At 53.9% G+C, this 57,671-nt stretch carries 47 protein-coding genes and 1 tRNA gene (1 of these 48 running past the window's edge); 13 read left to right on the forward strand and 35 right to left on the reverse strand.

Annotation, left to right across the window (positions count from 1 at the left end):
* The 4 genes from NTU47_04735 to NTU47_04750 all read right to left on the reverse strand — a co-directional run.
* Positions 1 to 594, reverse strand: a 594-nt coding sequence (locus NTU47_04735; GenBank protein ID MCX6133104.1) for a hypothetical protein, incomplete at its 3' end; no start/stop codon positions are given.
* 330 nt (positions 595 to 924) lie between these two features.
* Entirely contained in the window at positions 925 to 2,376 is a 1,452-nt protein-coding gene (locus tag NTU47_04740; GenBank protein ID MCX6133105.1) for a sigma-54 dependent transcriptional regulator, read from the reverse strand.
* 95 nt (positions 2,377 to 2,471) lie between these two features.
* Positions 2,472 to 2,546, reverse strand: a tRNA-Val gene (locus NTU47_04745).
* A 264-nt stretch (positions 2,547 to 2,810) separates the two neighbouring features.
* Complete coding sequence (locus NTU47_04750; GenBank protein MCX6133106.1) at positions 2,811 to 5,051, reverse strand: hypothetical protein; 2,241 nt, start codon at positions 5,049 to 5,051, stop codon at positions 2,811 to 2,813.
* Between the two features lie 405 nt (positions 5,052 to 5,456).
* On the opposite strand from NTU47_04750, the gene NTU47_04755 reads away from it, so the two are divergent.
* Positions 5,457 to 5,957, forward strand: a complete 501-nt coding sequence (locus tag NTU47_04755; GenBank protein ID MCX6133107.1) for a hypothetical protein — start codon at positions 5,457 to 5,459, stop codon at positions 5,955 to 5,957.
* Positions 5,958 to 6,174: 217 nt separating this feature from the next.
* Here the strand turns inward: NTU47_04755 and NTU47_04760 are convergent, their stop codons facing one another.
* Both NTU47_04760 and typA read right to left on the reverse strand, forming a co-directional pair.
* Complete coding sequence (locus NTU47_04760; protein ID MCX6133108.1) at positions 6,175 to 7,347, reverse strand: pyridoxal phosphate-dependent aminotransferase; 1,173 nt, start codon at positions 7,345 to 7,347, stop codon at positions 6,175 to 6,177.
* A gap of 50 nt (positions 7,348 to 7,397) precedes the next feature.
* Entirely contained in the window at positions 7,398 to 9,245 is a 1,848-nt protein-coding gene (typA, locus tag NTU47_04765; protein MCX6133109.1) for a translational GTPase TypA, read from the reverse strand.
* Positions 9,246 to 9,517: 272 nt separating this feature from the next.
* On the opposite strand from typA, the gene NTU47_04770 reads away from it, so the two are divergent.
* Positions 9,518 to 9,940: a heavy metal-associated domain-containing protein gene (locus NTU47_04770; protein MCX6133110.1), complete on the forward strand. Its 423-nt coding sequence runs from the start codon at positions 9,518 to 9,520 to the stop codon at positions 9,938 to 9,940.
* A gap of 129 nt (positions 9,941 to 10,069) precedes the next feature.
* On the opposite strand, the gene NTU47_04775 is transcribed toward NTU47_04770, so the two are convergent.
* Positions 10,070 to 10,726 carry a nitroreductase family protein gene (locus NTU47_04775; protein ID MCX6133111.1) on the reverse strand — a complete coding sequence of 219 codons (657 nt, stop codon included), beginning with the start codon at positions 10,724 to 10,726 and terminating at the stop codon, positions 10,070 to 10,072.
* Between the two features lie 234 nt (positions 10,727 to 10,960).
* Here NTU47_04775 and mfd point away from each other — a divergent pair, with 234 nt between their 5' ends.
* The 7 genes from mfd (at position 10,961) to NTU47_04810 (ending at position 18,524) form a co-directional block, all read left to right on the forward strand.
* Complete coding sequence (gene mfd / locus NTU47_04780) at positions 10,961 to 14,350, forward strand: transcription-repair coupling factor (protein ID MCX6133112.1); 3,390 nt, start codon at positions 10,961 to 10,963, stop codon at positions 14,348 to 14,350.
* 16 nt (positions 14,351 to 14,366) lie between these two features.
* Positions 14,367 to 15,236, forward strand: a complete 870-nt coding sequence (locus NTU47_04785; protein ID MCX6133113.1) for a GIY-YIG nuclease family protein — start codon at positions 14,367 to 14,369, stop codon at positions 15,234 to 15,236.
* Between the two features lie 229 nt (positions 15,237 to 15,465).
* Positions 15,466 to 15,927, forward strand: a complete 462-nt coding sequence (locus NTU47_04790; GenBank protein ID MCX6133114.1) for a MarR family transcriptional regulator — start codon at positions 15,466 to 15,468, stop codon at positions 15,925 to 15,927.
* Positions 15,924 to 16,604: a nitroreductase family protein gene (locus NTU47_04795; protein ID MCX6133115.1), complete on the forward strand. Its 681-nt coding sequence runs from the start codon at positions 15,924 to 15,926 to the stop codon at positions 16,602 to 16,604. Before NTU47_04790 ends, NTU47_04795 begins: the two co-directional genes overlap by 4 nt.
* Positions 16,605 to 16,683: 79 nt before the next feature.
* The gene (locus NTU47_04800) at positions 16,684 to 16,980 is read left to right on the forward strand and encodes a hypothetical protein (protein ID MCX6133116.1); all 297 of its coding nucleotides are present in this window, start codon (positions 16,684 to 16,686) and stop codon (positions 16,978 to 16,980) included.
* 24 nt (positions 16,981 to 17,004) lie between these two features.
* On the forward strand, positions 17,005 to 17,892 hold the full coding sequence (locus NTU47_04805) for a VOC family protein (protein ID MCX6133117.1): 888 nt from the start codon (positions 17,005 to 17,007) through the stop codon (positions 17,890 to 17,892).
* Positions 17,893 to 17,930: 38 nt separating this feature from the next.
* On the forward strand, positions 17,931 to 18,524 hold the full coding sequence (locus tag NTU47_04810) for a YceI family protein (protein MCX6133118.1): 594 nt from the start codon (positions 17,931 to 17,933) through the stop codon (positions 18,522 to 18,524).
* Positions 18,525 to 18,688: 164 nt separating this feature from the next.
* Here NTU47_04810 and NTU47_04815 read toward each other — a convergent pair whose 3' ends face one another.
* The 24 genes from NTU47_04815 to NTU47_04930 all read right to left on the reverse strand — a co-directional run bounded on the left by NTU47_04815 (position 18,689) and on the right by NTU47_04930 (position 48,267).
* The gene (locus NTU47_04815) at positions 18,689 to 19,849 is read right to left on the reverse strand and encodes a DUF5009 domain-containing protein (protein MCX6133119.1); all 1,161 of its coding nucleotides are present in this window, start codon (positions 19,847 to 19,849) and stop codon (positions 18,689 to 18,691) included.
* 253 nt (positions 19,850 to 20,102) lie between these two features.
* Complete coding sequence (locus NTU47_04820; GenBank protein ID MCX6133120.1) at positions 20,103 to 20,912, reverse strand: thioredoxin family protein; 810 nt, start codon at positions 20,910 to 20,912, stop codon at positions 20,103 to 20,105.
* Between the two features lie 4 nt (positions 20,913 to 20,916).
* Positions 20,917 to 21,681 (reverse strand): hypothetical protein, encoded by a 765-nt coding sequence (locus NTU47_04825; GenBank protein ID MCX6133121.1) that lies wholly within the window; start codon positions 21,679 to 21,681, stop codon positions 20,917 to 20,919.
* Positions 21,678 to 22,418: an ABC transporter ATP-binding protein gene (locus tag NTU47_04830; GenBank protein ID MCX6133122.1), complete on the reverse strand. Its 741-nt coding sequence runs from the start codon at positions 22,416 to 22,418 to the stop codon at positions 21,678 to 21,680. Before NTU47_04830 ends, NTU47_04825 begins: the two co-directional genes overlap by 4 nt.
* Positions 22,419 to 22,556: 138 nt before the next feature.
* Positions 22,557 to 23,936 carry a cation diffusion facilitator family transporter gene (locus tag NTU47_04835; protein MCX6133123.1) on the reverse strand — a complete coding sequence of 460 codons (1,380 nt, stop codon included), beginning with the start codon at positions 23,934 to 23,936 and terminating at the stop codon, positions 22,557 to 22,559.
* Complete coding sequence (locus tag NTU47_04840) at positions 23,933 to 25,003, reverse strand: M15 family metallopeptidase (GenBank protein ID MCX6133124.1); 1,071 nt, start codon at positions 25,001 to 25,003, stop codon at positions 23,933 to 23,935. The genes NTU47_04835 and NTU47_04840 overlap by 4 nt, the downstream gene beginning before the upstream one ends.
* Positions 25,004 to 25,139: 136 nt before the next feature.
* A complete protein-coding gene (locus NTU47_04845) occupies positions 25,140 to 25,997 on the reverse strand; it encodes an alpha/beta hydrolase family protein (GenBank protein ID MCX6133125.1) in 858 nt (285 codons plus the stop codon).
* Positions 25,998 to 26,021: 24 nt separating this feature from the next.
* Positions 26,022 to 28,178 carry a VWA domain-containing protein gene (locus NTU47_04850; GenBank protein MCX6133126.1) on the reverse strand — a complete coding sequence of 719 codons (2,157 nt, stop codon included), beginning with the start codon at positions 28,176 to 28,178 and terminating at the stop codon, positions 26,022 to 26,024.
* 32 nt (positions 28,179 to 28,210) lie between these two features.
* Positions 28,211 to 29,989 (reverse strand): S8 family serine peptidase, encoded by a 1,779-nt coding sequence (locus NTU47_04855; protein ID MCX6133127.1) that lies wholly within the window; start codon positions 29,987 to 29,989, stop codon positions 28,211 to 28,213.
* Positions 29,990 to 30,011: 22 nt separating this feature from the next.
* Entirely contained in the window at positions 30,012 to 30,995 is a 984-nt protein-coding gene (locus NTU47_04860) for a MoxR family ATPase (GenBank protein MCX6133128.1), read from the reverse strand.
* Positions 30,996 to 31,060: 65 nt separating this feature from the next.
* Complete coding sequence (locus NTU47_04865; GenBank protein ID MCX6133129.1) at positions 31,061 to 32,356, reverse strand: peptidylprolyl isomerase; 1,296 nt, start codon at positions 32,354 to 32,356, stop codon at positions 31,061 to 31,063.
* A gap of 11 nt (positions 32,357 to 32,367) precedes the next feature.
* Positions 32,368 to 33,231 (reverse strand): peptidyl-prolyl cis-trans isomerase, encoded by an 864-nt coding sequence (locus NTU47_04870; GenBank protein MCX6133130.1) that lies wholly within the window; start codon positions 33,229 to 33,231, stop codon positions 32,368 to 32,370.
* Positions 33,218 to 35,218 (reverse strand): peptidylprolyl isomerase, encoded by a 2,001-nt coding sequence (locus tag NTU47_04875; protein ID MCX6133131.1) that lies wholly within the window; start codon positions 35,216 to 35,218, stop codon positions 33,218 to 33,220. Before NTU47_04875 ends, NTU47_04870 begins: the two co-directional genes overlap by 14 nt.
* A gap of 153 nt (positions 35,219 to 35,371) precedes the next feature.
* Positions 35,372 to 36,268 (reverse strand): DUF4340 domain-containing protein, encoded by an 897-nt coding sequence (locus NTU47_04880; GenBank protein MCX6133132.1) that lies wholly within the window; start codon positions 36,266 to 36,268, stop codon positions 35,372 to 35,374.
* The gene (locus tag NTU47_04885) at positions 36,265 to 37,812 is read right to left on the reverse strand and encodes a Gldg family protein (protein ID MCX6133133.1); all 1,548 of its coding nucleotides are present in this window, start codon (positions 37,810 to 37,812) and stop codon (positions 36,265 to 36,267) included. Before NTU47_04885 ends, NTU47_04880 begins: the two co-directional genes overlap by 4 nt.
* Before the next feature lie 58 nt (positions 37,813 to 37,870).
* Complete coding sequence (locus NTU47_04890; GenBank protein ID MCX6133134.1) at positions 37,871 to 38,605, reverse strand: ABC transporter permease subunit; 735 nt, start codon at positions 38,603 to 38,605, stop codon at positions 37,871 to 37,873.
* A 135-nt stretch (positions 38,606 to 38,740) separates the two neighbouring features.
* Entirely contained in the window at positions 38,741 to 39,706 is a 966-nt protein-coding gene (locus NTU47_04895; protein MCX6133135.1) for an ATP-binding cassette domain-containing protein, read from the reverse strand.
* Between the two features lie 158 nt (positions 39,707 to 39,864).
* Positions 39,865 to 42,174 carry a M28 family peptidase gene (locus NTU47_04900; protein MCX6133136.1) on the reverse strand — a complete coding sequence of 770 codons (2,310 nt, stop codon included), beginning with the start codon at positions 42,172 to 42,174 and terminating at the stop codon, positions 39,865 to 39,867.
* A gap of 173 nt (positions 42,175 to 42,347) precedes the next feature.
* Positions 42,348 to 43,406, reverse strand: coding sequence for a PA0069 family radical SAM protein (locus NTU47_04905; protein ID MCX6133137.1), 1,059 nt, complete (start codon positions 43,404 to 43,406; stop codon positions 42,348 to 42,350).
* Positions 43,407 to 43,615: 209 nt separating this feature from the next.
* Positions 43,616 to 45,946, reverse strand: coding sequence for a hypothetical protein (locus tag NTU47_04910; protein ID MCX6133138.1), 2,331 nt, complete (start codon positions 45,944 to 45,946; stop codon positions 43,616 to 43,618).
* A 142-nt stretch (positions 45,947 to 46,088) separates the two neighbouring features.
* Positions 46,089 to 46,364 (reverse strand): hypothetical protein, encoded by a 276-nt coding sequence (locus NTU47_04915; protein MCX6133139.1) that lies wholly within the window; start codon positions 46,362 to 46,364, stop codon positions 46,089 to 46,091.
* Positions 46,365 to 46,506: 142 nt separating this feature from the next.
* On the reverse strand, positions 46,507 to 46,881 hold the full coding sequence (locus NTU47_04920; protein ID MCX6133140.1) for a hypothetical protein: 375 nt from the start codon (positions 46,879 to 46,881) through the stop codon (positions 46,507 to 46,509).
* A gap of 145 nt (positions 46,882 to 47,026) precedes the next feature.
* Complete coding sequence (locus NTU47_04925) at positions 47,027 to 47,431, reverse strand: GxxExxY protein (protein ID MCX6133141.1); 405 nt, start codon at positions 47,429 to 47,431, stop codon at positions 47,027 to 47,029.
* A gap of 185 nt (positions 47,432 to 47,616) precedes the next feature.
* A complete protein-coding gene (locus NTU47_04930; protein MCX6133142.1) occupies positions 47,617 to 48,267 on the reverse strand; it encodes a hypothetical protein in 651 nt (216 codons plus the stop codon).
* A 92-nt stretch (positions 48,268 to 48,359) separates the two neighbouring features.
* Between NTU47_04930 and NTU47_04935 the strand changes: the two genes are divergently transcribed.
* From NTU47_04935 to NTU47_04945, 3 genes are read left to right on the forward strand one after another with little or no spacing between them, the layout of a single operon-like run.
* Positions 48,360 to 48,602 (forward strand): ribbon-helix-helix domain-containing protein, encoded by a 243-nt coding sequence (locus tag NTU47_04935; protein ID MCX6133143.1) that lies wholly within the window; start codon positions 48,360 to 48,362, stop codon positions 48,600 to 48,602.
* On the forward strand, positions 48,602 to 48,955 hold the full coding sequence (locus NTU47_04940; GenBank protein ID MCX6133144.1) for a type II toxin-antitoxin system PemK/MazF family toxin: 354 nt from the start codon (positions 48,602 to 48,604) through the stop codon (positions 48,953 to 48,955). The genes NTU47_04935 and NTU47_04940 overlap by 1 nt, the downstream gene beginning before the upstream one ends.
* A gap of 23 nt (positions 48,956 to 48,978) precedes the next feature.
* The gene (locus NTU47_04945; protein MCX6133145.1) at positions 48,979 to 49,698 is read left to right on the forward strand and encodes an SOS response-associated peptidase; all 720 of its coding nucleotides are present in this window, start codon (positions 48,979 to 48,981) and stop codon (positions 49,696 to 49,698) included.
* A gap of 109 nt (positions 49,699 to 49,807) precedes the next feature.
* Here NTU47_04945 and NTU47_04950 read toward each other — a convergent pair whose 3' ends face one another.
* The gene (locus NTU47_04950) at positions 49,808 to 50,737 is read right to left on the reverse strand and encodes a DUF72 domain-containing protein (GenBank protein ID MCX6133146.1); all 930 of its coding nucleotides are present in this window, start codon (positions 50,735 to 50,737) and stop codon (positions 49,808 to 49,810) included.
* Between the two features lie 323 nt (positions 50,738 to 51,060).
* Here NTU47_04950 and NTU47_04955 point away from each other — a divergent pair, with 323 nt between their 5' ends.
* On the forward strand, positions 51,061 to 51,711 hold the full coding sequence (locus tag NTU47_04955) for an XRE family transcriptional regulator (GenBank protein ID MCX6133147.1): 651 nt from the start codon (positions 51,061 to 51,063) through the stop codon (positions 51,709 to 51,711).
* A 121-nt stretch (positions 51,712 to 51,832) separates the two neighbouring features.
* Here NTU47_04955 and NTU47_04960 read toward each other — a convergent pair whose 3' ends face one another.
* From NTU47_04960 to NTU47_04970, 3 genes are all read right to left on the reverse strand, one after another.
* Positions 51,833 to 53,617 (reverse strand): glycoside hydrolase family 13 protein, encoded by a 1,785-nt coding sequence (locus tag NTU47_04960; protein ID MCX6133148.1) that lies wholly within the window; start codon positions 53,615 to 53,617, stop codon positions 51,833 to 51,835.
* Between the two features lie 73 nt (positions 53,618 to 53,690).
* Positions 53,691 to 55,007, reverse strand: coding sequence for a hemolysin family protein (locus NTU47_04965; protein MCX6133149.1), 1,317 nt, complete (start codon positions 55,005 to 55,007; stop codon positions 53,691 to 53,693).
* A 420-nt stretch (positions 55,008 to 55,427) separates the two neighbouring features.
* Positions 55,428 to 57,671, reverse strand: partial view of an AAA domain-containing protein gene (locus tag NTU47_04970; protein MCX6133150.1) — the 3' portion only. Its footprint extends 639 nt past the window's final position; only the last 2,244 of its 2,883 coding nucleotides appear in the window; the start codon falls outside the window, past its right edge; it ends in the stop codon at positions 55,428 to 55,430.

A 57,671-nucleotide genomic window follows, 5' to 3' on the forward strand; every position in this document is an offset into this window, starting at 1 on the left:
AGGCGAGAGAAGCTGTCTTGGAAGCAGTCGGAATCTACAACACCGAGCGTCCACACTTGAGTCTTGCAATGATGACACCTGAAATGCGCTTTGCAGCGTGAACACTAAATCAACTCTGTCAACTTCTGGCCGGACGATACATACCCTTACCGCAACTATGCTGTCGAGCCTCGTTGTCTTCTTACCAAAGTAATTGTAGTACTGAAAAGACACACGATAGAAGTTGTTCCCAAGCGGCAGGTCTACGCCACCGTTCTCATTGTTCACGTAGCGATAGAGCTTCCGGAGTCCTGTCGCATTATTGTAGGACGTCCAGTACTTAATGGTTTCTGGAGTCCCCCCCCCGTTCACATCTCCTGCAAACTGCATTACCGTATCCGATGCAATCGCAAACGATACGCCGGAGACATTATAACCCGCCATATTCACATCAGAATAGATGATGCTATCGGCTGCCACGATCATCTTCTTCGCATTGGCTTGCTGGTTGCTCTGGTAGAGAGCATTGTTGAGACTCACCGTCAGCGTGAGCATGACGGTGATCAACGAAGCTCTGATTATCCATGAACCCAGCAGATCGATAAAGATTGTCATCGAATTACAATGTTCCTAAATTGAGAAAGACGGCCAAAACACGTTTTTGATCACCTGTATCACACTCAAAAACAGTACCACATACTGTTCAGAATGAGAATAGTGATTTTTCTACGAAATTTCAATCATTGACTAATATTCGTTACGGCGTTTCCGAGCATTTCAGAAAAACCCGCAATTTCATTCTGGAATTTTCGGAATCTGAATCGCGCAGAAAATATAGGCCATTTTGGGCATGCGAGTAAGCGCTAACTCTCGAACATCGTCAAAGAGTACGAAAAAGGTACATCTCCCCCTACGTTTACGATGTCTCGTAAATTAGTCGCGTCATCAATCCTCTTGCTGAGCAGACACCGTCCGTCTCAATTTGATACTAAGCCTTGAGCACTTGTCGTACAGGGTTTTCTCTGGCACCCCCAGAAGAAGTGCGCTTTCCTTGATGTTCCAGCCTGTCCGTTCGAGAGTCCGCATGATCACTGAGCGTGCGGCTCCATCCCGGGCTTCGCGCTCGATGTCTGGCAGGGATTGTCCATCTACGATTGGCAGGCCCCCCTGCACCATTTCTCGCGGCAGGTGTTCGGGTTCGATGGAGGAGCTTGATGAGATCAGGATACCGCGCTGAAGGATATTCTCGAGTTCCCGGACATTACCAGGCCAATTGTATTGCATCATGTATTCCAGAGCGCGTGGATCGAGGCTGATGGATGGTTTGTTGAGAGACTTGCCAAACCGCTCCAGAAAATGTTCAACGAGGAGGGGAATGTCGTCTTTGTGATCTCGCAGCGGCGGGAGGTGGATCGGGTACACATTGAGACGGTAGAAAAGGTCCTGGCGGAAGTCTCCCCGCTCTGTCATCGCGTTGAGTTCGCGATTCGTCGCGGCCAATACACGGACATCAACCGGGATGGGGCTCGTCCCACCTATGCGGTCAATCTCTTTTTCCTGGAGTGCCCGCAGCAGCTTCACCTGGAGATGAACATCGAGTTCTGCGATTTCGTCAAGAAAAATCGTTCCACCGTCGGCGAGCTCGAATTTCCCGAGCTTCGTGCTTGCAGCGCCGGTGAATGATCCCTTCTGGTGCCCGAAGAGTTCGCTTTCGATGAGATCCTTCACCAGTGAAGCGCAGTTCACCGTGACGAACACGCGCTGGCTTCGCTTGCTGTTGGCGTGGATCTCGCGTGCAACCAGTTCCTTTCCGGTGCCCGATTCGCCCGTGATGAGAACCGTCACATCCGTCATCGCGACTCGTTGAATCGACTCGAAGACGCGTTGTATCACCGGACTCTGGCCGACGATTCTTCCGGACACGCGTTCAACTTCTTCCCGCAGCAATTCGTAGTCCCGCTTCAACTCCCGTTCTGCGAGCGCCTTCTCCACGAGGGACTTCAGTTCTTCGACTTTCGGAGCTTTTGAGATGTAGTGGTACGCCCCGAGCCGCATCGCCTCCACAGCACTCTCGACGGACGGATGCGCAGTGAGAATGATGACCGGGAAATCCGGCATCGACTCTTTGATCCGCTTGAGAGTTTCCATTCCGCTCTCTCCGCGGCTTAGAGCCAGCTCGAGCAAGATAACGTCCACTTTCTTGTGACTCAGGATATCAAGCGCTCCTGCTTCCGACTCAGATGAGAGGATGTTGAATGAACCCTCCATCATTGATCGAAATTCTCCAACGAAGGTGGCATCATCATCCAGCAAGAGAACGGTGCGGATTTGGTCCATGATTTCAGTCAGGTGGCAGAAATCCCGTGCGAAGGGCGTAGCAATGACGATGAGCAGCATGAAACCCGGTCGTCAGGCGATGTGGACGCTGCTGGGATCTCCGCCAAAAGCGGATGGGCCTCCGGCCCAGAACCAGCGACCTCGTCTTGTTCTTGTGGACGCTGCTGGGATCGAACCAGCGACCTCCGCCTTGTAAGGGCGGCGCTCTGAACCAGCTGAGCTAAGCGTCCGGACATGTTGAAACTTACGGATTGTCGATTGTCGATTTCCAATTGAAAGAAACAAGCGCATCAACGAGGAGTGGCGTTCTGAACCAGCCCCTGTTTACCCCGACATCGTCGGGGCCCGCCGAAGTCCGACGGGACGCAGGCGGAAGCTATACCACGGTGTTGCTTTTCGCCAACCAGTATGCTCGACTAAAAGATACGACATACTTCCCACCATATCAATACATTGCATGCTGCGGGGCCGTGGTGCCGGCATCCGAGGGCGCATCAGCTGCGAAGGAGGTACTGCAGTTTCAGGAAGTACTGGCGGGCAGTCTGCTTGAATCCGAACGGAGAGCCAAAATCCGACAGCGCGTACGTCGATCCGGCGTAAAAAATCGTGAAAGGATTCAATTTATAACTGAACAGCGGGTAAAAATCGATTCCCTTGTTGAAGTGGTCGTACTGTCCGATGACACGCAGGAACAGTTCCGGCGTGAACTGGTAAATGCCCATCACGCGAGTGATGTAACCGTCATAGAAGAGTTCGCCTGACGCGACACTCGACAAACGCGCCCGTGAGTACGACAGATCCACCTGTAATCTGGATGTAGGGCGAAGCGTAGCAGTCACGTTGATATTGTGCCCCGTCCCCATCTGCGGAAAATCCGAACGCCGGATGAATCGTCCGAATTCACCTTCGAAGGAAAGTGTAACGACACTCGAAGGGCGGGCGAAGACATTGAATTGAGTTCGATTGATATTGTCGAATTGAACACCCCCGAAGAGTTCATCATTGAGGGCGAAATAGGTCACCGAGACGTTGACCTGGTTCTTCAACTGTGCAGATATTCCCGGAACAAACCACTTTTCCTTTCTCGTCCCACCGTCATTGAAGTGCAGCCCGCCATTTGCCTCGATCGACCAGCTGTCGAGCAGTGCGTTATTTGGATAGAACGTGTACTGCTGCTGCAGGAATACGATGCGGTTGTTGTTGTTCGGCACGAAACCGTCCTGCGCCTGAAACGTGGCGGAATGGTCCAGATACTGAAAGCCCACACTGTACTCGCGGGCATCTCTTCTGATGCTGAATTGGTACGAAGTTCCGCCGTACTGTTCGCCGTTGAATGCAGCGTCATGGCCGGTCGTTCCAAACTCCCGCGTGCTGGAAAGAAGCGAGCGGTCATTCACTTCTTTTGTGTCCGAAAAGAAGACCTCTCCGCTAACAGCGTAATTCCCCCAGAACCTGTAGTTCCAATCCAGGCCCCCAACATAGTTGTGCGCTGTTGCCGTGTTGCGGGTCGTCACCATCGCTCCGAGGAATGCTTCGTCGCCGAAGTCGTACCGTGCGCGTGCAACGTTTGAAAACGATTCAAGATCTGTCGACACAAAATTGGAATTCTCTTCACCAGGAACGATGAACGGTGTATTGCGGTCGCTGGCGGCGAGGTAGCCGAACGAGAACGCCCCGGACTTCCCTATCACCCTTGCGGCCCCCAGTGGATTGTTGATGGTGCGGGAATAGAGAATGCCGCTCTGGTTCCGGAACAGGTCGGCGCCGTACAAAAAGAACGGACGCTTCTCAGGATAGTTCAGCGCAAAGGTGGAGTTGACGCTGATTTGTGCTGCGTCCGACTCCACCTGGCTGAAATCCGGGTTCACCACCACTTCCACCGACAAGTCTGGACTCGGAGAGTACCGGATGCCGCCTCCCATCCTTCCCTTCAGTTTGCCGTTTTCGAATGGGGACGACGCATCGGATCCATCGCGGAGCGCGCCCCGCTGCTGGCCAGCAAGATACGGGAGCAATTCAACAGAGTTCGTGGACTGCACATCCGCAATCCCAACGATCATTCCTCCCTGACACAGAAAGCATGGATTGTTCCGGTCGAACGGGGTCCAGGAGACCTGTTCACGGCTCGCGCGCGGTATGTTCCTGAACAACAAAGCAACCCAATCTTGCTCACGCACCGAAGGGAACCGGAGGCTTTTGAACGGTATTGCCATGATCGCGCTCCACCCGTCGTCATTGATGTCAGCAGCGCTTCCCCAGACGGTATCAAAACTATTGTCTTCGTTGCCGCCCACTCTCATCAAATCTGCCTGGATCCCGTGTGGATTGACCATGAATTCATAGGCCCGCTGATAATCGCCGTAGGTGTCCAGGATGATCCCCACATAATCATCATCGAAAATCTTGTCCCGGTCGGAGATGTGAGCCCGGATCGCTGAAGGATTGGTATCCTTGCAGTCAAATCCAAAGTACACGTATTCGGCGGTGTAGAGTATGCGGACGCTCGTCATCTGAGAAGCAGGCGTGTTCTCACCCGGCGTCACTTCGAATCCTATCTGGACCGGCTGGGCAAGATTCCAGCGCGGATCGGAGAGCTTTCCGGTCAACTTGATCTCGCCTTCAATTCGGACAGCATTGATCCTCGGTCTCACAGAGTCGGGGAGGATAGAGGCAACGGCAATGGCGGACTCAACAATGTTGAAGACAATCAACAGCGCCAGAATTCTGCGGGGCATCGGGTATCCCTTGGTCATCAAGAAGTGATTGGTAGCGGCGAACTTGATTTGCTTCTGGATATACTTGATATCAGAGGCATAGTTGCGTATGGACCATCCCGCTCCTCCTAGAACTACATGCCAAGAGAAGGGGCTACCTCAGTCGTCTCATTACGAGACAAGATTCGTGTTTACTCCCGATTATCAACAGAGATCGTGACGCTTTCGTTCTCTCTCTCAAATTGAAAGGATTTTAAGTGCGAATCGTAGTCTCATCTTGATCCAAAGGTCTTATAATGAGACGTCAATGCCGGGAAACGGCAATAAAATCAATAGAAATCAGTGATAATTGTTCTGGCACGCTCCTTGAGATATACTGATACAGATATGAAAACAATCACAAAAAATACTAACTTGGAGTCAACAATGAAGAAGTCAATCGTAGTTATCGCCCTCGTAGTCCTGAGCTTCGCAGTTGCACAAAACGCAATGGCGCAGGCAACGGCCACACAGAATGTCAGTCTGGCTGTCAACGCAGTTTACAAGATCGCAACCTCTGGCAACCCCGGTGCAATGACCATCACCACAGGTACTGCCGGAACGAACGCACTGACCTCAGTCACAGACGCTTCCACCAACTATAGCATCACACAGAATTTTGCCTCCACCGTAAAGATCACAGCAACCCTCGACGCAGCCCTGGCAGCCGGTTACACGCTGCAGATCAACCTGGCGAGCGTCAAGGGAACGAGTGCAGGAAACGTTGATATCTCTGCCACGACCCCAGCCAGTGCGGCGAGTGTTGTGACTGCGATTGCCCTGGGTGCCGATGCAAGCAAGACGATCACCTACACCTTTGGTGCAAACGCTTCCGCCGGCACGCTTGCCTCGACGGCGAAGGTTGTGACGCTGACACTGACCAACTAAGATCTTCGGGCAATTCAGTTACCTCCATGAACGAGAGGGCGCCACGTTGAGGGTGGCGCCCTCTCTGTTTTTATTCCTCCCCATACGGTTCCGTACCAACGCCCACGCACACACAGAGCTCACCCGACGCTGATTGAGTACCGGCGACGTGTTCGCTGGATTGTGATTATGATGCGGGTTGGTACATCCGGCAATGGGAACGGAAGAGAGGTCGGCTTCAGCCGCTGATCGCCGTGACGATTCTCCTGATCCCCTCCGAAACGATTTGCGACTTCGGCAACAAGCTTACGACAATACACGAAGGTATATCAAATTCGAATAGCTGCCCTGGGTACACAAGGACACCTTGTGAGCGCAGGAGCTCCAATGCCCACTCTTCATCCGATCGGATTGCAGGCAGGCGAAGAACCGCACTCCATCCCCCCTCGCACGCGAAGAGACTTGCCGGCAATGAAGCCGAGAAGGTTCTTCTCAACTCCTCAACGTTGCTCACCAGTCGTTCCTTGATTTTTCCGGTCATTGGAGAGCCATTGCCCATGAGCGATCCCAGCGAGTGCTGCACTGGCGTCCCGACAGAAAGGAACGTATCTGCGATAATTTCGAGTCTCCTCAGTGCTTCAGAGCAAAGGTGGTCTGGCCCTGATACGGCGATCCAGGCCAGTTTCAGTTGAGGCAAGCCTCCGAGTTTCGAAATTCCGTTCAACGTAAACGTGAGCGTCCCGTGCGTACCTGCAAAACTTCCAAACCGCCTTGCGCTCTCTCCTAACGAATACGCCCCGAACACTTCGTCCACAATCAACGGGATGCCAAGCTCCCTTGATACCCTGACGATGCGTTCCGCCTCGTCTGTTGTTATGTAGGAACCTGTTGGGTTGTTCGGATGAACGAGAACGAGCGCTTTTGTCCCAGCCGTCAGGACATTCTCAAGCGACGGCCAGTCAACATGCCACTCGCCATCATACGCCAGGCCATAGTGACGGCATTCCACATCGTTCAGGCGGGCCAGATAATCGAAGAGAGGGTAGCTCGGTTTGGGTACTGCAATGCTCTCCGCCGAATTGCAGAGCAGCCCCAGAAGGAAGGAATACGCCTCGCTCGTGCTGGAAGCAAGAACGATGTGAGACGGATCGACGATGGTACCCTGACGGCAGTACCACCGTGCAATCACCTGGCGCGCGTCGAACAAACCCTTCGGGTCGGGATCATAGTTGATCGATCGCTGAAGTGCGGACCGGGGTATCAGATCGTCGGGGTCAGAAAGGAAACCGCATTTGGTGGGATTGGACTCTGTGAGATCGATGATTTCCTTCCCGGCAGCCCTCATTTCCTGCGCCAGCGCAAACAGAGGCGCAGGAACGGAATCCCAGTTTGTCCGAGCGGAAAACATCATGTGGTCAGATCACTGTGGATGAAGTCCTGCCGAGGGCCACGAAATCACCTTCAATCCTCAACAATTTCCACCTTTTTCTTGGACATCCGGTTGCGCTCGTTGTGGTCAAGATAGCGCTTCCGAAGACGGATGGAATGAGGCGTCACTTCCACGTATTCGTCATCGCCGATCCATTCGATCGCCTGTTCGAGCGTCATGATATGGGGAGTTTCCAGGCGGATAGCTTCGTCAGAACCGGACGCGCGCATGTTCGTCAGGTGCTTCGTCTTGCAAACATTCACCACCATGTCATGCTCGCGCGAGTTCTCACCGACAACCATACCGCGATACACTTTCACGCCCGGCTCCATGAAGAATGTGGAGCGTTCCCGAAGCTTCCACATGGCGTACGCGACGGAGGTGCCATCTTCGAGCGCGATGAGAGAGCCGCGCGTGCGATGGGCGAATTCCCCTTTGTTCGGTTCGTACCCATTGAAATTGTGGTGGAGTATTCCCGTGCCCCTGGTCTGTGTCATGAATTCGGACCTGAACCCGAGCAGGCCTCGGGCAGGCACAATGAACTCGAGACGCGTATTCCCCTGCACTTGTATCATGTTCTTCATGGTTCCCTTGCGCCGGCCCATGTTTTCGATCACCACTCCGCTATGCTCGTCAGGCACATCGATAATGACATGCTCCATTGGCTCGCAGAGAACATCGTCGATCCACTTGTAGATCACCTCGGGCCTGGACACCTGGAACTCAAATCCCTCTCTCCGCATGGTTTCGATCAGGATCGCGAGATGCAGCTCTCCGCGTCCGCTGACCTTGAACACGTCCGGAGAATCCGTGAGCTCCACGCGCAGGCTGACATTCGAGCGGATCTCCTTCGCCAATCGTTCACCGAGATGCCGCGTCGTGACATATTTTCCGTCGAGACCTGCGAAGGGTGAATTGTTGACGACGAAGTTCATTGAAAGTGTTGGCTCTTCGATCGACACGAACGGCAACGGCGAAGGGTCGGATGCGTCAGCAACCGTTTCACCGATATCGACATCTTCCATTCCGGCAAGCGCGACAATGTCACCAGCGCCGGCTTCTGCAGCTTCGATGCGCTTCAGCCCTTCGAACACATAGATTTTCGTCACGCGGGCATCATCGACCGAAGCATCCCGATGAATGACTTTCATCGGGGAGCCCAGCTTGATTGTTCCACGGTTGATGCGACCGATTCCAAGCCTGCCGAGGTAGTCATTGTAGTCGATTGTGGTGACGAGCATTTGAAATGGCAAATCGACATCGCCGGGCGGAGGGGGCACCTTTTCGATGATTGATTCAAAGAGAGGTTTGAGATTGGTACTGGGATCGTCGAGCTCCCGTTTGGCAACTCCCTGCTTCGCGATGGCATAGATGATCGGAAAATCGAGCTGGTGATCGTGTGCCCCGAGAGAAAGAAAAAGTTCAAAGACCTCGTCCAGCACCTCGTGTGCCCGGGCGTCCTTGCGGTCAATCTTGTTGATGACGACAATCGGCTGGAGGTTCAGCTCCAGGGACTTCTTCAGAACGAATTTCGTTCCTGGGAGGGGCCCTTCTGCGGCGTCGACCAGCAGGAGGACACCGTCGACCATTTTGAGTGTCCGCTCCACCTCGCCCGCAAAATCAGAGTGTCCCGGTGTATCGACAATGTTGATTTTGTAAGTGGTTCCTTCGGTCGGCGTATAAAAAACTGCCGTATTTTTGGCCAGAATCGTAATGCCGCGTTCCCGTTCCAGGTCATTTGAATCCATCACCCGCGTAGCGACATCCTGGTTGGCGCGAAACGTCCCGGTCTGCCGGAACATGTGGTCCACCAGCGTGGTCTTCCCGTGGTCAACGTGGGCGATGATTGCAATATTTCTGATATTTTCTCGAACCTTCATATTCTCTCGTACTATTCCCTTCCGCTCATTCTCAATCTTCTGCATACCGAGCGCCTGGCCGGCAGAAAAAAAATGCCTCAGGTTTCGTGCATCAACCAGAGGCCAATCAATTTTTCACTCTTGCTCTTCGATTTAAATATAACACTTTTTACTGAGAATGAAAAGCGGAGATCCGAGACAGAAGTCGTTGCAGCAGATGCCATTTAGCTGTATCTTTCACCCATCACCGTGCACCAGTCATTCATCGCCATAATCAAAAGGGAGAACGCACTATGCGCAGGTTCATTCTGGTCATCTTGATCGCAATCGTCGCGGTTGGCCTCGTCAACGCTCAAGCGACAAAACCCCAAACCGTGAAGCTTGCTGTCGCAGGTATGACGTGCGAGAGCTGCGTGACAAAAGTCGACAAGGCGCTCCGTGGAGTCGAAGGCGTGAAAGATGTGAAGGTCGATCTCAAGAAGCAGACAGCAGTGGTCACAATGGCCTCAGCGGCCGTAAAACCTGAAGCTCTCTTCAAGGCAGTGAAGGACGCCGGTTTCAAAGCGGCCATTGGAAAGCTTCCTGTAGCACCTTCGAAGATGGAAGAGAATTGCGACGGGTGCAAGGATATGGACGGCAAGAAAGAAGGCGAAGCCAAGAAAGAGGATTGCTGCAAACCCGAGACAGCCAAAAAGAAGACAGGGTCGAACAGCTGACGGTTTAGCGCTCGTTGAGTCAAGAGTTCGTATTCAAGCCGTTGCAGGAAATTGATGCAACGGCTTTTTTGTTCGTCGTTGAATGATCATGTGGTCGGATCAGCGATCCGACCGGACAGAGCGGACGGCTCACCTCCACACCACAATCTCATCCACTTCCTTTCGGTGTATGTCAGGCACCGTTGCCCCCTCTTTGGGATATCCCACCGGTAGTAACAGAAACGGCTTTTCGTTCTCTGGCCTCCCGAGGATTCTTTGAAGAAAGTCCATCGGGCTTGGCGTATGCGTCAACGACACCAATCCGGCGTTGTGAATCGCCGCGATCAAAAATCCTGACGCGATCCCGACAGATTCTTTGACGTAGTAGTTCTTCCGTATCCTGTTTTCTTCCTTCGTGTACGAGACAGCGAACACAACAATGAGAGCCGGGGCAACTTCCAGAAATTCCTTGTGCCAGTCGGTGCCGAGTGCGGAAAGGTCATCCAGCCACTCTTGCGGCATTCTGCTTTCATAGCTTTGCTTCTCTTCCGCTTCTGCAGCGATCCGTATCTGGCGCTTCAAATCAGGATCGGTGACTACGACAAACCGCCATGGCTGCTTGTTTGCCCCGGACGGCGCCGTCCCGGCCGTCCTGAGAATGAGTTCCAGGATATCCTTCGAGACAAGCTTGTCTGAAAACTTGCGAACGGTGCGACGGTGGCTGCATAACTCAAGAAACTTCTCTGCGCGTTGAATTTGCTCCTGCTGAGACAACGCTGTGTAGACGAGCGGGATGAAGCCGGGCATGATGACTCCGTGATGGTTATGAAAAGTGGATAGTACTTTTATTCGCCGGCTAATGCAAGCAGCAGGTTCAATTGCGAGTCCAGCGACTTTTCGCTACATTCGGTCACCCTGACTGTCCGGGATACCCGCGATGGCCGGGGTGAGGTGTTTTCTCCCGGTTAGTTCAGGGAATTGTCGATTGCCGATTTGCGATTGTTGACTGGAAAAAATGTCGGGAAATGATTGAACGTCAGGATGATCGAAGAGATTAGGAAGAAAATAGAGGGCTCTGAGCCGTTCAGGAATCTCCTGCATAGGAGTAAACAGCTGGCCGCAGGAGAAAACGTCGCGATCCGGGGAATCAATGGTTCGCTCATGGCTTTCGTGGCAGCTTCGCTCTATGATACGAGGCAGACACAGGTAGTTCTGCTGACGGCCGACAAGGACCGTGCAGAACAACTGCGTGACGATTGCGCATTACTCCTTGGTGAACACTCGGTGCGATTATATGCCCATGGCCCGAGCCACAAGGCGGCCGCACTCGACATGACCGCTCCGATCGCACAGGTCGAGGCGCTCAAAGCGCTTGCCGCGAAAGAAACGATCGTCGTTGTCACGAGCGCAGAAGCGATTACCGGGCTCGTACCGCCTCCGAACGAATTCAAGCAGAGAAGCTTCGAGATCACGGCGGGAAAAGATCATCCCTTCGAAGATCTTATCAGTCAGCTGATAGCCCTCGGTTTTGAGCGGAAGGATTTCGTGGAAGAGTACGGGGATTTCTCTGTACGCGGGGGAATTCTCGACGTTTTTCCTTACGTGGGCGACAACCCGATCCGCATTGAATTCTGGGGGGATTCGATTGAATCGATCAGAGAGTTCGACGCTCTCTCCCAGAGATCGATCAGAGAGCTTCAGTCGGCAAGCATTGTCGCGAGTCTCTTGCCCGAACAAGACGGCCTGGCTGTACACTCGTCCATGCTCGAGTACCTTGCCAACGATGCGCTATTCATCATCGATGAGCCTGCCGCTGTTCAGAAAGAAGTTGAAGAGCTGTTCCGCGAGGGAGTGCAGAACATCCTGTCGTGGGAATCGCTCGTGGAGCAGTCGAATCACTTTCCGAAAATCCTCCATTCCTTCATAAGTGATTCAAAGCACTCCGAACCCATCGAATTCTTCAGTCTTCAGCAGCCGTCTGTGAACGGCAGCATCAAGGTTCTTCTCCATCAAATCAGCGAACTGGCCCTTGAAGGAAATGAGCTGGTCCTTGTGTGCGATACGCACGAGGAGGCAGACCGTCTCAAAGAGCTGCTGGAAGAGGAATTCACGACAGCGGATTCCGATGGCGAAGAATCGAACACTGAAACCGCACCAGCTCAGGCACCGCACCAGCCGTCCTATCAAATGATGACCGAGGCTCTGCACCTCGGCTTCATCTATCCCCCTTCCCGTCTCGCCCTCTTCACGGAGCATCAGGTATTCGGACGACTCAAACGGCGGGGGACCAGCAAGCGGAAGAGGTTCAAGGGATTCAGCCAGAAGGAAGCGCAACAGTTACGGCGGAGCGACTATGTAGTGCACATCGACTATGGCATTGGCCGATTCGCGGGATTGCAGAAACTGAAAGTCCGTGGAGTTGACCAGGAGGTCATGAGGGTTCTGTACGAAGGGAACGACGTTCTCTATGTTAACCTGAACTTCGTCAACCGTGTCCAGAAATACGCGTCACAAGAGGGACATCTTCCAAAACTTTCAAAGCTCGGGGCACCGGATTGGGAACGCCTCAAGTCCCGTGCACGAAAACGCATCAAAGACATCGCCCGTGAGCTTATTGCCCTCTACGCGCGCCGCCGGACCGAGCAGGGATTCGCTTTCGCTCCCGACACGCACTGGCAAAAAGAGCTCGAAGCGTCGTTCATGTTTGAGGACACACCCGATCAAGCCAAAGCCACGAGGGATGTGAAACGGGATATGGAACTTCCGTCTCCGATGGACAGGTTGATTTGCGGAGATGTCGGCTTCGGCAAAACGGAGGTCGCGGTCCGGGCGGCGTTCAAATCCGTTCTGAACGGCAAGCAGGTCGCCATCCTTGTCCCCACAACCATCCTGGCCCAACAGCATCACAACACGTTCACAGATCGTGTAGGGAGATACTCGGTACGTGTTGAATCGCTCTCGCGTTTCAAGTCAAAGAAGGAACAGGAAACGACACTCGAAGGATTGAAGGCGGGGACTGTCGACATCCTGATCGGCACCCACCGGCTGCTCTCCAAAGACGTGCAGTTCAAAGACCTGGGGTTGTTGATCATCGACGAGGAACATCGGTTCGGCGTCACCGCAAAAGAGAAATTGCGACACCTCCGGGCCACCGTGGATACGATGACACTGACGGCAACGCCGATACCGCGCACGCTGCAGTTTTCGCTCATGGGGGCGAGGGATCTCTCCCTCATCAACACGCCACCCCGTAACCGGCTTCCCATCCTGACGGAAATCGCTCAATTCGACCCGCAATTGATCCGCGAGGCCATCCTCAAGGAACTGCACAGGGGCGGACAGGTGTATTTCATCCATGACCGCATCCACGACATCGATGACATCCAGGCGATGCTCCATCGAAAGATACCTGAGGCGAAATTTCATGTCGCACACGGGCAGATGAAGGGGCACGAACTCGAGAAGGCCATGATGGAGTTTCTCGAGAAGAAGTATGACGTTTTGATTTGCACGAAGATCATCGAGTCGGGCATCGATATTCCCAGCGTCAATACGATCATCATCAATCGCGCAGACAGGTTTGGGCTTGCCGAACTCTATCAACTGCGTGGACGCGTTGGACGGTCCAATGAGCAGGCCTACGCGTATCTCCTTACTCCACCAATTTCGAGCCTGCCCCGTATAACACTGCGGCGATTGCAGGCGATACAGGAGTTCACAGAGCTTGGCTCAGGCTTCAACCTTGCCATGCGGGATCTCGAAATACGCGGGGCTGGCAACCTGCTCGGGGCAGAGCAATCCGGCTTCATTATGGAGATGGGGATCGAAATGTATCAACGAATCGTGGAAGAAGCGGTCGCCGAGTTGAAGGAGCAGGAATTCGAAAAGTTGTTCCAGGGGGCCAAGGCTGAGGCACGCTGGAGAAACGGCGAGACCACGATCGACGCCGACGTGGAGGCGTATATTCCAGACGTGTTCATTGAATCCGATTCAGAGAGGCTCGATTTCTACCGGCGGTTGTATGGTCTTTCGTCCGATGATGAAATTCAGTCCATGCGGGATGAGCTGCGTGACCGGTTTGGGGAATATCCAGAGGAGGTGGAGAATCTGTTCGGCGTTGTCGAGCTCAAGACTATCGCCTCGAAGATCGGCTTCACGAAAGTTGAGATCCTCCGGAACCAGTTGTCCCTCTATTTTCCTTCTGCAGACGAAAAGAAGTTCTACGAAACGGACGACGGAGGTGTTCCCCCATTCCAACAGATCATGTCTCACATATCTACGTTGCGCCAGTATCGTGCCCATCTCAAGCAGGACGGTAAACAGTTGAAACTGAATGCAACAATTCCGGGAGGACCCGATGCGCGCGCACTTCTCGCCTCGGTGAAGAGCTTGTTGACGACTTTCTCGACTCTCTCTTCCGGAACGGCATAGCGGCGGGCGACTGCGAATGAAACGTCAATTCACAAAAGAAGCCGTCGCTGCTCTCCCGAACTCGCCCGGAGTGTATTTGTTCTACGGTTCGCTCAACGAACTCCTCTACGTCGGCAAGAGCAAAACGATCCGGACGAGGGTGCGATCGCATTTCTCATCTCCGGACGAACGATGGCTTTGCCGTAAGGTAACGCGGGTGGAAGTTCGCGAAACCGCCGGTGAGCTTGGAGCGCTTCTCCTGGAGTCGCAGCTGATCAAGGAGCTGCGGCCAATGTTCAATGTCGCTTCACGCGAACGACGACGAATCATCATCGCCCGCCCGGCGACAAACGCTCACGGTTACACCGTTGTGAATCTTGATGCTGTGGATTTTCTGGACGTGAAGAAGGCAGAGCCGATCCTGGGCGTGTTCAAGCACAAGACGCAGGCAAAGGAGTATCTCGATCTGATCGCCAAGGCTCACCGATTGTGTCCAAAGCTCCTCCGACTCGAAGTTGCCCGGGGCTGCTGTTTCTCTTATCACCTCGGACAATGTGATGGAGCGTGCGTGGGTGAAGAGGATCCAGCCGCCTACAACGCTCGTGTCGAGGAAGCATTCGAAGTACGTCGCATCAAGGCGTGGCCCTACGAGGCGGGTGTGGTGGTGGAAGAATGTTCAAAGGACAATTCACGGCGGGAGTTCTTCCTCATCGACAACTGGTGCCTTGTGACAAGCTTCAAATCAGTTGGCGATGGTTTTGAAAAAAGCGCCCACGTTCAGCACCGTTTCGACTACGACAGTTACAAGATCCTCTTCAGCTATATGATGGACCCCGGGAACCACGAATCGATCAGACCGTACGGCCGGAAGGAATTCGAGAATATCCGCCGCGCCGGAATTCGATAGAAGGTCTCCCCGTAGCTTGAGTCCCGCCTTTCTAAGGCTCTTCCTTGCCGATCTCCCTCTCAACTCAGACTGCAAATCCTTTGAATTCGTGATTTTTTGGTCAATTTTGGCACTTCTTTGATTTTTTCAGGGAATGTCTCCTTCCGGGAACTTACTTCGAGTTTGAATGGTTTAAATTTGAAATACTCAAACACGTGGGTTTGTTCCGAGGAGAATCTGGAAGGAAGCGATGATGAGAACGACAGAGCAGTATGGAAAGAAGACAGATCTGGCGCTCAGCATGTGGGTGAAGCTCGCACGTGCATCGTCGACGTTCGGCCGCCTCACTGGAAAGGACATAGAACGCTATGGACTGACTCAGCCCCAGTTTGGCGTATTCGAACTCCTGGGTCATCTCGGCCCGCTGACAATTGGCGAGGTGGGCAGGAAAATGCTCGTCACAGGCGGCTGTGTGACCGTCATTCTCGATAATCTGGAGAAGGAACATTTCGTCGAGAGAACCCGGAGCGCAGAAGACCGCCGGGTCATCAAAGTGCAGCTGACTGAAAAGGGGCAGCGTCTATTCAAGGAAGTATTTGAACAACACGCGCAACGCGTAACAGAACTTGCATCGGTCCTCACTGCAGATGAACAGGTTCAGCTCTCACAACTACTCAGGAAACTGGGACTAGCACTCAAGGAAATGCAATGACCAATCCATCAGAATTTGAAACCAACGCCGCGTTCATGCCCGAACGGCTCGACACTCGGGCGAAGCTGCTCGAGCTTCTCGCTCAGCGCCGCAGTCCACGCGCATTTTCCGAGAGCGCAATCGAGCCATCGAAGCTCGTCAATCTTTTTGAAGCAGCACGATGGTCACCTTCGTCATCGAACGAACAGCCGTGGAGATTCATCGCAGCCACAAAAGAAGATACAAGGGTCTACGCCATAATAGCCGAATCTCTGATGGAGGCAAATCGCCGCTGGGCGGTTCGTGCGCCCTTGCTCGTTGTTGGCATGGCGCAAACAACCTATCTGAAATCCGGCAAGCCGTACCTCCATGCTTTGTATGACCTCGGCCAGTCGGTTGCGCACATGACGGTGCAGGCATCAGCGTTGGGTCTATCGGTTCACCAAATGGGAGGCTTCGATGCCAACAAGCTCAGGAGCGGATTCTCAATCCCGGAAGGATACGACATTGTGATCGTGCTTGCGATAGGATATGCAGAGCATCCGAATACGCTGCCGGATGATCTTCGGAGCCGTGAAGAGGCTCCGCGGAAGCGAAAACCGCTTGAAGCGATTGTTTTCACCGATTCGTGGGAAAAACCATCATACCTTGTAGAGGCACAAGACGTCTCGCTCAAGATTCAGTCGTCATCGAATTAAATGGTTTTCGAGACAAATACCATGGCGCAGATTCTGATGTTGTCTGCGCATGTTCTACAAACCCGCGAAAGGTCGACGAATGGCTCAATTCGTAATTGACATACAGATTCCAATGGACCCGGACGAAGAGTTCTTCGCGCTTGTTCCGCTCCAACGTGCTCATATCGACAAGCTCCTCGAGCAGGGTATTGTGATGTCGTACAGCCTCTCGCTCGACAGATCTAGGCTTTGGGTGGTGATGAATGCGCGCACAGAGCGCGACGCCATTGAGATCCTGTCGGCGTTTCCGATGTTCAAGTATTTTGAGCCGACGATCTATCCCCTGATGTTTCACAATACGTCCTTGATGTCGCAACTCAAAGTCTCATTGAATTGACCGGCGAATTTCATGAATTCAGCAATGCATCAATCGACAATAGCACCTTCGGGTTCTGCCCCGCGGCTGCCAGTGTCTGCCAAGATCCAATACGCACACCTCCGCGTCGTGAACTTAGATCGATCTTTGCGGTTTTATGAGGATTTGGTAGGACTTGTGGAGACGGGTTCAGACGGAAAGACGCTGACGCTCTCTGCTTTCGGGAGCAGCGACCCGCTTCTCCGGCTTACGGAAGATACCGACGCAAAGCCAAGGCAAACCCGTTCACCGGGACTTTTTCACCTTGCGCTTCTCTATCCAAGTCGCGAGCATCTCGCGGCAGCATTCAAGCGGCTCTATGTCAATCGATGGCCCTTCCAGGGGTTTGCCAACCATGGAGTCAGTGAAGCCCTCTATCTCGCTGATGCAGATGGAAACGGAATCGAGCTGTATAGCGATATTCCCCGGGCGCAGTGGCCTTACAGAAACGGGACACTACAGATGGTAACTGAACACCTGGACCTCGACAACTTGCTGTCGGAGCTCAACGAAACAGACATCAGTGAGACTCTGACATCAGAAGGCCTTTCCATCGGCCACATCCATCTTCAGGTTTCGGATCTTCATCGCACTGAGGAGTTTTATCATACGAAGCTGGGTTTCGATGTTGTGCAGCGCGATTTTCCCGGCGCTTTGTTCATGTCAGCAGGAGGCTATCATCACCACATCGGTGCAAACGTCTGGAACAGTCCGGGAGTTTCACCAGCACTCAACAATCACCTTGGTCTAGTGCAGTTTGGCGTCAGTCTGGGAGACAAAGAGTCACGCGAGCAACTCGCAGCCCGGTTGCGATCAACCTCCCACTGGGTTTCGGATTCCGACAACGCGTTTGTCGTACGGGACGCTGATCATCTACGAATTGAGATTTCTTAACCACCCAATCACATCACATTCATCAAGAAGGAGGTTCTATGAAACGCTTCAAGTCCCTGTTTTTCATCACACTGTTCGGCATCTCATCTCTGTTCGCCCAAAAGGCGGGATGGACTCTTGACAAGTCCCACTCAAGCGTCGGTTTCTCGGTCAAGCACATGGTCATTTCGGATGTCTCTGGAAATTTCAAGGACTTCGATATCAGCTTCAAATCAAACAAGAGCGATTTCACAGACGCTTCCGTTGATGCAACGATCAAGGTGGCGAGCATCAACACGGATAACGAAAAGCGCGATGGCCACTTGAAGACAGACGACTTCTTCAACGCTGAGAAGTTTCCTGCCATCACCTTCAAGAGCACGTCCTTTGAAAAGGTCGGAGAGAACAAGTACAAGATCGCGGGTGACCTGACGATCCGCGATGTCACAAAAAAGGTCACATTCGACGCCACGTACAATGGCTCGATCAAATCCCCGTGGGGCGCTGAGATCTATGCCTGGAAAGCGACCCTGCCGGTGAATCGGTTTGACTTCGGCTTGAAGTGGAACAAGGCGATTGAGGCAGGCGGTTTAATTGTGGGGGAAACGGTAAACATCACCTTGAATCTTGAACTGACCAAGCCGGCAGCCTGAACTCGTAACCGGGTGCCTGCAGCTCATTGACAGTCCGCCTGCCCCAAAAAGCATGGTTCGGCGGGCAAGTCAACTTTCGGACGACTCCGTTGATTAAGAAACAAAGCCCGCTCATTGCAATCAATGGGCGGGCTTTTTTTGTGCATCGGGTAATTGTCCGATGACTACACTTTTATGACGAGGTTGTTCTTGTACATGATATATGCAATCAGGTACAGGAAGAGCATGAAGGCGACAGAGTGCAGGAATGAAGCAAACATTGGATCGCCGATTGGCAGGAAGAAAGCCTGATAGTACCATCCCTTGAGCGAGATTGGAGTCCCGTCTGCACCTGCCCACTTGATAAGTCCCGTCAGCCGTCCGATAAACCCTGCGAGGAAAAACATGGTGATGGCGTTCAACCCGTAAATCTCAAATGGCTTCGTCCACCGTTTGTATCCTTTCACGTCGATCAGCCAATAGCAGAATGCGAAGATATTCAGCGCCAGGCCCGCCATGAAAACCGAATAGGTGCTTGTCCAGAGATTCTTGTTGATCGGCAGCCAGTTGTCCATGAGCAAGCCCATGAATATCAATGTATTCCCCGCAATAAACATCCAGGCCGCCTTCTCCTCTTGCGTCCGCTTTGAACGGATGAAATGACCGGTGAGGACGCCGAAGAGTGTTGTCGCAATTGCCGGGAGTGTGCTGAACAGCCCTTCAGGATCGAATCCGGGAGCCGGGGCGCCCGCCCAGGTGTGTCCGCTCAGAACCGTTGAGTCGATGTACCACACCAGACTGCCTTTGGGTTCAAGGATGCCTGCGCCAAACTCCGGTACGGGCACTGTTTTTATCAGGACCCAGTACACGATAAGGAACAACACCGTCCACCGTATCTGCCAGAGCGTGCTCGCATACAGAATGATAACCGAAGCGATGAAATAACAGATGGCAATTCTTTGCAGGACCCCCGGAAGCCTCCATGCTGCGAAGCTGAAGTGGTGTCCGAATATCAAGCCGAATGGAAAACCATTGAGGAAAAGACCGATCACCAGGATTGTGACGGCGCGCTGAAAGGCATGGAGCATCAGTTTGTTGCGATCAGCCCCCTGCTCGACGCGTTTCGACATTGAGTACGTCATCGCGACGCCGACAATCCAGAGGAAGAAGGGGAAAATAAGGTCGGTAAATGTCCATCCGTTCCACGCTGCGTGTTTGAAGGGAGGATAGATTTCCGACCAGCTGCCGGGGTTGTTCACCATCATCATACCGGCAACGGTGGCGCCCCGAAACACATCCAGCGAAAGCAAGCGGCCGCTGGTTTTGGCAGGAATTGGTTGTGCCATTGAATGCTCCTTGTGATAGTCGCGATCTTCAGGGAAGAATCGGGACCGGTGAAGGGAGCGCTTCTAGCCCCACGAAGTGCCGGAACGGAGAAAGACAACGACAATCCAACCCACGAGAAGCGCGAGAACGATAAGTATGCGAAGTTTCTTGTCAGAGGACATGTATCTCAATCGATGATTTCTGTGAAGAAAAGATAGGGAGATTTGCCGGGACAAGCAAAAGTGACTGGCAGAATACCGGGACTGAGCGACATCACTGGGTCTGTTTCAACGCGAGCTCCATCAATTTGGAGGCGAGGAGCGAGCGGTTGTATTGCATCTGGAAATTCATGAAGAATCGTCCCACTGCTTTGCCGGTGTTCTCGAGTACGATAACCTCCCTCATTCCCGTTTTCGGAGACGCCCCAACCTGTTGAAGGAGCTTCCCCTCTCCTATGTTACCCCTCACGAGAAGCGTAGGAACGAAGTGCTTGTCTATGGCGCGTGCGACTTCTTCATCTTCGATGATCGCAGTAGCAGCCTCGATGTCATCTCCCGACTGCAGGATGAGTACCATGATCCGCCGCTTCTGTGCCTGAGCCACAATTGTTGCCTTCTGCAGATCCGGCCACAGGAGAATTTGTACACCGACAGAGTCGTTCAACCATTTGATGAGGTCTGTCTTCGGGAAGAAACCAACGTGGCGTTTCCGCTCTTTCCCGGCGGGACTCAGCACGATGTACGTGGGGTATGCGCGGATTCCAAATTGTTTCTTGAGCGTGTCGCCTGATACCGGATCATCACCGTCAATCTTCGCGGGAATATACCGAGAAGTCAGAATGTTCTTTACAGAGTCATTCGGAAAGACGTCCTTGTCCATCGCTTTGCATGGTCCGCACCAATCCGCATATACATCGACAAAGATCGGCTTGTTCTGGGTTGCCGCCGCACCCCTCGCCTCTTCAAAACGGAGCCATTTGATTGAATCCGATGCCGGCCAGTACTCGAGCACCGCTCCGAGGACAAGGAACGCCGCAGCAGCCAGCCCAACCCATTTCGCGTATGTCGTGTCCCGCTGATTCATGATGTTACTCCGACCCTTTGTCGACCTGGATCTTCGCAATACTCCAGAATGTCAGGGCAAGGACGATACCCAATGCCCCGAATCCCCACGCGAGTTCTGCGGTCGGAATGCCCATGCCCCCGTTGATCGCGTCAAGCGTTTTCGAAAACCCGTCAGGGTAGAGAAAATCTTTGAGGATCGTGAGCCATTTGTCCGTCGCATGGAACGCCTGCAGGTATCCGGAGATCCCTGACGCACAGATCGACCAGAACGCGATCAGCACAACGTTGAAGACACCCGGGAGCCAGCACGAGAAAAGAGCCAGGATCGAAACGGTGAGCAGTGCTTGAAGCAGAAAGACACCATGCACTGCAAGGACCCGGCCAAGGTCGAACACCACTTCTCCTTTGGCAAAGAAACTCGAGACGATGATATTTGGAAGGATGCCGGCAACCACAATCGTGAAAACGACCGATGTGTAGACTGCGGCAATTTTGATGAGCAGATAGCTTTGCCGCGAGACGGGCCGGATGAGGAGTGTCCTCAGCCACCCGTCTTTGACGTCGGCGGCAACCATCGCCACGCCAAACAGCGCTGCGGCGAGCGGCACCACGAGGGAGCTATTCACGCTCACCGCGAACCGTGCAACATCGTACACTTTTGAGAACCTGGCCGAGGTAAATAGCATGAGAGCGGACAACAACATCAGTCCCAACGGAATGAATACCGCGGTGACGGTCCAGAGCCGTCTGAGCTCGATCAGGTACAATCTCGCCAGGGCCCTCTTCACGTTCCCTTCCTTTCGACCAGATGTTTTCTGAATGATTCTTCCAAGAATCCCGGCGGAGTGCCTGCGAGCGAGTGTTCGGCAACCAGGTTTCCGTCCAGAATGAAGAGAACGCGATCGCACACGTTTTCGACTTCAGTGAGGTTGTGGGAACTGAAAAAGACTGTCGTTCCCTTTGCTTTCTGCTGCGTCAGGTATTCCCTCAGTTCAAAGACCGATGGAGGATCAAGCGAAGCGGTTGGCTCATCGAGGAACACGACCTTTGGTGAACCGACGAACGCGACTGCCAGTTCGATCTTCTGGCGCATGCCTTTCGAGAGCGCTGAGAGTTTTCGTACGGCCGCATTGGTAAGGTTGAAGTGGCTCAGGATTCCGTCGACTTCTTCCCTCGGTGCGGGATTCCCGGCCAGGAGCGCGTGCAACTCCAGAAACGTTCGTGTGGAAAGAGTGTTGGAGCGAAAATGCGAGTCGGCCTGGTAGCCTGTGTGCTTGCGTGTGGCCAGCGATTCCGGATGGTCGCCGAGTATAGAGATGCTGCCGCCGTCATCGGCATTCAGGAACCCGAGAAGAATCCTGAGAAGTGTCGATTTGCCGGCACCGTTAGGCCCGATGAGGCCGACGATCTCGCCTTGCTCGACCCTGAAGCCGACGCCTTTGAGTGCGAAAACGGCGTTTTTCGACCTTGGGCTATAAGTCTTGCTGATGTTCTCGGCCTGAACTGCTGCGGGACGTGCTTCCATGCCGTATGAGAAGTGAGAATAAGAGGATTGGGTATGAAAATACACAGGAACGGAGCGAGTGTCAACAGAAATCGATGTGTACCTGGAGATGACCGGCACTCGTCAGAGTCTCGGCGGGACGACGGTCATCCTTGCCGCCTACACGGGTTCAGCGTGGATCGTGAAGCGCCTCACCTGCGGGAAGTTCTGATAGAGATGCGACTCAACCTGCGAAATGATCTGGTGCACTTCGGCCAGCGTCTTCGAGCTGTCGAGCCTGCAAGTCAGTGTGACGTGAAGATGCGGTGCGTGCTTCAACACCGTGATATCGGTGCATTCGCGAATCCGCCCATCGCCGAGAACAAGGGTCTCAATCGCCAGGCAAAGATCCTTCTCCTCCTCGGTCGCATGCGTGAGCTCCCCTTCGTCAGGAAGAAACTCCTCGAGGTGAATCGTCACTTTTTGAACCGAGGGAATTTCCCGCCGAATCTGCTCTTCAATTTCTTCTGCCAATGCGTGGGCCTCGACGAATGTTTTTTCTTTGCTGTACTCGACGTCGAAGTCTATGAAGTACTTTCCATCCGATTGATGCACTTCGAGGTTGTGGGGCGCCCCGACCCCCTTCTCGATGACAATCATCCTCACCTTGTCGATCATCGATTCGTCCCGTCCATGCATCGGCTCTGCGTGAACGGTCACATCGGCTTCCGGATGCACCGCGTGGATTGCTTTCTCGATGTCATCCATGATTCGATGAGCTCTGTCGAACGGCATTGTTCGTCGGATGCCTACTATGGCGTCAACAAAGAGACGCGATCCGGAGCCCCGCACGCGCATGGAACGGAGTTCCTCGACACCCTCGGCGGTCTTAATCGATTCCCCCACCTTCTGTGCCAATCCCTCGGGAACCCTGTCCATCAGCGCGTCGATCGTGCGCCTTCCAAGCCGATAGCTGACGAAGAGGACAAGAATAGCGACAGCCAAAGCCGCAACCGAATCGATTCTCGAATATCCAAGTGAAACGCAGACGAGGCCGGCGAGCACCGCCAACGATGACCAGATATCGCTGGAAAAGTGGAGTGCATCAGCTTCCAGAGCCTGGCTGTGATGCTTCTTTGCAACCTGGCTCAGGGCTCTCGATCTGCTGAAATCGATAACAATAGAGACAACAATGACTCCAAAACTCCAAATGTTCGCTTCAACATGCACAGTGTTCGATGTAAGCCGCTCAACCGCTTCCCAGATTATCCAACCACACGTTACGAGGAGAAGGATCGTCTCGAAGAATGCCGATACGTTTTCCATCTTGCCGTGACCGTACTGATGGTCCTCATCGGGAGGTTTGTCGGACACGCTCACTGCAACGTACGTGATGATCGCGGCAAGAAGGTCCAGCCCGGAGTGGGCGGCCTCGGAAAGTATGCCAAGGCTGTTTGTCATGAGGCCCACAGCGAGCTTCATCCCGGTCAACACCACGGCAGCGAAGACAGACGTGAGGGCTATGTTCTTCTTCTCGCGAACCGCCAGTGTGTCAATCATTGGATCTCCTCGAATGTGAGGGTCCCGATCGGATAACTCCGCCAATCTCCGAAATCAAAGTGCCACCATTCCACTTCGAATACCTTGAACCCTTCCGCCTCCATCGCCGTTCTGAGCAGTTGTCGATGCCATCGCTGCAGCGTCGTTCCCCCAGGGTAGCCCGGGTAAGCCCGGCGTGAGAACTCATCATACCCGCAGACCATTTCGACCACCTTGCCGGTTTTGAGATCATACAGTGACAGATCCACTGCACAGCCGCGGTTATGGCGGGAGCCCTTCGCCGGATCTGCAACAAAATCCTTCTGTTCTGTTGGCGTAGCATCCCAGAACATCTTCGTCACGTACCAAGGGCGATACGCGTCGTGGATGAGCAGGCCATACCCCATGCCCCGGAGCGACCGATGTGCCCGGATGAGCGCCTCAGCCCCCGGCCGCTGCAAGAACGCTCTCGCCTGCGAATAGAATTTCTCTCCCATGAAATTATCTGTTGTTGCATACCTGATGTCAAGATGGATCGTAGAATCAAGAAGTGTCAGTTCAACAAGCTCGGATTTCCTGAAGGTTCCGTTTTCCCGCGGCGGCGGAGCGAGCAGAGCTTCTCTCCGCAACACATCTGCAGGTTTGAGTGGCTTGATGCGAAACGAAGTTCCGGTTTCCCCGCCATAGAAAACGCGCTGGAACACCGACGGATGCACTTCCAGCGAGACGGCAAATCCTGCTGCGTTGCGCCGAACGACGCAGGCTCTGTTCCCGTTTGTCTCCGCAGGAAGAACCTCGAAGCGGTCTGTTCCATCCGGCCGCAACCGGCACGGACTGCCGGTATCTTTCAAGAGATACAACACCCCGTCTTTTTCGAAGACAGACATCGTTTCATTGTTACGCGTGTACTCTCCGATGAGTCCCTTCCATTGCACAGGGACGTCTGATGGCTTGCGCTCCGGAGAAAAGCTGACGGACGCTTGGAAGGCCGCCGCCTGGTTCTGGACGGGACACACCCATTGCATCCAGATCAAGAGGAGGAGAGCGAGGCGAGCAGACGCGCGATTATGGACGCTGCGGTGTCTCATCGGTTGGTACTTGAACATCTCCCTCTATGACATTTGTGAAATCAAACCAGAAGACTCCAGGAAGTTCGCCCGGCGAGGAGGATATGCCTTATCCTTCCTTTCGTGTCCCTGCGCTCCATCGCATTGTTCAGGTCTATCAGAATTTCAAGATTTCACGCATTCGGAGCAAGAGCGGCTGGATTTCTTTGTCCCAGAACTGCCAGTTGTGCCCCCCCTGCGTTTCATGGTATTCGTAAGCTGCTCCATATGTCCGGAGCAGATCTGTAAACGCTCGGTGTGCGGGAAGGAACGTTCTGTATCCGTCCTGTATCCCAATGGATGTGTAAATGTACGGCAAAGAATCTTTCGATGTCTGCCGGTAGAGGAGAAAGACATCATGCGCGTTCCGGAAACCGCTCGTCTTTTCCCCGAACGCCCGCTTCAGGCTCGGCAACAGTGCGCGCTCCGGCGCCCGGGTCGTGTCATTCATCCCTCTGGGAAAAGCGATGGCTCCGGAGAGAGAGCCCACAAAACCGTATCGGGATGGATGTCTGAGGCTTACCATGAGTGCGCCGTATCCTCCCATCGAGAGCCCTGCAATTCCCTGACGCGTCGAATCAATCGAATACATCGTTTGCACGTAGTGAGGAAGGTCCTTCACCACATAGCTTTCAAACTGGTCGTTCGGTTCGGTGAATGAGTTGACATACCATGAATTCTCCCCGTCCGGCATCACGACAATCATGGGAATGTCTTTGATGTACTCACGGAGCTTCGTCTTCTTCCACCAGTCTTCGTGCCCACCGGTGTAGCCGTGCAACAAATATAGAACGGGATACCGTTTTATGGGGTCATAGGCTGCGGGGAGTAACACCGAGATCTTCTTCGTTCTTCCAAGACTTGGCATGAAGAAACTATCGACCCGGACAATCGGTTGTGCCAAGGCACCCGATGTGAAGAAGATCGTGAAGACGATCAGCGCTGAAGAAAATACGGCAGAGAAGTTTTTTTTCATTTGGGTGAGAGTACTCCTGAAAGATTAGAGCATTCCGTGTTTTTTTCGCAAGAACCATTCCACAGCGAACAGCGCCACCACCGCACCGAGCATCCAGGTTCTGTTCCAGAGTTCAAATTGGCGGGCGGCAGTCACATCTTTTGGGCGGAAATTCCGCAGGGAGGTCAAATCCTCTGCGAGCTGACCCAAATCGCCGCTCTCAAAGTAGCGCCCCCCCGTCCGTGCAGAGATTTGCTGCAAGAGAAGCTTGTTCGCTCTCGTCTCCTGGAACTCCACGTTCAATCCACCGACCGAAAAGGAGCCGCGTTCTTCGCCAAGCTGCCGGCCTCCCTCCGTTGCCCGGGCTGTATACGTGTAGTCCCCTTCCGGAAGAGGGTCGAACGCCCCCTCGAACCGACCGTTTCCCAGCGACGAGAGCGTCAGCTGACTCGCCTGCCCCTTCTGCGAGACTGAGAGAGAGACTTCCGCATCACCGAGGGGACGGTAGGTTTCGTCATACACCTGAGCTGTGAATTCCACCGGTTCTGATCCCGCGAACATTTCTTTTGACGGACGAATCTGTACCGGCTTCTCGTCATCGCGAGTTACAAGCCAGCGGACACTGTTGCTGAAAAGGTTCTCCAGTATTCGCTCCGCTCCCGGGATACCGTCGGAATAACTTTTCCACCGCCACAATCCGTAGCAGAGGATCGCAAGAGATTTCGACCGGTTCACATTCCGGCTGATCATGAGCGGCTCAGTCCCCGGGGACGACTGGACCCGGACCGTAGCGAGAACAACACCCTCGGGCTTCGAACGGAACGGCTCATCCATTGTGAACGAGGGGGGAAGCTTGCCCCACACATCCAACGACGAAGAGACACGGAGAATCGGATTGTTGCGTTGGTTTTCCGCTGCGGCGAGAAAGGTCTGTGTTTCCTCTCCGGGTCGGGCGGGAATGTTGAAGGGAAGAACACTCTGGAGCATCTGCAGTTTCCGAAGATCTGTCGTTCGGCTGAGGACAAACAGCATTCCTTTTCCGCTGCCAGCCGCTGTAGCCACCGTCTGGATCGCCGACACCGAACTTTGTGGACCCGGGTACCCCACGAGCACAACGCATTCGGCCGGACGCACATCCTGGTCAGACAGCACCCCTTCATAGAACTGTCCATTGCCGCGTTCGATGAACGTTTTGACTTCTATATTAGGATCATCCTGAAGCGCGCGCCGGATAGCTGCCACATCCGCGCTGGGCGCGCCGGCGATGAGAACAACCCGCATCTTGCTCTTCAGGACTTTCATGTAGAACGAAGATCTGTTGTTCTGAGCGCTGACTTCGCCCGGCAGCTGCGAAACCTCGACAGTAATTTTCTTCGTTCCGTCCAGGTCAGGAACAAATGAGAGGGGTACATCGTACTCGCGTGTGCCGGGTTCCAGTTGTATTGTCTTGCGGTCAAGGGTCTTCCCCCCCTCGAGCAGAGTCACTTCAACGCGCTCATTGTTCATACCCGAGCTTTTCAACGTCGCGTTCACCGGCACCTTGTTTCCCACGTACGTGATGTTGTTCGCGAGGGCCTTTTGTACCATCACATCATGCGGCTCACTGGTGTCGCCGATGCCGACCGTGAAGACCGGCAACCCTGACTCTTCGGCCTCGAACAGCGGACTGGACCCGCCGGTCGAATTGCCGTCGCTGATGATGAGCACTCCCTGAATATTTCTCTCCGACGTTTGTTCCCTCAACTGCTTCAGGGCGCCGCCGATATCGGTCCCTTCTCCTGTGAATGAAACGGAATCTTTGGCGAAGGACTGTAGGAGATGCAGTTTCGTGTCGAACACTCCATACAGAAGTTCACTGTTTCCATCGACCTTCCTGAGATCGGGCGATGTAAGAGTAGTGAGGAGAGTCTCTTTTCTGTCCCCGCTCTTATCCCGGATCGTCATGCTTCGGGATTGATCGATCAGGACTGCCAACACGGGTCTTTCAGTACGGTGCGAGACGAGAGAAAGGAGCGGCTCGCCAATGAGGAGGAAAAGCAGGAACAGTCCGAGTCCACGCACCCCCATGAGGGTGCCTCGCACACCGCGGGAAACCGGAGGCACGGTGAATCGGTACACGAAGACCGCCAGCAAGCCAGCCGCCACCGCCGCGAGCAGGAGAAGGACAACGTGGTAGGATGTCGTAAGATCAAGATCTGGCATCTCGGCGACCTGTCAGGAAACGGTGAACAAACCTATTTGATGTACAGGATCTTTCGAGAGCCCGTGAATCCGTAGGTAGCGAGGCGGCAGATGTAGACGCCGCTGGACACACGCGTGCCGCTGTCGTTCAGACCATCGTTCCATTCGAAGAAATTCGTCCCCGTGCGGGATTTTCCTTTGTAAAGAGTCCGCACGCGCCGGCCGAGAAGATCATAGACTGCCACGTCGATCACCTGCTCGCCCGGGGCGTCGACGATGATCGTCGTCGAGCCGTTGAAGGGATTCGGATAGTTGTTTCGGAGAACGAATTCTGCGGGAACGCTCCCGCCCCCCGAGCCTCCTACAGCCTTTGACGCATCAAGAAGACCCCAGCCGTAGTAGTTGTTCGGATACGATTGGGTTTTCGCGCTTCCGTCAGCGTATTTCTGGGTTGTGCTGAGCAGACGGGCCCGGACCTGCATAGGCGTGAGGTCAAGGTTTGCAGAGAGCACCAGCGCTGCGACGCCGGCCGCCAGAGGTGTCGCCGCTGACGTGCCGGTGAAATACGGCGTGTAGTCTGAGTCTCCGCTTACCGCAAAATCGTTTATTCCCGGAGCCACGACTTCCGGCTTGGTCCGCCCGTCATATGTGGGACCCGTAAGACTAAACGATGCCAGCGGGCCATCTGCAAACGTCGCTCCGACCGCGAGGATGCTGTCGGCATCGGCGGGGGCATCCAGGGCAAGTTGCCCATCTGTCCTCCGGATCGTTGCGCCGCCGCTGTTTCCCATGGCCGTCACAACAAGCACACCTTTCCTTGCTGCGATGCTCGCTGCTCTCGATGTCGTTGCCGTTTTCCCATTCATATCCGACCACTTGTACCAATCGGAGTAGCCCAGAGAGCTGGAGGTTATATCCACGCCGCGACGCTCCATCCATTCAAGGGCTTCGACGTAGAGATCCTCCTCCAACTGGATTTCGACGCTGTCGATTTCTGTTTTCGCGAGCATGAACGATGCTCCGTAGGCAACACCGACGAGGCGGCCGTTGAAGAATCCTCCGATCTCAGAAAGCGTCGAGGCACCATGGTTCCCTTGTGTGGAATACTCCCCGGGTGAACGCGAAGTATTCGAATCGCGCTGCACAAAGTCGTACTCAGCAATGATCTTGAGATTCTTCAGCGCAGGGTGCGTTCGGTGAGCGTTGAAACCGTCATCCAGAACCCCGATGATCACCCCCGTTCCCGTGAAACCGCGAGAGTGCACATCCGGCACTTTGAGCGCGTTCAACTGGGCAAACGATTCTCCGTAGTCGATGCCGGCGATCGATTCCTTCTTCAACATAGGACCCTGAAGGAGAGGCACTGATTCCTGCTGCTGTTTGAAAAAGACAGGGACGGGTGACACGGAGGCTACGAACGGGAGTGTGGCAACCGAGGAGCGCTGGGCATCTGTGAGCTCGGCTGAAACCGCATTGAGCCATCGCGAGGCAGATCTGACCACGACGCCACGTGAACGCAATTGTTCGAGGTACGACTGCTCGGGAGGAAGATCGAGCTCATCGATGAGACGATCCGCTGGAAGCACCTTGCTCCGTCTCCAAAGAGCCCGTTCGGTGATCCCCAGCGAAGCGGGATTTGCTTTCGTGAGGGTGACCGAAGGCCCGCGATCGCGCAATGTTATCCAACATCGCTGCGGTTGCGCGGCGGTCGTGAAGTTGAGACAGAATGAGAGAACAACAACAGGAAGGAATACCGTGACGCCGCGAACGTTCCAGGTCGGAGTTTGCCTCTGCCAGCTGAACAGTATCAACCGACTTGCCGCTCTTCTCATCGATTCTCCGGCCGCGGCCTGTTCACGATCCAGACTCACTCACGAGTCTTTCGATAATTTGAATTGCAGACACACCCTCCGCCTCGGCGTTGAAGCTTGTCACAATCCGGTGTCGGAGCACCGGAGCAGCCAGAACTTTGACATCGTTGATATCGGGTGTATGCCGGCCCGAGAGAATCGCACGGGTCTTTGCCCCGAGGATGAGATACTGTGAAGCCCGTGGTCCGGCTCCCCATCTAATCCAATTCTTGATGAAGGACGGAGCCGAGGCTACCGTGGGGCGCGTCCGATCTACGAGCGTGACAGCGTATTCGATGACATTGTCTGCCACCGGAACGCGGCGAACAAGATCCTGAAATTCGATTATTTCCTTGGCACTAAGTATGCGTTTCAAATCGGGCTTGTAGGGGCTCGTCGTTGACTTCACGATGGCGACCTCCTCATTGAAGGAGGGATAGTCAAGCCAGAGGTTGAACATGAAACGGTCGAGCTGTGCCTCGGGCAGGGGATAGGTTCCCTCCTGCTCGATCGGGTTTTGTGTCGCCAGGACGAAGAACGGTTCCTGGAGCGCGTACGTCTGCCCGGCGGCGGTTACGTGGTGCTCCTGCATCGACTCCAGGAGTGCGGCCTGGGTCTTCGGAGGCGTGCGGTTGATTTCATCTGCGAGAATGATGTTCGCGAAGACGGGACCCTGAACGAATTTGAACGCCTTCTGTCCAGTCCCCACATTCTCCTCAATGATCTCGGTGCCGGTAATATCGCTCGGCATCAGATCCGGCGTGAACTGGATGCGGCTGAACCTGAGGTCCAATGCTTCCGAGAGCGTTTTGATCAGGAGGGTTTTGGCGAGGCCTGGTACCCCAATCAGCAGGCAGTGACCCCGCGAAAGGAGCGCGATCAGGAGATGTTCGATCACCCTGTCCTGTCCGACAATGACCTTGGCGATCTCAGACCGGATATCGGAATAGGCTTTGGAGAGTTCGGAAACAACTTTGACGTCGTTCATGCCATTCGGTGTCCCTGCAATTGACGGTGTACTCCCTGCGATCCGGTGTTCTTGGAGGGCCAGGCTTAGAGGCGCGGCTCCCAGTAGATACTCTTTTTAAGCTCCTCGATCCACTCGCTGTTCAGCCGATTGCGTTTCATGTACAGCGCCATCTGTTCAACGCGCTTATAGTCATCGGTGAGATTGACGGCATGCGGCTGCGTACGTTTCTTGAGCAGGACAATTTGGTATCCGTACGAAGCTTTGAGCGACACTCGATGGGGCTGACTGATCTCTCCCGCGTTGAGACCTTTGACGACAGGCGCGAACTCGGCCTCGAGTTGATCGACAGCGACAGTTCCGAGGTCGCCGCCAAGAGCTTTTGTATCATCATCTTCAGAGTACTTACGGGCAAGCTCGGCAAACGCTTCTCCCTTCAGAGCACGATCCCGTATCTCGCGCAGTCTGACGACTGCGGCCGTGTCGCTGATCGGTCCTTTTTCTGTACGCAACAGGATATGCCTGGCATGAACGGATTCACCTCTGCGCTCGAGCAATTGAATCAGGTGATACCCGAACTCCGTCTTGACCACAGGGGAAACTTCTTTCTCTTTGAGGGCGAACACAGCTTGTTCAAACTCGGGGACAAATACCACGCCGCGCTTTGCCCAACCGAGGTCGCCGCCGCCCGTCGCGCTTCCATCCTGTGAATACCGGCGTGCAAAGTCGGCGAAGTCTCCGCCGGCGACGATGCTGTCACGAAACGCATTGAGCTTCTGACGCGTTTGCACTTCCAGCGAAGAATCCGGTTTCGGCACAATGAAGATGTGACTCAGGTCGAGCTCCTCGGGTACTTTCGGCAGACTATCTCTATAGGACGCGTAGAATTCCTCCGCTTCCCGCCTCGCGATCTGAATATTCGCCTCACGCTGCTGGCGCACGCGTTGAATGAGCAGCTGCTTGCGCATCTCCGGTTTGTATTCGCGCTTCATCCTTGCAACCGGCTTTCCGTAGATCTGTTCGAGTTGCTTCTCGGATCCCGCCTGCCGGACAAAATTCTGGAACTGCTGATCGAGCATCCTCATGACCTCTTCGTCCGTGACGTTGATGCTGTCGATAATTGCCTGGGCCAGCACGAGCTTATCCGCGATCAACCCGTCGAGGATTTGCTTTCGTAAGCCGGGAGTTTTCGGATCCACTCGATTTTGTAGAGCGATGTACGAAATCCGCTCCTGGAGGTCCGACTCTGTGATGATCTCCTTGTCGACGACCGCCACAATACGATCGACGGCTGTCTGCGCGGCAAGGCTGCTCGTCATCGAAAGCACTACAACGATGGCCCAAACAACGTGCGGCAAAACTGATGGTTGTCGTCCCTTCATTGGTGTTTCTCCTATCTCGCAAAATTGGTTGAACTGGTATCCACCTGATCACTGACCATCAGCTCAACAGCATGTGTTGATCGCAGCCGCTCGAGCAAACCGGCGAGCGCCTGACGCCGACGATCGATCGTCAGCCGGCTCCGGATCTCACGCTCTACATACGCCCGATCGGCAATCTGCCCCTGGCGGCCGAGTTTCCAGACAACCAGAATGAACGAACCTTCGTCGGTATGAACCGGGAATGACGGTTCCGGCTTCGTCGATGCAGACGCGACACGCCAGAGTTCAGCCGGAAGGAGTGTGGTTTGCGAATAATATACAGAGTCCATCTTCGCAAGGACCATCGACGATTGTTTCGCATCGGCCATCACCTCGCGCACTGCCTGCGACCACGGTGTTCCCTTCAGCACGACCGTGCGAAACGCGTTGGCTGCATCGCGATCGGTAAACTGGAGGAAACTGACCAAAGCGACGTCTGTCGGGAGCGTGAATTCCCTGGTATGGGCTGTATAGTACTGCGCGATCTCCTCCGGAGTGTTTTCGACGGAGCTTTGAGTATAGACCTCAGCCTGTAAGAGGGCGTTGATCGCGAACTGGCGCTTCGCTTCCTCGATCTGCGTCCGCACAGGCTCTTTGTTGTCCAACCCTCTTCGGACGGCTTCGCGGTACAGAATCTCGTCGTTGATCCATCGCCGCGCGAACTCCCCGACTTGAGCAGAGGTTACCCCGCGCGTCGAATCCAATCGCGCTCGCACCTCTTCCAGCGTCAAGGTCCGGTCGTCAATCCGGGCGACGGGTCGCTGGCCGGAGTCCCTGGAACCACAGCCCGCGACAAACGCGAGACAGAGTGCGAAAACAAGTCTACTGCGCGGCAACGGGTTTCCTCTTGAAGGCTTCCAGCAGAAGCGGTTTGTTGAAGGTAACGGGGTACCGTGATTTCAGATCAGCGACCCATTCCTCCTGCCGGAGTTTCGAAGCATACTCCTGGTAGGCGCTCATCACCTCCGGCATCGCCTCCTCAAAGGTCTTGATGCGTGCGGGTTCCTTTGCAGTTACTTTGATGATCGACCAGCCGTCCGGATGATCGAACGGGCGAGAAATGCTGTCCACAGGCAGCAACGCGGCATAGCGCGAGAAAATATTCACCGAGTCCGGCGTCAATCCCCAGACTCCCTTCTTTTCCTTGTACCCCGAGCGCATGGTATACTTTTCGGCAACTTCACTGAAGTCTTTCCCCATCTTGATTTCATTGTACGCCGCCTTCACCAGACTGTCCGTTGTGGTGAAGATCTCCGCAAAATTCACCCTGTTCGGCCACAGGTATTTTTCCTTGTGCTGGTCGTAGTAGACTCGGAGGAGCGAATCGTTCACGACAACTTTCTTCCAGACCTCATCTTGCTCGATGCGATAAAGAAGAATGCCGTCCTGGTATTCTTTGAGGAGCTTCGAAAATGCCGGATAGCGTTGCGGCACTTGCCGGGCATGTTCTTCCATCATCTTGACTTCAGAAAGACGCTCCATCATGTGCTGCACGTTCTTCGGCGTCAGAAGCATCGACTTGAACTCCGCCGAGTTGTTGAGATGCTCCACGAAATCCCCGACCGTGGCAGGCCGGCCTTCACAGGTCAGCAGAACTTTCTTCCGCATTGCAGGCGTGAGCGTGTCGCTCCAGGTCCACGACGCCGGCGTTTGCGTCGAGTCGAACGCGCTCATCAGCTGAACGATAGCCAGAGTGTCAAACGTCAGCTTGTACTGCCGCGCGAGACCCCGGACGAATCTCTGATAGTCCGTCTGATAGCGCATCTGGTTGTACTGGTCGCGCAGTTCCTTCTCCATTTCTGCGAAGGGCGGGATGCTTTTGAAACCCGTAATTTTGAAAATGTGATAGCCGTACGGCATCTGGTACGGCGGGATGACAGAATCGACCGGCGTATTGAAAAAGAGGTTTTCAATGGCCGGTGGTATCCGGCCGCGATCGTAGTATCCGATGTCTCCGCTGTTCACCTGGGAACCCGCATCCTCCGTGTAGCGTCTGGCGGCCTCAGCAAAATCCAATCCTCCTTTGACAAGCGTATAAATCGCCTTCACGGAATCCTTCACGACCGTGCTGTCTTCTGGAGTGTCTTTGAACCGCCGCAGAATGTGGCTCACCCGCACGGCGCCTTTGTTAGCCTGGCGGCCCGTCAACTTGATGATGTGATAGCCAAACTGAGTCCTCACGGGGGAAGTCGTGTATTCACCTACCTTCAATCCGAAGCAGGCATCTTCAAAGTCGGGCACCATCTTGCCGGAGGTAAAGTAGCCGAGGTCCCCGTGATTAAGGGCCGCGCTCTGATCATCCGAGTACGTCGTGGCGAGTGAGTCAAAGACCGAGGTAGGGATCAATCCGATGACCATGGTCGCCTTGTTGTACGCAGCGAGCGTGTCCGCTGGCGGAGCATCCGGATTCAGCCTGATCAGGATATGGCTTGCCCTGAGTTCCTCTTTTTTCCGGTCGTACAGTTGCCGGGTCTTTGGTGCAACGATTTCTTTTTCCAGCATGAAGGACGTTGCGACGGTGACCTCATATCCTTCAAGCTCGGCCTTGATCGTCGAATCGGTCATCAGTCCGCGGTCGTTCGCCTGCTGAACCTTGAGCCTGAATTTGACCAGCAAATCCAGGAATTTTTCCCGGTCCTCATAACTGGAGGTGGTCGCTTTCTCCCACCCGCCATTGTTTTTCGCATAGCTGTCTTCGAATTCTTCAAGCGTGAGGGGGGTGTTTCCAATCCTGGCAACCGCTGCCGGGCCGGATCCAGCGCACCCCGCCAGAAACAGGGCTGAACAAACAGCCAAAGGCACGAAACGGATATATCTTTGCATGGAATTAATGACGAACCTCCAATTGGAATTGTAATGTATTGAAAAAGCCTTCCTATACCCCAAAGCGTTGAAAATTAACCAAATTTGAAGCACCAAGCAAGGGATTAATCCCCCAATCGGGAGATGAGAAGAGGCGAACACTCTTGTTTTGTTCTACTTGGGAGACTTCAGGATGTCTTTCTTTCGCATCAGGATCTGGTTTGCATGCCAATTCTGCATCTCGAACCACTGCGGCGATGCGGAAGATCTGACGAAATACTTCTCATTCCCTTTGACGTAGAAGAAGGTGAGTTGTGTTCCCGCGAACGAGATTTGAGCGGTTGGTTTGGTGGGGTGTGTAGTGAGCGAATCGACGAAATCGTCGGCCTGGATGTTTGAAAGAGACGAGAGAAGACTGCTTACGACTCCTTCCTGTGTCGAATCCCTCCCGATGGTCCAAGCGCCGTCCCTGAAGGCAAGCACAAAGGTCGTGTCACCGTACTGGTAGCGAACCTCTTTGATGGTTTCTTTCGGCACCGACAGAATTGTGCGATCGCGCCATTCTTTGACCGGCCGATTGAACACAAAGGACGACGCGCCGCTCACGAGCGCAACTTCATTCGATGCGGCACGCCGGGCGTACATGTCAGAGTAACTGCTCCCGGCCTTTCCCAGAATGAACGCCCCTTTTTCGGCGCCCCCTTGCATCAATCTGACCAGCGTTCCCGTCGCCGTATCCACTTGGAACACGGCGTGCTTGTCGGGCTTGTTCGAAACGATATTGTCAATTCGAAGAGTTCTGGCGCTATGGATCAATGTCGCTACGTTCGATTGATCTGCTTTGTACGAGACCGGAGACTCGACGAACCATTCGACTCCCTTCTTCTCAAGAACGACGCTTGCGGTCGGTGATTTGATTTCAATCCTGTCAAGGGCGATTGAATCGACGGAAGCCAGCATTTCGCTGTTCTCGCCCGTCGAGCTTCGCTCACCCGGCTTTTGCATCACGAAATATGCGATGATGATCAGAACCGCAAGCAAGCCAAGCAAGACGTAGGTATTGCGTGTCATAAAGACTGAGCCTCCATTGCTTTCTTGAATGCGACGCGTTTTCGCCAGCGAAACAGGCCATACATGACGATAAGCACCGGCGGACCGATGAGGTTGGCATATTTCAGGGCCCGCTTGGTCCCGTCCGCGATCTGATCGAGTGGCGGAGTCGCGACGTTCTTCGAGCGAATTGTGATCAACCCGGCATCGTCTGCAAGATAGTCGATGATATTGGCAAAGAACGTCAGGTTCCCCTTGTTGCCAAGCATTTCATCTTTCATGAAGTCGCCATCACCAGCGACAAGGATGCGCGTCTCCGGGCTTGAGGCGACCGCCGCGGCCGGCTGCTTGCCGACAAAGAAACTCTTGAACGAACCCTCGATGATCGCTGCGAGCGGAATGCCATTCTCACCCAGATCGGCAGCTGTGTAGCGCTGGAATGGGTCAATCATGAACATCCCGGTCTGGCGACCGCTATGCTTCGAAGATCGGACGAGCACCTCGGATTTCAATCCCTTCGATGCCGCTCCACTGGTGTCGACCGAGCTGACAAAATGCAGGATTACTCCCTGCAGATCTTTCACGATCGGATTACCGCCATTGAAGTTCGAGGCGACCGGAATGTACGGGAAGGGAACCTGGCTCTGGAAGGTGTAGTCTCCCTGTTGCTGCATCACCGAGATGTTGGCGCACTGAGCATCGCGGACGAGATCTGGGTTCACGCCTACGCCGTATTGCTGCAGCATCCCATCCAACCCGATATCCAGAGGCTGGCCCATGCGCATCTGGAGGTTCGCGTTCACCCGGTTCAGAAGAAACGCGACCTTTCCGCCCCTCATGAGGTACTGATCGATCTGGTACTGCGCGCTGTCCTGCAGCCGACGCTGCGGCGCGATGACAAGCAGCGCTGCAATGTCCGAAGGGACCGCCTCTCCCTTGCTGAGATCGACCGGGATGAGATCGTACTGCTGCGTTTCGGCCTGGTAGGCCTGACGCATGGCGCTCACCTCCGTCTCACCATGCCCGGTGGTGTAACCGACTTTCTTTTTCGCCTTCGATGTGAGGCGCTTCAGTGCGCTGCTGATGTCGTACTCCAGCGTACTGAGATTTTGCACCACAGGGAGGACTTCCTTCCTGTCCTCATACAGAAGCAACAGTCCCAGGTAGCCGCGTTTCACCTCAAGCTTGTCCTCGTTCACCACCTGCACCTGTACCGGCGAGATCCCCTGCTGCTGGGCATCCTGCTCTCCCTTTTCCCCCTGGGGGCTGATGAATTCGAACTGCAGGTTTCCCCTGGAATATGCCTTGTAATCGTTCAAAATATCGAGGACGGACCGCCGATTGTTGTTGTACGGGGCAGGAAGGTCCTCAGTAAAGAACGCCTTGACCGTGACGCGGTCGTCCAGGGATCCGACAATCTTCTTGCTTGCATCAGAGAGTGTGTAGACACCTTGCGACGTCAGGTCCAGTCTTCCGAAAAGCCGGATCGAGATGAAATTGAGGACTACCAAGATCCCGAGCACCAAAAGTACGCGGACAAGCAGTTGAGACTTCTTGTTTTTCATAATCAATCAGTTGAGATAATTTCTGTTTGCCAGTCTCCAGAAGACGATGGATATCGGTTTACCACCGCCGCCGGCCGAGCGAGAGAACCGTCAGATACAGCATGAACCCGAGCAGCGATATGAAATAGATGAGATCCCTCGAATCGATCACACCACGGGCCATATTCGAAAAATGATAATCGATACCCAGAAACTCGATGCTGCCGGCAAGTGACGCTGGAACATAGATGAGAATCTTGTCAAGCATGAAGAGAGCGAACACAAACACGAAGCCGATAATAAATGCAATCACCTGATTCTCCGTGAGGCTCGATGCAAACAGGCCAATCGCGACATAGACTCCGGCCGTCAGCAGAAGTCCGAAGTACCCACCGATCACGGGTCCGTTGTCGATGTTGCCGATCGACGTTATGGTCAGGTAGTAGACGAGTGTCAGGAGAAGCGCCACGCCGATAAGGGCCCACGCGGCAAGAAACTTTCCGAGGACTATCTCCGAATCATGCAGCGGCTTGGTGGTCAGCAGCTCAATCGTCCCGCTCTTCTTCTCTTCTGAGATCAATTTCATCGTGATTGCAGGTACGACGAACAGAAATATCAGGGGCACAAGCTCAAACATCAGTCGGAGCGTGGCGACGTTGGCCAGAAAGAGATTGCTTGTGTGAAACCAGCCGATGATTGCAAGAAACACAACAAGAACCACGTACGCGATCGCTGAATTAAAGTATGACTGCAGCTCGCGTCGAAAAATCGTTCGCGTGTTGCGCCACGAAGTCTGGAGTTCGGTTTTGGTCATTGCGGTTACCAAGGTAGCACTTACGGTTTTGAGTTTGGAGTTTGGAGCTTCAGTTTCCAGGTTTCAAGTCCATGGTTGCAGGTTTTTTTCGATTCACTACTCACGGTTCACGAATCACGGCTCACTTTTCCCGTCTCACGTCTCCCGCCTTACGTCTTCTGTTTGTGTCAGCTTATGGAACACTTCTTCCAGGCTCGTCCCTTTTCGCGACATCTCCAGCAACACCCACTGCTGGGCGACCGCCTGTCTGAACAACTCTTCGCGCACGTCGTTCCCCTTGGCGACCCCAACGGAGAACCGATGCAGGTTGTCTGCGCCACCGCTGTATTCAACAGACTCTACACCTTCGATCGATTTCAGTTTCGGAAGCAACTCAGCCATCGGATCGGCCACCGCCGCCTTGATTTCGATCATCACGGATTCGGAACCGTGGAATTTTTCCCTAAGCTCCGACGGCGTCCCGTCCGCGACGATCGACCCCTCATTCACGATGATGACACGATCGCACGTTGCCTGCACCTCAGAGAGAATATGTGTCGAGAGAATGACTGTCTTTGCCCGCCCCAGTTGCTTGATGAGATTACGGATCTCGACGATCTGGTTGGGATCGAGTCCGCTGGTCGGTTCATCCAGAATTAACACCTCCGGTTCATGGATCATCGCCTGTGCAAGACCCACACGCTGCCGGTATCCTTTCGAGAGTTCACCGATGTCTTTGTGACGGACGTCTTTCAATCCGCACACCTCGACCATATGTGCGAGCTGCTGCCGCGTCCTTCCCTTGTCAAGACCGTGCAGTTGCGCAGCATACTCGAGATACGCCACCACGTTCATGTCCAGGTACAACGGGTTCAATTCAGGCAGATAGCCGATCTTCCGCCTCACCTCGAGCGAATGGTCCGCTATCGAATAGCCATCGACGTCCACCGTGCCGGACGTTGGCGGCATGTAGCAGGTGATGATCTTCATCGTCGTCGTTTTCCCCGCCCCGTTCGGACCGAGGAATCCGAGGATTTCGCCTGTCTTCACATCGAACGAGATATCGTCGATGGCCGGCTCTTGACCATAGTACTTCGTAAGATTGCGAACTGTAATTGCCATGGGCGTTGTGCGTGTGTGTAGTGAAACGGATTAAAGAAGACTGCAGACCTCACAATGTGCTGTTCCGTAACAGCGGCGATGCAAGTGTATCAAGAAAGAGGAAAGAAATCAAGGACTGCAGGAACCGGCAGCATTAAAAATTCTCCATCATCCCGGACCTATTTCGCCGAAGGTGCGCTGGGTCTTGCCGCCTCCGCGGCTATCGTCAGCATCAGTTGTGTAGCGTTGCGCACGAGATTTGCGTCGAGTTTGTCGGAGGTATCCGAGGACTTATGATAGAACGGATCAAAACCTCCCCAAATTTCCATCGCGGTCCCTTCTGATAGGTCGATAGCCGAATACCCCTGGCGTATGAACGACTCGTGATCACTTCCGCCCATAGCTGCCGTATGTGCATCGAGGATGAATCCGAGAGCGTAGCGACCATTGAAGAGAAGTGTCGAATCCATCAGGGGTGTCCATTCTTTCCCCGTGCTCACCGCAATTCGGTTTGGATCACCCAGGACCGGGTAACCAATCATGTCGGCGTTGACAACAGTCACGATATTGCGTCCATTCCTTCTTGCATCCTGCGCATAGATGCCGCTTCCTACCAGTCCCCTCTCCTCGGCAGCCGCAGCAAGAAACCGAATCGTACGTTCGAACTTGTATCGGCTGCAAATTCGCGCAACTTCCAGCACTGCCGCCGTCCCACTCGCATTGTCATTCGCACCCGGGACATCACTGTGTGCCGAGTCATAGTGCCCTACGAGAATCACCTCACCCGCATACGGATTTGATCCCTTGAGTGTCGCGCAGAGATTCCGGGAACGAAGCGGAGCAAAAGTACTTAGCTTTGACGAAAGTGATTTCCAAGTGTTCCCCCGATCGTGACTGATGAGCAACTCTCCATTCACACCGGAACCGAGGGCTACATTTCCGTTCCCGCTGCTGAGTTTCCGTATCGGCTGGAGCTCTTTTCGTGCTTCCGCCCAGTGTCGGCCACCGTCGCTGGTCTCAATAGGATGGCTGGAAATGCCTGCATCGGTAATCCACCCTTTTTGCGCGGTCGCGAAGAGCATGCCCGAAGGACGCAATTCATTCCTTTCAATCCGAGACCATTTCCATGTTCTCCCGCCATCATTCGTCCTGAGCAAGATTGCATTGTCACTGAGAAGCATTCCTCGTTCTCGGTCGAGGAACTGAATGTGAAACAGATTGCACGAGATACCCAAAAGAACTTGCGACCACGTTTTCCCCCCATCTGATGAGTGCAGCAACACTCCGCCTGAGCCGATAACCCACAAGTTCTTGGAGTTCAACGCTTCAATACCATGCAGATTTGCTACGCTTGGAGTACGAACACGTTGCCACCGGTTTCCGCCGTTCTCCGTCCTCAGAATGATCCCATTGTTTCCAACCACGATTGCTTCCTGAGGAGAGAGGCACCGAATATCGGAAAACCACGTGACAGTGTCTGGCCGTTGGACGATCCACGATTGGCCTCCATCGGTCGTACGAAGGATCCGATTCATCGCGCTGATCGCGAAGCCGATGCGGTCATCGAAGAATGCAAGGCGTAGGAACGGTTCCCTGCCAGTATAGCGACACTTCCATGATCCTCCTCCATCGGTCGAGCTGAACAGCTCACCCTGGTAGTCGGAGCAGAACAACGTGCGGTCGTTCACTACTTGCACATGCCAAAATGTTCGCGAGACTTCGCCGAACCTGAGCGACTCGACGTCAAGACCATACCCTTTGAATTTCCTGATGATCAATTCTGCAGCAGAGTCCTCCTGCGGCGAATATTCTACTCTCGTACCAAATTTCTCGAGTTGGCGGATGTTGCCGAGGAGAGAGTCCGATGAGACAGAACGTATCATGTTCTTTATCATGATGTTTGGCTGACCCGCCGGGGTCGAAGTGATTCGCTCTACTCGCCTTCGTTGCGCCGCATCCTGAATGGGTTGCAGCCTGAACCTTTTGCGCATAAGTTGTCGGGCATCCCGCTGTGAAACCTCGACGCGATACGTATTCTGAGTGTGCTGAAGAACTTTCAGCTTCGGGGCGATTTTGTGGACATCCTCAATCGTCCGCCCCTGGAAGAGCCCGAGCGTCGCAAGAGTGATCTCATCTTCTCCGCGGAAGTTTTCATAGGTGGGGTACAAGGCATATGCCGCCGCGAGAAATCCGAACACGTACCTGAGTGCCTTCGTCCACGAAATCCCCGGAATCCTCGGGTAGAGGCTTTTTGCGAAACCCCAACCGATGAGGGAAAGACCGACGCCGATTGCAACGAGAACAAACCGTGGCGATTCCATTCCGATCTTAGCCCGAGAGATGATTCTGAACACAAAGACCCATACGACAATCACTTCAGCGAGAATCGCCACAGCGAAGATCTTCTTCACGAGATCCATTGAAATTGATTTCGTCTCTGGCTCAGGAAGGGACCCTGTATTCGGGCGTTCGGAATTGTCGGTCGGCATACTCATGCTCCGGAGAGAATTCGAGATGAACCATCACGGTGTGATATCTTCAGACCGGTGGAAGAGAACCGGCTGAGACATCAGGTTGAGTTGAGGGGGATTGAACAGAAGCTACTGCATTGTAGCTGCAATATCAACGCTAACAGGAGAGTGGGAATCAGGCGATGGTGTAGCTAGAAGATTTCCATCTGTGCATCGGCAGGTGAACGAAACTGGTCTGTCGAAAGTGACGCCTTCGCGTCGTTCAGGTGCAGCCGCTTGCAGACTGTGTGGAACAGCTGCCCAATGGCCTCGGCAATTTGTCCCTCGCCCCTGAGCCGTTCGCCGAAGTCGGAGCATGAGAGGTTTCCGTTGCGGATGTCGCGTATGCGGTTAACAATTGCCGGAGCACGCTCGGGCATTTCCCGCTGCAGCCAATCGATGAACAGGTCCTTCACGGCATTGGGAAGCCGTACCATGGTAGAGCTGGCATACCTCGCCCCGCGGCGTGCGGCTTCCTGCACGATTGATGGAATCTCAGTGTCGTTCAAACCAGGGATGATCGGACACACGTTTACTCCGACAGGGATACCTGCCGTGGCAAGCATCTCGACCGTTTCAAGCCTCTTCGCCGGCGTGGATGTCCGCGGTTCCATCCGCCGGATGAGATCATGGTTGAGAGACGTGATACTGAGTGTGACAAGGACGAGATTGAGCGACGCGAGTTGTTTCAGGATATCGATATCACGCTGGACGAGCGCGTTCTTCGTGACGATCGAGACCGGATTGCGGTATTGAAGAAAGACTTCAAGACATTTTCGCGTGAGTCCGAGTTTTCGCTCAATGGGCTGGTAACAATCGGTATCCCCGGACATCATGACGATTTGCGGCTTCCAGTTCCGGTTTCGGAATTGCTTTTCCAGGAGCACATGCGCATCGTGCTTGACCATGATCTTGGTCTCGAAGTCCAATCCTGAAGAGAAACCGAGATATTCGTGCGTCGGGCGCGCGTAACAATAGATACAACCACGCTCGCACCCGCGGTATGGATTCAGGCTGTACGTGAACGGGATATCGGGACTATCGTTTTTCGCGAGGATGGACTTTGTGTGATCGCTGTAGAATTTGGTGAGGACGTCTCGATCGGGCTCGGGATCTATGAAATACTGAGCCAGATCTTCCCCTACTTTATCAACGGTGACGGATTCAAACCGGTTCGGAGGATTAAAACCCGCACCGCGTCCCTTTTTCATTTCTTCCCGTCTCACAATGCCTTCCTCTCGGGTTTGTTTCACTCATGAATGGCACACTGATGACGCAGAAAATACACAAGATTGTCACTGATTGATGATCAGTGATCATCCTGTATCATCAGTGTCATCTGTGTGCTATTCATGAAAATGACCACTCTCGGTTGATAAACTCCAAATTCTGAAAGTCTTGTCCGACCTATGGCACCTTCCTAGTTTCCCACCCGCATGTGCAACAGCGGAATCTGTTTGGCCAAGGCCTCCGCACGCGCATGCAGCAGACGGCCACGCTTCGATGTTATCTTCTGTACCGGAGGCGTAAGGCCGAGTTCGTCCTTGAGCGTCTGCACATCGTACCCGAACGGAAAGAGCAGTGTCTCCGCCGCCTTCAACGCAAACTCCGTGTACTGTTCGATGTCGTACCCATCCTCGAACGCATACAGCGCGAGCGGCTTTGCTTTCTCCGGCTTCTTTTTCCCCGATTGATCGAGGATAATAAACTCGATCGATTCGCCGGCCGCGAGCGATACCCCCATTCCCTGCACCAGCTTCGCGACAACGGCACTGAGGCTGTTGTTCGTGTACTCATCCGCCTCCTTGGTGATGTGACGGCGGAGAACCAACTCCATCGGGTTCGCCTTCCCGCTGCGTAGCACAGCAACGGCATTCCGTACAATCTCCACGAGATCGGGAACAAGCCCCCGTAGATCTTCAACGTTGTGCGCGCCAGACATCCGGTTCAGCATTGCCGTTTGCATGGTTTTGATAAACTTCGGTGTGTCGCGGCGTCGGGCTTCGATGCCACGGATCTTGATCTCGTCGTGGTGATACCACCCGACGTACCGGTTCGCCGTGGTGATCTCGGGATCGATTTTCGATGCGGGAAAGAGAATCCAGTTGTACATCCCCTCTAATGAAATATCGATACCCACTCTGCGGGAAATCGTACGGGCAAGCTCTTCGCACTCCTGTTCGGTCGCCCCCTCTTTCTTGATCCAGACACAATCGATGATGGCGTGAAGGAGATGAAACCCATGCTCCTCGGCAATTTCTTTTGCCATCAGGATTGCGTCGCGGGAAAACGCGTTGACCGACTCGTGCGCCTCGATCTTCCCGAACCGTGCGTTCTTGTAGCCAAGATAGCCAAAGCAGCTGACGAGCATCCACTTCAGGGCGTTCTGGCGGCGGTCGTACTTCCGGAACAACACATCGTCCTTCCCCTTGTATTTCTTTTTCATCGCCTTGTAGTACGCACGTTTCTCTACAACCGCCTTGAGCGTTGCAGGCACTATGCCTACGCGTTTTTCGCAAATCGAGTAGCCAAGCTCCGGCACCTTTTCGTTCTTGCAGCACCGGCAGTTCACCGTCTCCGGTGAAACGTTGTGTGTCACCATGATCGTCGGATACATCGATACAAAATCGAGTTCCGCCACCTCTTCATGATAGCCGAGCGGCGGGTTGAAGATGAGTCCACCCCGATCGGCCAGCAGGAGCGTTGCAGCCGATTTGAAATCTTCCGGCTCACGTTTTTTCGACGGAATCAGGATATTGTGCTGGTACGCCCACGATAGCTGGAGTGACGACATCGACGTACCGATGCTTGCCCGCCCCTGCCGCTGGCCGCACATTTGCGTCAGGCGCGCCATCTCGAACAGGCCGTCCAGGTCCGCTTCGGCAACCGTCATCGAGTTGGTGGCATCCACATGCCATCGCCCGGCAAGCTCAAATGCACCATCTTTGTGGACAACCTTGCCGTACTGAAAGAAGCTCGATTCCTTCGTCGTTACATATCCCGCATCCTGATCGCGATTCAGCAGCAGCGGTACCTTGTGCTGTTGTGCCAGCGCTGTCAATTGCGGCATCAGGACTGCATCGCCGTAATCGGTCAGAATAATATCCGGATCGTACCGGTGCAGATGCCAGTTCAGCGATTCCAGAACCTCCTCTCCTGTTTCCTGTTCGAGCACATACGTGCGGTCCTCGTACGTCACCTCGAGCTGGAGACGCTTCTGGTACTTCGGCGGAACAAAATCGTTTCCGTTCCGGAGCAGCAGGATGGAAAACGGCGGGAGTGCATACTCCGTTGCTTCGCGTGAATCGCGCAGCCTCCACTCGATGAGTTCCTCCTGCTCATCGATCTCATACTCGCCGAAGCCGAGCGGAAAGAGCGTCGTCGCGTATAAAAAAAGCTGCGGGACAAGGATATCGGAATTGAAGAACGCGAAGTGCGGAAAGAAGCGCTCGTAGTACCACACAACCTCGCGGAAACGCGTCGTGTCGTGTACGTGAATTTCGAGCACGTCGAGCAGCTCGCCGGAATAGATTTCTGTCTTCGTCGTGCGTGTGACCGTGACGGGAACCGGACAGCGCTCGGCAAGTACCTCGGCACGCCGGGCATCGGATGTGTTCAGGTGAAGAAAAAAGGAGGGCGTGAACCTTCGAAAACAGCGGTGCTTCCCGCCGTTCTCATCGATGAACCAGAGCGTGATGCCCCGGGACGAAGGATAACAATCGAATAACCAACCGGTGAGTGTGTGGGGCATAAATTCAGCGGGATGATGAAAAATAAACCGCCAAGCACGCCAAGAACCGCAAAGAATAGATAGGGGTATTTCTGCAGGTCAACACTCCAACTACCTAGCGTTCTTGGCGGACTTTGCGGTTCATCTTTGTTAACAAACAAAATCACGGTTTCTCATCGGCGAGACGGCCTTCGAGCCGGACAATCCGATCCTGCAACTGGTTGATCAACTTTCGCTGCTCGACTGCAATGGAAACGACGATGCTCTCAAAGGGAATTGTCCGCATCGCATAAAAATTTTCCGCGAGGTGAAGTTTCGCCGCACGGAAGACATCGTCAAAGACGTTCTGGTCTTCTTTGCGAAGTCCCCGGCGGTATTTCGACCAGCTCGCAATTTCGCTGTCAATGATATTGGTAAACGTCGGGACAGTCCGCCCCATACCGATCGCTCCTTTCGTCTCCCATACTCATATTGTTTAACCACGGATCACACAGAAACCACACGGATTGCCACAGATTGTTTTGTCCGCGTAAATCCGTCACATCCGTGTCATCCGTGGTTATTCTTTCCTGCGTTCATTCCTATTCGTCTTCGGCAAACGTCAGGATATATCCGTTGACGTCCTTGATGGAAAACTCCGTGGCTCCGTAAAACGTTTTTTCCAGTCCCTTGAGAACCGTGACTTTGTCTTTCACGCTTGTAAAAAAAACTCGGATGTTCTTCAGCTTGATGTACAGCAGCAGCGAACCCCCATCGCGGCGGCTGACATCCGGCAACGCGTCACCCAGGCTGGTGAACGTCTGGAACATGAGAGAAACACTGCCGCAGGTCATCATCGCCCATACATAATCCCCCTGTTCGGGGACAGTCATGGCCAGCTCAAAGCCGAGGATTTTGTAAAACGCTATCGTTGCATTCATGTCTTTTACAAAAATGTTTGGGGAGAGACTTTCCATGGCTGCACCTTTTGTGTTGAGTGGGTGATGTTATGAACCAGGATTCGCTTTATCCATGTCAATCCGTAACAATCTGTGTTATCCGTGGTTGCTTTGTGTTTAACCACGGATTACACGGAAACAGCACGGATGATCACAGATTTGTTTAATCCGTGTCTTCTGTGGTTAATTTCGATGCCTTTCGGTCATTCGTGAGGATTCGCCTGACGATCTGAGGTTTAGGCCCAAAGTTTAGCAACAACCCTACTTCAATCTCAGTGCTTTTTAAGTAGTTGATCAGCTGAGCTTCATGTTCGGGAGCAAGAACTTCTGCTGCTTTCAATTCCAGGACAACACAATCATTCACTACAAGATCTGCATAGTAATCACCTACTCGTTGCGCGTCATAGAAAACTTCTACTCGTTTCTGTTGCTCACTGATCAATCCTTTCTTCCGCAGCTCGATCGCCAGGGCATTTTCATACACCTTCTCAAGAAAACCATAACCTAAACCATTGTAGACGGTATAGAAAGCGCTGATGATCTTTCCTGTGAGTGCTTCGTGTATCATAGACATGCTCCCTCATCCATATCAATCTGTGTCATCCATGGTTGCTTTGTGTTTAACCACGGATTACACGGAAACAGCACGCCTGCCTGCCGAAGTGCCTTCGGCACGCAGGCAGGGATGATCACAGATTCATTTTCATCCGTGTAAATCTGTAACGATCCGCGTCATCCGTGGTTGCTTTGTCTTTATCCGCGCAGCGAGCGCTGGCCGGTCATCGTTCCTTTCTCCAGCAATACCACCGGTCGATTGGTGCCATCGTCTGTGAGCCGGTAGATCGTATCCATCCCGGTCTTGAGCGTCGTGAACAACTGGTTGCGCTCCTTCGGCAGGACGTTCCACTCCGTGCATGCCAGCAGCACGGAAACGCCGTTTCCTTTGATATCCTGCAATGTCCCGAGCAGCCGCCGCAGAATTTGCTGCACTTCCCGGAACGACGCCTGTTCGTCATAGAATGTGTCGAGCAAGCCGAAGATCATCGCGATGTTTGAGCCAATGGACTCGAGAAACAGCGGCAACCGCGCACTGACCGCCTGCTCCATCTGGTAACAGGTAAAACCGCGGGAAATGAAAATGCGGCGCAGGAATTCATCCGGGTCGATGCGCCGCTCACGCGCAAAGCGGGAGAGCAGATGCACATTGAACCGGTTACACCCATCCACCACCGCAACGGAACTCCCCTGTGTCATCGCATGGGCCGCCATCCTGAGTGAGAGATTGAAGATGAACTTGTCGCCGTACAATAGACAGACCTTGCCCGGGGGCGCAACAAATGATTGGACCAGCGCCTGGGAAGCGATGGGGCCTGGAAGATGTCCGGCATCCGAAGAGAACATCATAGCTGTCACTTCCTAGGTCAGCGTAGTATTGACATAAGGGAAAGAATTATATATACTATTGTCAGTATAATTATCTATCTGAAGGTGGTTCTATGCAAAAGGTCATGCTCACCCTGCCGGACGATCTCCTTGAGGAAATTGCCCGCGCCATGCAGCACAGCCAACAGAATCGGAGCGCGTTCGTCCGTCAAGCCGTGCGCGAGCACGTCGACCGTCTGAAGAAGAAAGAACGAGAGCAATTGATGGCCGAAGGATATTGCGAACAAGCTAAAGAAAACAAGCGCGACGCCAAAGCATACCTGAGAACAACTCGCGATCTCGGAGAAGACAAATAATGCCGTTCAAACGGGGTGATATTGTCTTGCTGCCATTCCCGTACGTTCAGAACTACAAAAAGGGGAAAACCCGCCCAGCACTCGTCGTCCAGAATAACATTGCAAACGAGTTTAGCCCCAATGTGATCGTGGCTTTGATCTCTTTGGCCCTTCCGTCAAAAGCGTACCCAATGCATTTCTTGATTGACCTTGACGCCGAACCTCGCTGCGGACTAACCAAGAATTCAATTGTTAAATCAGAGGTTGTCATCACGATTCCCAAAGAGGCCGTGGTACGAAAGTTGGGATCTCTGTCCAGCATGGCAATGAAAAGCGTCGACGAGTGTCTTCGAATAAGCCTGGCACTCGATTAACTCTCTCACCCCCTTCACACCTTATGTGCGGCCGCTACGCCATTATCGATGGAAAAAAAGTGCTTGTCGCCTACACGGCACTCAACAAAGCGAAGATTACAGACACAGTGTTTCAAGAACTTCCGCTCTACAACGCTGCTCCCATGCAGCGCCTCCCCGTGTTTGCCGTCCGGCACGACGAGCTCGTTGCAGAACCGATGCAATGGTGGCTGATTCCTCACTGGTCAAAAGACGGAAAACCGGCGTTCTCCTCTTTCAACGCCAAAGCCGAAACGCTGGACCAGAGCAAGCTGTTCGCCACCTATTTCAAAGGAAGCCGCTGTCTCATTCCCGCCGATGCGTTCTACGAATGGCAGCGTGTGACAACAACGCAAGAGGTCCGCGGCAAGTCAAAGAAGGTTGAAGAAAAACATCCCATGTGCATCCGCATGAAGGACGAGGCCCCCATGCTGCTTGCCGGATTGTTTTCCATCTGGAAGGATGCAACGGGAAACGAGCGCCCCACGTTCACGATCATCACCACCGAACCGAACGAGTTGATGGCCCCGATTCATAACCGTATGCCCGTCATCCTGCCGGAACAGCACATCGAACAGTGGCTCGACCGGTCGTATAAGGACACCGCGAACCTTAAACAACTCCTCGCCCCCTACCCGGCAAAAAAGATGAAAGCCCACCGCGTTTCATCATTCGTCAGCAATCCGCGCAATGAGTCGGCGGAGTGTATGAAAGAGGTGGAATAGAAATCAGCGGCCTGCCCTGAGCGAGCTTCTTTTGCGAGTCGAAGGGTCAGCAATTAGCTTGTAGCCAACAGCTAATAGCTATCAGCTAAAAGCCGCATGTTTATACCTGTTACGCCACCTCCGCAAACAACGGATGCTGCACGTTGACCGGCGCGCTGATCTGTTTCAGCGCGGGAAACGCTGCGACAAGATTCTGCGGCACGAGAACGCGGTGCTTATGGCGCACCAGATGCCGCAGCTGAAATCCGTTCACCAGTGAATTCGCCTCCGGGTCGTTGTGAAAAACGACAAAGGTCGTGCTGCCGCGCTGCCGCATCTGTTCAATCAGCGCGAGCAAATCTCCGAGTTCGCGGTCGTTGTACAGATAACGGTACCGGTCGCTGACAAGGTAGTTTCCGCTCTGGTGCTTCGTGAACGGACGATCCCACGTCATCACGTTTCTCCCCATCATCCGGAAGTATGCTGCACCGTTCCACGACTGACTCGTGAACGGCATATGCTGCTTGATGCCCGGCAGATCGACATTCACCATGTGGAGTTTGTTTTCCTGGAAGAAGTTGTACATCAACGGGCTGTTCCAGGAATTGTGCCGGACTTCCACAAACAGCCGATGTGGCTGGAACGCTTTTGCAAGCTGCATCAGGTACGTGCGGCGTTCACCGATGTTGGTAAAGGAATACGGGAACTGGATGAGGAGCCCTCCCAGTTTCCCGGCCGCAGCGAGGGGCTCCAGCATGCGGTGCACGGCCCGTACATCGCCGTAATCGGCTGTGTAGGTATGCGTAAATCCGTTGAAAAGCTTTACGGTAAAAATAAAATCCTTGTTCCCCGATACATCCGTCAGCCACCGCCGCGCATGGGCGGGCGACAGCGACGTGTTATAGAAGGTGGCGTTGATCTCGACGCTGTCGAAAAACTGGCTGTAGTACTCCAGCTTCCGAAAATCCTTTCTGGGACGCGGCGGATAAAAGACCTTGCTGAACGGCTCCAGATCCCATCCCCCCATCCCGACGAAGATTTTTTCCCGATCAAGATTCATAGCGCCTCTCCTTCTCTGATCTGTGGTTTCCGAAAAGCGTTAAAATTATTACGCAAAGACGCGAAGAAAGATTTTAGAGTGAATCCCGACTTTGCGTGAGATGCTTTTAAAAATACTTGACAGCAACCGGAAATTTGCCTATCTTTGCCTGACCAATCATACGACATTTTTGTCGTCTTGTCAAGAAGAAAGTTGACAAAATTGTCATTTGGGAATATTACACTACCAAGACACAAAGAACAGCGTCTATCGACTAACCGCCAATTAACCAATCACCATTTAACCAAAGGTTCTTCTCGCTCTTCCACGCGAAGGATTTTCTCATGAAGCATACCATTGCACAACGGATCCGTCAGGCACGCACAGAGAAAGAAATGGACCAGGCAAAACTCGCTGCGAAGCTCGATGTAGCGGTGCGCACTGTGCAGCGATGGGAAAAAGGGGAGCAGGTGCCCGATAGCAATTACCTCATGCGTATCGCGAAGGTCACGGGCGTGGCGCCGCATTGGCTCCTCGCGGGCGCCGGCGAGATGTACGCCACGTCGCAGGGGGAATCGAAAATCATTCCATTGCCGACCAGCCGCTACAAGCGCGTGGAGCTCGTCTCGCTCCCGCTCCTCTCCTCCGTCCCAGGCGGCGCGCCGAGCTTGATGTTCCATCCCGACTACGTGGAGAAGTACATCACGGTCGACGACATCAAGGATTCAAACGCGTTCGCGTTGGAGGTAAAAGGAAACAGCATGGCGCCGCGCATCGAAGACGGCGACATCATTGTCGTCAGTCCGAAGCTCGAGTCGCGCACCGGGGACATCTGCGTGGTGCGCATAAACGAAGAGGATACAGTGAAGCGGGTTAAAATTGAAGATCAGTTCATCCATCTCATACCGCTGAATCAGGAATATGAACCGATGGCGGTACGAAAGAAGGATGTGTCGTTTATGTGGAGAGTGGTGAAGGTGATCAAAAGCGTCTAGGGTGGTTCTGGATAGTGAACAGTAAATAGTGAACAGTTGCAACGGTGTACTGTTTTCTGTTCACGATGATGAATTTCTTTCACCCCCACGTCTCCCGTCTTACGTCTCACGTCTTCTTTATTTACTTCATTCTTACAAGCACGATCCCCGATTTCCCATTTAACTCACAACGCAGGTCTGCCTTCCCTTCAATCACTCTTCCCGTCAATTCGTTGCGGTATTTCCATACACCGTTGACTTTCAGGTTGGCGGTTTGCGCAGCGCCGCCATTGTTGATCACAACAATCACATCATTGTCGCCTGAGGATCTCCTAAATGCATAGATGTTCTTCGCATCATCCACTAGGAGCGGCGTGAAATCACCGCGTCGCAACGCCGCATTTTCATTGCGAATCCGAACAAGCGCTTTGTAGTACTTGAACAGATCGCCGTCAAACTTCATGGCATCATTCGTTCGGGTCCTGCCCGGAATCGGGTGTGATCGCTCGTTTTCGTACGCTAGGTCAGCCCACAGCATCGGCTTCCTGTCGTCTGGATCGTCAGCTCCCCACATTCCCGACTCATCGCCGTAGTAGATCATGGGGGCGCCAACATAGCTCATCTGGAAAAGAAGCATCAGTTTCTGTATCTGCCTTGCCTCCCCGGTTGGTTTGCCCACATTGTAGTCCGGATTGTTTCGCAGCCCGTTCTGATCATCGTACTTGCGATTGGGATTCATGATCATAGACCCCAGCCTGTCCGTGTCGTGACTGTCGATCAGGTTTTGCAGCACGTAGCTGATTTCGCCCGGATAATCTTGGCGAATGGCCGCCAACTCACGGTCGAACTCTGACGGTTTCAGATGCCGCCTGTCTGTGTCTATAAAGAACCGCACCACCGCACGCGCAAAAGGATAGTTCATCACCGCGTCGAACTCGTCCCCGCCGAGCCACTTCGACGCATCATCCCAAATCTCGCCGACGATGTACGCGTCCGGGTTGATCGCCTTCACCTGATTCCTCCACCCCTTCCAGAACAGATGTGAGACTTCGTTCCCAACATCCAGTCTCCATCCGTCAATGCCATCGGAAGGATCACCATCCCCGTTCGGGTCCATCCATCGCTTCGTGATATTGAAAAAGTAATTCCACACCGGCTTCACGAAACCGCTGTCCCCTTCCCAGAACTCCGGAAGCTCCCTGACGTCCCACCATCCCTTGTATGTGAACTCATTCTGCGGCGTCGCTGGATCGTCCCATGTCCGCACGTCGTACCACGATGCGTAGCGCGAACGTTGCTGGTTCTTCATGATATCCTGGAATGCGAAAAACCGTGTCCCGCTATGATTGAAGACACCATCGATGATCACCCTGATTCCTCTTCGGTGCGCTTCCTTGATCAGCGTGAGGAAGAGTGAATCGGCCGACGTCCATTTCCATGTCGCGGGATCATCGGTCTCTGCTGTGATCGATTGTTGATCGCCGCGTGGATTCGGACCGAACGTGTGGTCAATGTGGTGGTAGGTCGACGCATCGTACTTGTGAAGGGAGATCGCATCGAATACCGGATTGAAATAGATCGCCGTGATTCCCAGGTCGCGAAGATAGTCGAGCTTGTCGACCACCCCCTGGATGTCACCTCCGTAGCGGCGCTCAAATACGTTTCCATAGAAACCGCCGTTGAATTTTTCTTCCCACGGCTGAAGTTTGTACCAATCACTCGTCCATGGCGATACCGCCCATCCCCGCTCCGCGGCCATTTCAAGCTCCGCTCTTGTCGGATCGTTGGCCGGGTCCCCGTTGCGGAATCTCTCAGGGAACATCTGATACCAGATCGCGTCCTTCGCCCACTGGGGAACAATCACCTGCGCGAGGGAGGACGATGAAAGTGCGGCGATGGCTATGAGGAGACGAAAGAAATGGCGCATAAGAAAATTGGAGTGATGGAGTAATGAAGTATTGGAGTATTGAGTAGTGGAGTGCAGGGAGCCAGGAGGCCACCTACGAGTTTTCGGTTTCCTCTTCTGGAGGAGGCGGAAGCTTCTTCACCCGGATTCGGTCGATGACGCGGTCGGTGATCTGCTCGACGGTGAATTCGACCCCGTTGACGCGCACGCTCTCGCCGTTGACGGGAATGTGTCCGAGCTGCTCCAGCAGAAAGGCGCCGATGGAGAGAATGTCTTTCGGCGACAATTCGACGTTGATGAGCTGCTCGACCTCGTTGGTCGTCACACTCGCTTCCACCACGTACTCTCCCTCGTTGAGCTTTATCACTTCGGGAGCTTCGCGGTCAAATTCGTCCTGGATCGGGCCGACGAGTTCTTCGAGCACATTTTCGAGCGTAATGAGTCCCGCCGTTCCGCCGTATTCATCGGCAAGAATGACCATGTGCGTTTTGCGCTGGAGCATCGTCTCGAGAGCTTTTTCGATACTCACTGTCTCGGGCAGGAACGTTGCATCTCGCAAGACCGATTCGAGAGAAAAATCAGGATTGTGATCGCGGTCCTGTTTGAAGATGTCTTTAGTATAGACGATGGCCACAACGTTGTCGAGGGAGTCCTTGTATACCGGATACCGGGAATACTTGTGGGTGCGCATAACCTTCAGGTTTTCCTGCACAGGTGCGGCGAGCGAGAGCATCACCATTTCCGTCCTGGGTATCATCGAATGCCGTGCCTGCTTCCGGCGGAAATCCATCGCATTCAACACGATGTTCTTACTTGCAGCCGATCCCTGCTGCTCGCGTGCGAGGATGAGTCTCAGTTCTTCCTCCGAGTGCGCCAGTTCGGCGCTTCCGGAAACCTTCAGCCCTATCAGGCGAAGAATGCCGTTGGCGGAGATGTTCAGGAGCCAGATCACTGGCTTGAGCACTGCAGAGAAGACGTACAGAGGATAAGCAACCCAAAGCGTGGTGGCGGATGGTTTCTGAATTGCCAGCCACTTTGGGGCCTGCTCCCCAAGAATGATGTGAAGAGCCGTAATAATCGAAAACGCAACGGCAAACGAAATGCCGTGGATCAGGTTTGAATTCTCGATCCCAAGGCTCTGAAAGAGAGGAAGGAGCTTGCCCGCAACAAGCGGCTCGCCGACCCAGCCCAGCGCAAGGCTCGTCATTGTAATGCCGACCTGCGTTGCGGAGAGATAGAGATCGAGATGTTTGATGATTTCCCGCGCCACTTTTGCGCGCCGGTTCCCTTTCGCAGCGAGCGGCTCGATCTGCGTGAGCCGTACCTTAACGAGGGCAAATTCAGCCGCAACGAAATAACCGTTGAGGAAAACGATGAAAAGAACCAGGAGAGTGTCGAGGAAGTATTCCACAGTGCCCAGGTGTAGTGAAGAGATGGGGAAGCAAGAAATTGGAATTCAGGAATCAGGAGACAGAATTCAGAAGGTGGGGGCCGGCAGACTCTAATCCCGCTTTTTCCCTCCGGATGCTGATTTCTCTATTCTAAATTCTGACTTCTCGATTTTCCCGACACAATATACTTCGAATTTGAGCGGCGTTCAAGACGGGCAATACCGGGTGAAGGATGAGGAGAATAGAATCAATTCAGGCGTGTGCTGAATCGTCCGGCCTAGGAGATTGCAGAAAAACGGATTTCTTTCACCACGAAGGCACAAAGACCAGAAAGATCTGGACTAAGAAACTCGATTTTGAGAGGATACGGACATTTCAAAAAGAATGATTTCGCGACTTGGTGTCTTTGTGGTGATCTTTTTTCGAATTTCAGCATCCTCCTAGTGGCGCAATTGCTCCGAAATCCACGCGAGGTACGCTTCCATCTTGCCGAGGAAGTTCAAGTACGCGGTCGACCATTCGATCGGATTGGCAGGCTGGTTCTTGCCGAGACACTCCTGGAACACCTTCGACACCGAGGTCGCGATACGATGCTTGCTCTCCTCGACGACTGCTTCCATTGCCGACGAGTAGTACGCGCGCAGATTGTTGATGTCCCAACGCACGCGTGCTTCCGGCGTCTGCTTCGCGAAGAACGAAAGGTCGGTTTTTCCTGCGCCGGACATTTCGTAGACGAGCAGGTTCCATCGCTCCATCGTCTTCCGGAATTCGTCCTCGTTGCGGCAGCCGTCCAGGGGCAGGCGCGCGGCGGCAAGTTCAGTTCCGATCGAGTAACGGAAGAGGAGATCGCCGCCAAGGTACTGTGACAGGAGGTTTGCGTCTTTTCTCAATCCCAGCACACGATGTGCGGCAAGGTAGATTTCCTGGTCAAAATCCCTGCCGGTGAAAACTTGCTGTGGTTGAAGCTTGGCCATCATCTTCATCCGTACGTCCAACTCTACATCCTGTGCGCTCGCCGGCGAATCCGCCTGCTTCTTCTCAGCGGCTGCCCCCGGTCCTCCGGCAGCAGGGCTCAGGAGTTTTTCCCGGACATCCCAGCTCATGTCGTCAAACGTTTTTGCACTGGCGCTGAGCGGAGGCGCAGCGCTCGATTGTGCCTGCAGCAGCATGAGAAACTTCGTGATCAGCCGGTCCCGATACACGGTTTTGAAATGACCCATATCGGCGACAACGTAGAGATCTTCTTCGACGCACGAGAGGACTGAATTAAGGAAGCGCGCAAGACGGTGTTCCCCGATCTTCCGGTCGTCAAGATAGCGCATGGTGTAGTCAACGCCGGCCATGGAGAGATCGAAGATAATTACTTTCTTTCGCCGGCCGAAGTACGTCGCAGGCGTGCCCACCTCGACATTCCGGATGCCCTGAAGCCGCAGCTGGAGCTTTGTATAGAGCGTCGTCCCAGGGAAGGGTACGATAATCCCTACGTCGCTTGCGCGGCGCTGACCCCGCGCGAGCGCGTGTTTGACAACATCCATGGTCCGTTTCGTCTGCACATCGTTGAACGGAATGAGGCTCTTCTTTCCAAGGTATTGCCGGCAGGTCGATTTTGCGTCGCTCGTGTCGAGAACCACGATCGCCCCCCCCGTCCCGGGACGCTCCTGCACCTGAAGCTTGTTGTCGAAGAAGAATGCGGATACGAACCGAGAGAGCTTCAAGGCTGTGGCAACGTGCGCCATCAGCTGAAAGCACCATGTCGGGTTCTTCTGGGTCCATTCGTGCAGCTGGTTCAACTGCTCTGTCTGCGCAATCTTGAGGAATATATCCTGCTGAATCCACTCTTCCGCCAGGTCACTCTTGGAGAACGATTCCGGTCCAGGCTGAAACGGGTCCCCTGCAATCACCATCGCGGCGGTTGCCTTCGCTGACAGCGCAGCGAGGTATGCAGGTGCGACGCGTTCTGCGTCGTCAACAAGGATCAGGTCAAAATTACGATCGCGGACGCGCTGGTCGGAGAAAAACCATGTCAGGCTCGCAGCGACACACCGCTTCGTCGAGACGAGCGCAGTCTCATCCACGGCGCTCAGGTTGTCAACTTCATCGGTTACGTTCTTGATCCCCCCCAATTCACCGAGGCGTCTGACTGCCACCTGGTATTCCTTCAGCTCTCCCGATTCAATTGGTGCCTGGGACTCCACCCGCATCAGCTCCGTCGTAAGAGCCTGCTGGACAGGCTGGAGTTTCTTCATCAGCATCAGTTTCTCAGTGAGCTGCTTTTGTGCCGCAGCTGCTTCTTCCTTGCTGAAACCCTTCTTGAATTTTTCCATCATCGACGCGTTTTGTGCGCGCGTGATTATCTCTTTGAGGGCGGCGGTTTCATCCCGGAGTTTCTCGAGCTGTTTCCGCGATTCATTCGTTCGCTCGCGAAGTTCAGTGAGCCGCGTGTAATAATCATCGTGGAGATACTGATGAATTTTCGTCTTCCAGTACGACCTCAGCAGCGCAACCCGTTCTTCCAGCTGCTTCTTCTTGTCGGTCCGCTTCGTCTCGACCTCGTTCTCGAATGAGACTGGAGCCAGGACAGCTGCCGAGGGATAGGCAGGGAGACCGACCCGGCTTGTCAACCCATTGAGGTCGATGCCTGCATCCCTGGCAAGTGCAAGCGTTTTCAGAAGAAGCTGATCCGT

This window comes from Ignavibacteriales bacterium, from assembly GCA_026390595.1.
Classification (GTDB): domain Bacteria; phylum Bacteroidota; class Ignavibacteria; order UBA10030; family UBA10030; genus UBA9647.

Coding starts and splice junctions, on each gene's coding strand:
- NTU47_04855 (MCX6133127.1), bottom strand. CDS start 29,989: ATGAGAAGAGCGGCAAGTCGGTTGATACTGTTCAGCTGGCAGAGGCAA.
- NTU47_04885 (MCX6133133.1), bottom strand. CDS start 37,812: ATGAAAAACAAGAAGTCTCAACTGCTTGTCCGCGTACTTTTGGTGCTC.
- NTU47_04915 (MCX6133139.1), bottom strand. CDS start 46,364: ATGGGGCGGACTGTCCCGACGTTTACCAATATCATTGACAGCGAAATT.
- NTU47_04750 (MCX6133106.1), bottom strand. CDS start 5,051: ATGCCCCGCAGAATTCTGGCGCTGTTGATTGTCTTCAACATTGTTGAG.
- NTU47_04925 (MCX6133141.1), bottom strand. CDS start 47,431: ATGATACACGAAGCACTCACAGGAAAGATCATCAGCGCTTTCTATACC.
- NTU47_04865 (MCX6133129.1), bottom strand. CDS start 32,356: ATGAAGGGACGACAACCATCAGTTTTGCCGCACGTTGTTTGGGCCATC.
- NTU47_04920 (MCX6133140.1), bottom strand. CDS start 46,881: ATGGAAAGTCTCTCCCCAAACATTTTTGTAAAAGACATGAATGCAACG.
- NTU47_04950 (MCX6133146.1), bottom strand. CDS start 50,737: ATGAATCTTGATCGGGAAAAAATCTTCGTCGGGATGGGGGGATGGGAT.
- NTU47_04940 (MCX6133144.1), top strand. CDS start 48,602: ATGCCGTTCAAACGGGGTGATATTGTCTTGCTGCCATTCCCGTACGTT.
- typA (MCX6133109.1), bottom strand. CDS start 9,245: ATGAAGGTTCGAGAAAATATCAGAAATATTGCAATCATCGCCCACGTT.
- NTU47_04960 (MCX6133148.1), bottom strand. CDS start 53,617: ATGCGCCATTTCTTTCGTCTCCTCATAGCCATCGCCGCACTTTCATCG.
- NTU47_04880 (MCX6133132.1), bottom strand. CDS start 36,268: ATGACACGCAATACCTACGTCTTGCTTGGCTTGCTTGCGGTTCTGATC.
- NTU47_04785 (MCX6133113.1), top strand. CDS start 14,367: ATGAAACGTCAATTCACAAAAGAAGCCGTCGCTGCTCTCCCGAACTCG.
- NTU47_04795 (MCX6133115.1), top strand. CDS start 15,924: ATGACCAATCCATCAGAATTTGAAACCAACGCCGCGTTCATGCCCGAA.
- NTU47_04810 (MCX6133118.1), top strand. CDS start 17,931: ATGAAACGCTTCAAGTCCCTGTTTTTCATCACACTGTTCGGCATCTCA.
- NTU47_04815 (MCX6133119.1), bottom strand. CDS start 19,849: ATGGCACAACCAATTCCTGCCAAAACCAGCGGCCGCTTGCTTTCGCTG.
- NTU47_04895 (MCX6133135.1), bottom strand. CDS start 39,706: ATGGCAATTACAGTTCGCAATCTTACGAAGTACTATGGTCAAGAGCCG.
- NTU47_04760 (MCX6133108.1), bottom strand. CDS start 7,347: ATGATGTTTTCCGCTCGGACAAACTGGGATTCCGTTCCTGCGCCTCTG.
- NTU47_04845 (MCX6133125.1), bottom strand. CDS start 25,997: ATGAAAAAAAACTTCTCTGCCGTATTTTCTTCAGCGCTGATCGTCTTC.
- mfd (MCX6133112.1), top strand. CDS start 10,961: ATGATCGAAGAGATTAGGAAGAAAATAGAGGGCTCTGAGCCGTTCAGG.
- NTU47_04850 (MCX6133126.1), bottom strand. CDS start 28,178: ATGCCAGATCTTGATCTTACGACATCCTACCACGTTGTCCTTCTCCTG.
- NTU47_04860 (MCX6133128.1), bottom strand. CDS start 30,995: ATGAACGACGTCAAAGTTGTTTCCGAACTCTCCAAAGCCTATTCCGAT.
- NTU47_04830 (MCX6133122.1), bottom strand. CDS start 22,418: ATGGAAGCACGTCCCGCAGCAGTTCAGGCCGAGAACATCAGCAAGACT.
- NTU47_04945 (MCX6133145.1), top strand. CDS start 48,979: ATGTGCGGCCGCTACGCCATTATCGATGGAAAAAAAGTGCTTGTCGCC.
- NTU47_04835 (MCX6133123.1), bottom strand. CDS start 23,936: ATGATTGACACACTGGCGGTTCGCGAGAAGAAGAACATAGCCCTCACG.
- NTU47_04740 (MCX6133105.1), bottom strand. CDS start 2,376: ATGCTGCTCATCGTCATTGCTACGCCCTTCGCACGGGATTTCTGCCAC.
- NTU47_04820 (MCX6133120.1), bottom strand. CDS start 20,912: ATGAATCAGCGGGACACGACATACGCGAAATGGGTTGGGCTGGCTGCT.
- NTU47_04935 (MCX6133143.1), top strand. CDS start 48,360: ATGCAAAAGGTCATGCTCACCCTGCCGGACGATCTCCTTGAGGAAATT.
- NTU47_04930 (MCX6133142.1), bottom strand. CDS start 48,267: ATGATGTTCTCTTCGGATGCCGGACATCTTCCAGGCCCCATCGCTTCC.
- NTU47_04875 (MCX6133131.1), bottom strand. CDS start 35,218: ATGCAAAGATATATCCGTTTCGTGCCTTTGGCTGTTTGTTCAGCCCTG.
- NTU47_04800 (MCX6133116.1), top strand. CDS start 16,684: ATGGCTCAATTCGTAATTGACATACAGATTCCAATGGACCCGGACGAA.
- NTU47_04905 (MCX6133137.1), bottom strand. CDS start 43,406: ATGAAAAAGGGACGCGGTGCGGGTTTTAATCCTCCGAACCGGTTTGAA.
- NTU47_04770 (MCX6133110.1), top strand. CDS start 9,518: ATGCGCAGGTTCATTCTGGTCATCTTGATCGCAATCGTCGCGGTTGGC.
- NTU47_04790 (MCX6133114.1), top strand. CDS start 15,466: ATGATGAGAACGACAGAGCAGTATGGAAAGAAGACAGATCTGGCGCTC.
- NTU47_04890 (MCX6133134.1), bottom strand. CDS start 38,605: ATGACCAAAACCGAACTCCAGACTTCGTGGCGCAACACGCGAACGATT.
- NTU47_04840 (MCX6133124.1), bottom strand. CDS start 25,003: ATGAGACACCGCAGCGTCCATAATCGCGCGTCTGCTCGCCTCGCTCTC.
- NTU47_04775 (MCX6133111.1), bottom strand. CDS start 10,726: ATGCCCGGCTTCATCCCGCTCGTCTACACAGCGTTGTCTCAGCAGGAG.
- NTU47_04955 (MCX6133147.1), top strand. CDS start 51,061: ATGAAGCATACCATTGCACAACGGATCCGTCAGGCACGCACAGAGAAA.
- NTU47_04805 (MCX6133117.1), top strand. CDS start 17,005: ATGCATCAATCGACAATAGCACCTTCGGGTTCTGCCCCGCGGCTGCCA.
- NTU47_04755 (MCX6133107.1), top strand. CDS start 5,457: ATGAAGAAGTCAATCGTAGTTATCGCCCTCGTAGTCCTGAGCTTCGCA.
- NTU47_04900 (MCX6133136.1), bottom strand. CDS start 42,174: ATGCCGACCGACAATTCCGAACGCCCGAATACAGGGTCCCTTCCTGAG.
- NTU47_04910 (MCX6133138.1), bottom strand. CDS start 45,946: ATGCCCCACACACTCACCGGTTGGTTATTCGATTGTTATCCTTCGTCC.